The 57,671-nt window shown below is 64.2% G+C and carries 47 protein-coding genes and 2 tRNA genes (1 of these 49 running past the window's edge); 18 read left to right on the top strand and 31 right to left on the bottom strand.

What is annotated here, in order from left to right; all coding sequences use genetic code 11:
* Together B2X67_RS07850 and B2X67_RS07845 are read left to right on the top strand one after the other, a co-directional pair.
* A protein-coding gene (locus tag B2X67_RS07850) for an MFS transporter (RefSeq protein ID WP_286785147.1) crosses the window boundary here: on the top strand, positions 1–1,203 show its 3' portion. The gene continues 246 nt to the left of window position 1, outside the view; 1,203 of the gene's 1,449 nt are visible here — the last part of the coding sequence; its start codon lies off the left edge, out of view; it ends in the stop codon at positions 1,201–1,203.
* A gap of 25 nt (positions 1,204–1,228) precedes the next feature.
* Positions 1,229–1,987 carry an SDR family oxidoreductase gene (locus B2X67_RS07845; RefSeq protein ID WP_286785146.1) on the top strand — a complete coding sequence of 253 codons (759 nt, stop codon included), beginning with the start codon at positions 1,229–1,231 and terminating at the stop codon, positions 1,985–1,987.
* Between the two features lie 278 nt (positions 1,988–2,265).
* On the opposite strand, the gene B2X67_RS07840 is transcribed toward B2X67_RS07845, so the two are convergent.
* Positions 2,266–3,477, bottom strand: coding sequence for an MFS transporter (locus B2X67_RS07840; protein WP_286785145.1), 1,212 nt, complete (start codon positions 3,475–3,477; stop codon positions 2,266–2,268).
* A 60-nt stretch (positions 3,478–3,537) separates the two neighbouring features.
* Here B2X67_RS07840 and B2X67_RS07835 point away from each other — a divergent pair, with 60 nt between their 5' ends.
* Complete coding sequence (locus tag B2X67_RS07835; protein WP_286785144.1) at positions 3,538–4,536, top strand: AraC family transcriptional regulator; 999 nt, start codon at positions 3,538–3,540, stop codon at positions 4,534–4,536.
* Between the two features lie 188 nt (positions 4,537–4,724).
* Here B2X67_RS07835 and B2X67_RS07830 read toward each other — a convergent pair whose 3' ends face one another.
* Positions 4,725–6,398 carry a N,N-dimethylformamidase beta subunit family domain-containing protein gene (locus B2X67_RS07830; protein ID WP_286785143.1) on the bottom strand — a complete coding sequence of 558 codons (1,674 nt, stop codon included), beginning with the start codon at positions 6,396–6,398 and terminating at the stop codon, positions 4,725–4,727.
* A gap of 97 nt (positions 6,399–6,495) precedes the next feature.
* On the opposite strand from B2X67_RS07830, the gene B2X67_RS07825 reads away from it, so the two are divergent.
* Positions 6,496–7,341 (top strand): IclR family transcriptional regulator, encoded by an 846-nt coding sequence (locus B2X67_RS07825; RefSeq protein WP_286785142.1) that lies wholly within the window; start codon positions 6,496–6,498, stop codon positions 7,339–7,341.
* Between the two features lie 205 nt (positions 7,342–7,546).
* On the opposite strand, the gene B2X67_RS07820 is transcribed toward B2X67_RS07825, so the two are convergent.
* The 7 genes from B2X67_RS07820 to B2X67_RS07790 all read right to left on the bottom strand — a co-directional run bounded on the left by B2X67_RS07820 (position 7,547) and on the right by B2X67_RS07790 (position 15,920).
* Positions 7,547–8,638: an alkene reductase gene (locus B2X67_RS07820; protein WP_286785141.1), complete on the bottom strand. Its 1,092-nt coding sequence runs from the start codon at positions 8,636–8,638 to the stop codon at positions 7,547–7,549.
* 237 nt (positions 8,639–8,875) lie between these two features.
* A complete protein-coding gene (locus B2X67_RS07815) occupies positions 8,876–10,216 on the bottom strand; it encodes an MFS transporter (RefSeq protein WP_286785140.1) in 1,341 nt (446 codons plus the stop codon).
* Positions 10,217–10,776: 560 nt separating this feature from the next.
* Positions 10,777–12,144: a chromate efflux transporter gene (gene chrA, locus B2X67_RS07810; protein ID WP_286785139.1), complete on the bottom strand. Its 1,368-nt coding sequence runs from the start codon at positions 12,142–12,144 to the stop codon at positions 10,777–10,779.
* 211 nt (positions 12,145–12,355) lie between these two features.
* Complete coding sequence (locus B2X67_RS07805; protein ID WP_286785138.1) at positions 12,356–13,591, bottom strand: saccharopine dehydrogenase family protein; 1,236 nt, start codon at positions 13,589–13,591, stop codon at positions 12,356–12,358.
* A gap of 128 nt (positions 13,592–13,719) precedes the next feature.
* Positions 13,720–14,817, bottom strand: coding sequence for a carboxynorspermidine decarboxylase (locus B2X67_RS07800; protein ID WP_286785137.1), 1,098 nt, complete (start codon positions 14,815–14,817; stop codon positions 13,720–13,722).
* A 273-nt stretch (positions 14,818–15,090) separates the two neighbouring features.
* A complete protein-coding gene (locus B2X67_RS07795; RefSeq protein ID WP_286785136.1) occupies positions 15,091–15,306 on the bottom strand; it encodes a hypothetical protein in 216 nt (71 codons plus the stop codon).
* A 74-nt stretch (positions 15,307–15,380) separates the two neighbouring features.
* Positions 15,381–15,920, bottom strand: coding sequence for a DUF3087 domain-containing protein (locus B2X67_RS07790; protein ID WP_286785135.1), 540 nt, complete (start codon positions 15,918–15,920; stop codon positions 15,381–15,383).
* A gap of 267 nt (positions 15,921–16,187) precedes the next feature.
* Here B2X67_RS07790 and B2X67_RS07785 point away from each other — a divergent pair, with 267 nt between their 5' ends.
* Positions 16,188–17,429, top strand: coding sequence for an OprD family porin (locus B2X67_RS07785; protein ID WP_286785134.1), 1,242 nt, complete (start codon positions 16,188–16,190; stop codon positions 17,427–17,429).
* A gap of 50 nt (positions 17,430–17,479) precedes the next feature.
* A complete protein-coding gene (locus B2X67_RS07780; protein WP_286785133.1) occupies positions 17,480–19,075 on the top strand; it encodes an argininosuccinate lyase in 1,596 nt (531 codons plus the stop codon).
* Between the two features lie 150 nt (positions 19,076–19,225).
* Here B2X67_RS07780 and B2X67_RS07775 read toward each other — a convergent pair whose 3' ends face one another.
* Positions 19,226–20,584, bottom strand: coding sequence for a cation:dicarboxylate symporter family transporter (locus tag B2X67_RS07775; RefSeq protein ID WP_286785132.1), 1,359 nt, complete (start codon positions 20,582–20,584; stop codon positions 19,226–19,228).
* 160 nt (positions 20,585–20,744) lie between these two features.
* Between B2X67_RS07775 and B2X67_RS07770 the strand changes: the two genes are divergently transcribed.
* Positions 20,745–21,677: a LysR substrate-binding domain-containing protein gene (locus B2X67_RS07770; RefSeq protein WP_286785131.1), complete on the top strand. Its 933-nt coding sequence runs from the start codon at positions 20,745–20,747 to the stop codon at positions 21,675–21,677.
* Positions 21,678–21,707: 30 nt separating this feature from the next.
* Here the strand turns inward: B2X67_RS07770 and B2X67_RS07765 are convergent, their stop codons facing one another.
* From B2X67_RS07765 to B2X67_RS07700, 14 genes are all read right to left on the bottom strand, one after another.
* Positions 21,708–24,170, bottom strand: coding sequence for a TonB-dependent siderophore receptor (locus B2X67_RS07765; protein WP_376747756.1), 2,463 nt, complete (start codon positions 24,168–24,170; stop codon positions 21,708–21,710).
* Positions 24,171–24,291: 121 nt separating this feature from the next.
* Positions 24,292–25,275: a FecR domain-containing protein gene (locus B2X67_RS07760; protein ID WP_282338786.1), complete on the bottom strand. Its 984-nt coding sequence runs from the start codon at positions 25,273–25,275 to the stop codon at positions 24,292–24,294.
* A gap of 5 nt (positions 25,276–25,280) precedes the next feature.
* A complete protein-coding gene (locus B2X67_RS07755; RefSeq protein WP_286785130.1) occupies positions 25,281–25,805 on the bottom strand; it encodes a sigma-70 family RNA polymerase sigma factor in 525 nt (174 codons plus the stop codon).
* Between the two features lie 156 nt (positions 25,806–25,961).
* Positions 25,962–27,695, bottom strand: coding sequence for an ABC transporter ATP-binding protein (locus tag B2X67_RS07750; protein WP_286785129.1), 1,734 nt, complete (start codon positions 27,693–27,695; stop codon positions 25,962–25,964).
* Between the two features lie 151 nt (positions 27,696–27,846).
* Positions 27,847–28,794, bottom strand: a complete 948-nt coding sequence (locus B2X67_RS07745) for an acetamidase/formamidase family protein (protein ID WP_286785128.1) — start codon at positions 28,792–28,794, stop codon at positions 27,847–27,849.
* A 1-nt stretch (position 28,795) separates the two neighbouring features.
* Complete coding sequence (locus tag B2X67_RS07740; protein ID WP_286785127.1) at positions 28,796–30,403, bottom strand: ABC transporter substrate-binding protein; 1,608 nt, start codon at positions 30,401–30,403, stop codon at positions 28,796–28,798.
* A 61-nt stretch (positions 30,404–30,464) separates the two neighbouring features.
* Complete coding sequence (locus B2X67_RS07735; RefSeq protein ID WP_286785126.1) at positions 30,465–31,391, bottom strand: ABC transporter permease; 927 nt, start codon at positions 31,389–31,391, stop codon at positions 30,465–30,467.
* Complete coding sequence (locus B2X67_RS07730; RefSeq protein WP_090231533.1) at positions 31,391–32,239, bottom strand: ABC transporter permease; 849 nt, start codon at positions 32,237–32,239, stop codon at positions 31,391–31,393. Before B2X67_RS07730 ends, B2X67_RS07735 begins: the two co-directional genes overlap by 1 nt.
* Positions 32,236–32,832 carry an ANTAR domain-containing response regulator gene (locus B2X67_RS07725; protein WP_282338780.1) on the bottom strand — a complete coding sequence of 199 codons (597 nt, stop codon included), beginning with the start codon at positions 32,830–32,832 and terminating at the stop codon, positions 32,236–32,238. Before B2X67_RS07725 ends, B2X67_RS07730 begins: the two co-directional genes overlap by 4 nt.
* Positions 32,829–33,968 (bottom strand): transporter substrate-binding protein, encoded by a 1,140-nt coding sequence (locus B2X67_RS07720; RefSeq protein ID WP_286785125.1) that lies wholly within the window; start codon positions 33,966–33,968, stop codon positions 32,829–32,831. Before B2X67_RS07720 ends, B2X67_RS07725 begins: the two co-directional genes overlap by 4 nt.
* Before the next feature lie 272 nt (positions 33,969–34,240).
* Positions 34,241–34,954, bottom strand: coding sequence for an LrgB family protein (locus B2X67_RS07715; RefSeq protein WP_286785124.1), 714 nt, complete (start codon positions 34,952–34,954; stop codon positions 34,241–34,243).
* On the bottom strand, positions 34,951–35,313 hold the full coding sequence (locus B2X67_RS07710) for a CidA/LrgA family protein (protein WP_090231529.1): 363 nt from the start codon (positions 35,311–35,313) through the stop codon (positions 34,951–34,953). The genes B2X67_RS07715 and B2X67_RS07710 overlap by 4 nt, the downstream gene beginning before the upstream one ends.
* A gap of 9 nt (positions 35,314–35,322) precedes the next feature.
* Positions 35,323–35,835 (bottom strand): DUF934 domain-containing protein, encoded by a 513-nt coding sequence (locus tag B2X67_RS07705; protein ID WP_286785123.1) that lies wholly within the window; start codon positions 35,833–35,835, stop codon positions 35,323–35,325.
* Entirely contained in the window at positions 35,832–37,502 is a 1,671-nt protein-coding gene (locus tag B2X67_RS07700) for a nitrite/sulfite reductase (protein ID WP_286785122.1), read from the bottom strand. Before B2X67_RS07700 ends, B2X67_RS07705 begins: the two co-directional genes overlap by 4 nt.
* A gap of 319 nt (positions 37,503–37,821) precedes the next feature.
* Between B2X67_RS07700 and ccoN the strand changes: the two genes are divergently transcribed.
* Positions 37,822–39,252: a cytochrome-c oxidase, cbb3-type subunit I gene (gene ccoN / locus B2X67_RS07695; RefSeq protein ID WP_286785121.1), complete on the top strand. Its 1,431-nt coding sequence runs from the start codon at positions 37,822–37,824 to the stop codon at positions 39,250–39,252.
* Positions 39,253–39,261: 9 nt separating this feature from the next.
* Positions 39,262–39,453, top strand: a complete 192-nt coding sequence (locus B2X67_RS07690; RefSeq protein ID WP_282338769.1) for a hypothetical protein — start codon at positions 39,262–39,264, stop codon at positions 39,451–39,453.
* Between the two features lie 124 nt (positions 39,454–39,577).
* Here the strand turns inward: B2X67_RS07690 and B2X67_RS07685 are convergent.
* Both B2X67_RS07685 and B2X67_RS07680 read right to left on the bottom strand, forming a co-directional pair.
* A tRNA-Asp gene (locus B2X67_RS07685) sits at positions 39,578–39,654 on the bottom strand.
* A gap of 13 nt (positions 39,655–39,667) precedes the next feature.
* Positions 39,668–39,743, bottom strand: a tRNA-Val gene (locus B2X67_RS07680).
* Positions 39,744–40,010: 267 nt separating this feature from the next.
* Here B2X67_RS07680 and rdgC point away from each other — a divergent pair.
* Together rdgC and B2X67_RS07670 are read left to right on the top strand one after the other, a co-directional pair.
* Positions 40,011–40,931 (top strand): recombination-associated protein RdgC, encoded by a 921-nt coding sequence (gene rdgC / locus B2X67_RS07675; RefSeq protein WP_273229572.1) that lies wholly within the window; start codon positions 40,011–40,013, stop codon positions 40,929–40,931.
* Positions 40,932–41,003: 72 nt separating this feature from the next.
* On the top strand, positions 41,004–41,945 hold the full coding sequence (locus tag B2X67_RS07670) for a bile acid:sodium symporter family protein (protein WP_286785120.1): 942 nt from the start codon (positions 41,004–41,006) through the stop codon (positions 41,943–41,945).
* 245 nt (positions 41,946–42,190) lie between these two features.
* Here B2X67_RS07670 and B2X67_RS07665 read toward each other — a convergent pair whose 3' ends face one another.
* On the bottom strand, positions 42,191–43,372 hold the full coding sequence (locus B2X67_RS07665) for a CaiB/BaiF CoA transferase family protein (RefSeq protein ID WP_286785119.1): 1,182 nt from the start codon (positions 43,370–43,372) through the stop codon (positions 42,191–42,193).
* Positions 43,373–43,531: 159 nt separating this feature from the next.
* A complete protein-coding gene (locus B2X67_RS07660) occupies positions 43,532–44,845 on the bottom strand; it encodes a dicarboxylate/amino acid:cation symporter (protein WP_286785118.1) in 1,314 nt (437 codons plus the stop codon).
* A 324-nt stretch (positions 44,846–45,169) separates the two neighbouring features.
* Between B2X67_RS07660 and B2X67_RS07655 the strand changes: the two genes are divergently transcribed.
* The 3 genes from B2X67_RS07655 (at position 45,170) to B2X67_RS07645 (ending at position 47,843) form a co-directional block, all read left to right on the top strand.
* Positions 45,170–46,165: an AraC family transcriptional regulator gene (locus B2X67_RS07655; RefSeq protein ID WP_286785117.1), complete on the top strand. Its 996-nt coding sequence runs from the start codon at positions 45,170–45,172 to the stop codon at positions 46,163–46,165.
* A gap of 77 nt (positions 46,166–46,242) precedes the next feature.
* Positions 46,243–47,034, top strand: coding sequence for a dienelactone hydrolase family protein (locus B2X67_RS07650; RefSeq protein WP_286785116.1), 792 nt, complete (start codon positions 46,243–46,245; stop codon positions 47,032–47,034).
* Between the two features lie 89 nt (positions 47,035–47,123).
* Positions 47,124–47,843: a 4'-phosphopantetheinyl transferase family protein gene (locus B2X67_RS07645; RefSeq protein WP_286785115.1), complete on the top strand. Its 720-nt coding sequence runs from the start codon at positions 47,124–47,126 to the stop codon at positions 47,841–47,843.
* A 9-nt stretch (positions 47,844–47,852) separates the two neighbouring features.
* Here the strand turns inward: B2X67_RS07645 and B2X67_RS07640 are convergent, their stop codons facing one another.
* The 3 genes from B2X67_RS07640 to B2X67_RS07630 are packed head-to-tail and all read right to left on the bottom strand — an operon-like array spanning position 47,853 to position 50,780.
* On the bottom strand, positions 47,853–49,463 hold the full coding sequence (locus B2X67_RS07640; RefSeq protein ID WP_286785165.1) for an ATP-binding protein: 1,611 nt from the start codon (positions 49,461–49,463) through the stop codon (positions 47,853–47,855).
* A gap of 23 nt (positions 49,464–49,486) precedes the next feature.
* Positions 49,487–50,026, bottom strand: coding sequence for a GNAT family N-acetyltransferase (locus tag B2X67_RS07635; protein ID WP_286785114.1), 540 nt, complete (start codon positions 50,024–50,026; stop codon positions 49,487–49,489).
* Between the two features lie 40 nt (positions 50,027–50,066).
* A complete protein-coding gene (locus B2X67_RS07630) occupies positions 50,067–50,780 on the bottom strand; it encodes a response regulator (RefSeq protein WP_090231516.1) in 714 nt (237 codons plus the stop codon).
* Positions 50,781–51,460: 680 nt separating this feature from the next.
* Here B2X67_RS07630 and B2X67_RS07625 point away from each other — a divergent pair.
* The 4 genes from B2X67_RS07625 to B2X67_RS07610 all read left to right on the top strand — a co-directional run.
* Positions 51,461–54,352 (top strand): ribonucleoside-diphosphate reductase subunit alpha, encoded by a 2,892-nt coding sequence (locus B2X67_RS07625; RefSeq protein WP_286785113.1) that lies wholly within the window; start codon positions 51,461–51,463, stop codon positions 54,350–54,352.
* Between the two features lie 399 nt (positions 54,353–54,751).
* Positions 54,752–55,999 (top strand): ribonucleotide-diphosphate reductase subunit beta, encoded by a 1,248-nt coding sequence (locus tag B2X67_RS07620; RefSeq protein WP_282338757.1) that lies wholly within the window; start codon positions 54,752–54,754, stop codon positions 55,997–55,999.
* Positions 56,000–56,208: 209 nt separating this feature from the next.
* On the top strand, positions 56,209–57,063 hold the full coding sequence (locus B2X67_RS07615; protein ID WP_286785112.1) for a hypothetical protein: 855 nt from the start codon (positions 56,209–56,211) through the stop codon (positions 57,061–57,063).
* Positions 57,064–57,241: 178 nt separating this feature from the next.
* Positions 57,242–57,671, top strand: a 430-nt coding sequence (locus tag B2X67_RS07610; RefSeq protein WP_286785111.1) for an REP-associated tyrosine transposase, incomplete at its 3' end; no start/stop codon positions are given.

Raw genomic sequence — 57,671 nt, 5'->3', positions numbered from 1 at the left:
CGTCGGGTGTTTCTGGCGGGCATGGCCGGCTTCGGGATCGCTTCGCTGATCTGTGGGCTGGCGACCTCGCCGGCGGTGCTGATCGCGGGCCGTGTGCTACAAGGGCTGAGCGCCGCGGCCATGGCGCCGCAGGGGCTGGCGTCCATCCATGCGCTGTTTCCCGAGCACGAGCGCTCGCGGGCGCTGGCGGTCTATGGCGCGGCGCTGGGCTTTGCCGCCGTGCTCGCCCAGGTCCTCGGCGGCGTGCTGATCGCGGCCGATGTATTCGGGCTGCAGTGGCGGGTGATCTTCCTGATCAACCTGCCCATCGTGGCCCTGGTTTTCCTGGCCGGCATCCCCTTTCTGCCCGACACCCGCAGCCCCACGCCGGCGTCGCTGGATCGCCTCGGCGTGCTGCTCTGCGCGCTGACGCTGGGGCTGCTGGTGGTGCCGCTGGTGCAGGGCCGCGAGCTGGGCTGGCCGTGGTGGCTGTGCCTGATGCTGCTCGGCGCGCCGCTGGTAGCCGTGGGCTTCTGGCGCCATGAAGTGGCCCTTCAGCGGCGCGGCGGTACACCGCTGCTCAGTCCCCAGCTGACGCGGTCGCCGCGCTTGCTGGCGGGGCTGGTCGGCGCGCTGTTCTTCTACGTGGTCTCCGCGTTCTTCCTGACCTTTTCGGTGTATCTGCAGGACGCCCTAGGCGCGTCACCGGTGGTCACCGGCCTGACGTTCGTGCCCTTTGGCGTGGGTTTTCTGGTCGGCCCGCTGACCACACCCGCCGCCATCCGCTGGTTCGGTCGCTGGGTGCCGGCCCTGGGCATGCTGCTGGAGGCGTTGGGCTGCCTGGTGCTGAGCCTGGCGGTGGATTCCGCCGCGGCCGGTGAACGACCGACCCTGGTGCCGCTGATCCTGGGCGTCGGGCTGCTGGGTTTCGGCCAGGGCTGGGCCTTGCCGACGCTGATCCGCAGCGTGATCGACCGCGCCCCGGCCGGCGGCTCGGGAATGGTTTCCGGGCTGGTCAACTCGGCGTTGCAAATCAGCGCGGCACTTGGTGTGGCGGTGCTCGGCGGGCTGTTCTACGCCGTCGCCGCACCGGCCCACAGCCCGGCCACGCTGGCCCACGGTTTCATCGCCGCACTGCTGGGCATTGCCCTGTGCCTGAGCCTGTCCGCGCTGCTCGCGCTCTACGCCTCGGCGCCCCGTTCGGGCAGCGCCAAGTCCTTGTAATTAACCCCCTGTAAGGAGCTCACCCATGTCTGGCAGATTCTTCAACAAGGTCGCCGTGGTCACCGGCGGCTCGACCGGCATCGGTTTTGCCATCGCCCAGGCGCTGCTCGCCGAAGGCGCCAAACGCGTTTACCTCACCGGGCGCTCGGCCGCCTCGCTCGACAATGCCGTGGCCACGCTGGGCGAACGGGCGGTCGCGGTGGTGTCCGACGTCAGCCGGCAAGCCGACCTCGATGGCCTCAAGGCTCTGGTGCAGCAGCGCGATGGGCAGCTCGATATGGTGTTCGCCAATGCCGGAATCTGCGAAAAAACCCCCGTCGGCGAGACCAGCGAAGCCAGCTACTACGCGATGTTCGATATCAACGTGAAAGGCGTTTTCTTCACCGTGCAGACCCTGCTGCCGCTGCTTAAGGACGGCGCGGCCATCGTGCTGACGGCGTCCATCTGCTCCAGCAACGGCATGGAAGGCCTGAGCCTGTACAACGCCTCCAAGGCGGCCGTGCGTTCCTTTGCCAGAACCTGGGCCAACGAACTCAAGGGCCGCAAAATCCGCAGCAACGTGCTAAGCCCCGGCTTCACCCGCACCCCGCTGATGGACAACGGCCTGAAGATGGACGAAACGCAGATCCAGGCGCTCACCGAACATGTCTCCGCCATCGTGCCCCTGGGCTACATGGCCAGCCCCGACGAGATCGCCACCTCGGCCTTGTTCCTGGCCTCGAACGATGCCCGCTACGTCAACGGCGTCGAGTTGATGGTCGACGGCGGTCTCTCGCAGATCTGATACGCGCAGGGCCGGGAGCTGCGGTTCCGTCCCCGCATGGCCGCCCTCATCAGCGACAACCCTGGGCACCACCGCTCCCCACCCCAAAGCTGATCACCCGGGCGATGCCACGCCCAGTTCCTCCAGCCTGGAGTAATGGGTGGACATCATGATCGGCGGCGAATCGGATAGTCCGCGGATAGCGGTGGCTTGTCCTAGACCCCTCCCAGCATACAGACCAGAGACGCTGAAGCAGTCCGCGGCGGTCCCCGCTCGGTCACCGGCCTGATTGCATCGCTTTAAGCTGTTCGAGGCGCTTGGTGGACTCGAACCCGCATGGCGATTACCAGCGCAGCGAGCAACATCACACTGCCGGCGGTAATGAACACGCCCGTTACTCCGCCATAACCAAACACGGCACCGCCCAATGCAGCGCCGGCAGCGATCGAGGACTGCACCGAGGCGACAACCATTCCACCTGCGGTTTCCGCCTGATCAGGAACGGCGTGCGCCACCCAGTTGGACCAGGCCACCGGCACTCCGCCAAAAGCCAAGCCCCAGAGCGCAACCAACGGCATCAATCCGGGCCCTTGGACGGGCAGCCAAATCATGCTGAGTGCCGCCACCCCTACCAGGGCCGGCATCAGTACCAGCGTGACACGCAAGCTGTGTTCCATTAGCCACCCGGCGAACAACGTGCCGACGAAATTGGCGACACCGAAACCAAGCAGCATCAGGGACAGGCCATCGACGTCGAGATGGGCAATGTTTTCAAGAGCAGGCCGGATGTAGGTGAACAGCGCATATTGGCCCGTATGGGCAAGTACGCATCCCGCCATCCCGACTGCAATACCCGGGCGACGGAGCAATTCCAGCACAGACGCCGTCCGGGCCATTTTGCGAGGCGCCATTGAGGGCACCGTGAACCATTGGAAGATGAGTGTCAGCAACCCCACCGCCGCCGCTGCCATGAAGGCGACACGCCACCCATAAAGCCCGCCCAGGTAGCTTCCCAGCGGCACAGAAACGACCGTTCCGATTGCGATGCCGCTGAAGATGATAGACAGCGCGCGGGGAACGGATTTCGCCGGCACCAGCCGAATAGCCACGGCTGCGGCCATGCTCCAGAAACCGCCCAAGGCGATGCCCAGGAGGATTCGCATCACCAAGAGCACGATCAAACTGGACGACACCGCCACCAACAGGTTGGAGGCAATCATCAGCACGGTGAAGCTCAGCAGAACGATACGGCGGTCGAGTTTGCGAGTCAGGGCTGGCACCAGTAGACCGGCAAACAAAGCCGCAACCGCCGTGACGGTCACGGCCTGACCCGCGAGGGCCTCCGATACGCCCAGATCGGTGGCCATCGGTGTCAGCAGACTGGCGGGGAGATACTCGGCTGTCAGCAAGCCGAATACCCCCATCGCCAGGGAGAACACCGCCATCCACGCGGGGCTTGCCGACTCCACATCACCCGCACAGTTCGTTGGACAAACCACATCACTACTCATCTTGAAAATCCCTGGATAACGATCGGAACGAAAGTCTAGAGTCGGAAACTGGGATGATCTATGATGGTAAGTCTTAATATTTTGATCGAAACACCGAAGATGTCTGGAAAGGGAGACTTTGCCCTGTCGACTGATCTCATCAGCGAACTGCTGATGGGTATGCGCCTGCGCGGTGTGCAATACCGCCGCGTTCAGACCGGCCCTGATTTCGGCTTGGGCTTCGAGGGCAAGCCAGGCCATGCCTATTTTCATTATCTGGCTGTTGGCAAGGCCTTCGTGCGGGTCAATGACGGGACCTTGCATGAGCTGACGGCGGGCAGCGCGGTGTTCATACCTCAAGGAGGGCGGCACCAACTTCTGTCGAATCCGCAAAACGCCTTTCAACCCATCGACGAGTTCGCCACGGCGCCGCTTGGCGAGGCCGTTAGCGGGGTGGATACCTGCCCCAGCACTCACCCGACGCCTAGCACCGTACTCTTCTACGGCTGCATGGAGTTCGATCTCGGAGGCATGCAGGGCCTCGGAAAATTGATGCCGGAGATCATGGTGGCGGATACGCAGGGCCTGCGCTATCCAGGTCTGGTGCCGATACTGGACGCCATGAAACGTGAAATCTGCTCAGGGCGTATCGGTTTTGCCGGCATCCTGGCGCGACTCGCTGAGGTAGCAGCCGCCATGATCGTCCGCGGGTGGATTGAATGCGGTTGTGAGAATGCCTCCGGGCTCGTGGCTGCGCTGCGTGATCCACGCCTGGCCCGCGCCATATTGGCGCTACATCGTCAGCCCGGCAAAGACTGGACGGTCGCCGAATTGGCGGCGGAGTCCCATGTATCGCGCTCTGTCTTCGCACAACGTTTTCAAAGCACGATCGGCGTACCGCCATTGCGCTATGCGGCGGAGCTACGCATGCGCCTCGCTAGCCAATGGCTTGTTGACGGAAAACTGTCGATCGAGGCCGTAGCGCAACGCTTGGGCTATACCTCTCAGGCTGCATTCAGCCGGGCCTTTAAACGCATTAACGGCTACTCCCCAGGAGCCAGCCGGCAACTTCTTTCATGAACAATCACCAGTCCCGCGGTCGCCCGGCGTCAAGGTATGCCGCATGCGCAGGGGCATCGCCACCGACGGAGAGCGAACCCTCACTAGGTGCTTACATCGCTCGTTGTCGTTGCCGTCCGAAGGCTGGGGGCAGTTCCCTCCTGTTATTCGAGGGCCCGCTTGATGCCTCTAGGATTGAAAACGGTCGATTAATCCACTGATTGCGAGAAGCGATTAAGGACGTTCTTGGTGATCGCAACGGCGTATGGATCGTTCAACATCAACCCGCGCACCCATTCCGTGGTGGCAGCCGTAAAAACCTGTCCCTTTCCTTTTTTGAAATGAACGATCATGCCCGTGCCGCGGCTATGCTGACGCACGCTCTCCGAGGAAGGATCGGGGGCTAGTAACGATGCCCGGTACTGCGCATCGCGGTCGTCGAGCATGAAGGAATAGGTATCTTCGATGCGACCATGCTCCGCGGAGGTCGCCCAGCCCATCGCCAGGATTTCCAAGCCAGGAGGTGCGCCATCAGTGCCTAGCGGTTCGGGAAGTCCATCGATAAAAGTGTAATCGAGCCCGTCGACCTCGTAACCGAAGATATTCGCCTCATCGCCAAACATGTCCGAATAGCCAAGGCCTGTACCCGCAAAGCACCAATGCTCTGGCCGGAACACCTGGTAGCCCCTGGGATTACGTCGAGCCATGCTGCCGAAATTCGCGTAGATGCCGCGAAGTCCGTTTACGCCGAAGGTGGTAGCTCCCGGCAGATTCACCATGGGATCTTCCCAGGCACTCGTGATTCGCGCGGGGTCAGCCTGAGCCAGGGGGTCGAGGGTACGAGCGTCGTATTTGTAGGCGACCTGGCGTTTATGATCAGCCTCCAGCCGGATCTGCCACATGAAATTTCCGGCGAAGCGAGCAACATTGCCCCCTCCCTCAACAAACGCATCAACATGGCTGCGCATTTCACGCGTCCAGTATTCGTCATGTCCGACGAAAACGGCGCACGCATAACCCCTGAGGGCATCCGCATCCCGATGCAGATCCTCCTGAGTAATGATGTCGACCGTATAACCTTGTTCTTCTGCCCAGACCACGAACGGGCGCTCGTAAGAGGCCCAGCCAGCGAGCGCATAGTATTTGCTGAAGCCGTTGAGCGCGGCCCACTCGATGAACTCATACCGCGCGGGCCCCGGCCTTTCCGGGCGCATGGCATTAATAGAACGCGGCGCGTCCGACGGGAGCCAGACTTGTCCACGTGCCCAGGGGCGTTGCGTAGACAGCAAAGGGGAACGCCCCCTGGGGGTACCTGGATGGATTCCGAAGTAGTGGTTCGCCCCACCCCAGTCGTTGTAGGCATTCCACGTAGACGTCGCAGCCACCAGCACCAACGACCCTGGTTGCTTTTGGACTGCCTTCACAAAGAACAGATGGTGCGCGAGGATGACACCTGCCGCATCGATGATTTCGACCAGGTAGGCACCTGACTGAGCTCCTACGGGGATCGGCCAGCGCGTGAAGACTGGCCAGTCGCAGCCGAGTTCGTAGACCCGCTCGGGCAGCGTTTGAAAACGAGTTTCAATGAGAGGTGTTTCGTGCGCCAAATGAGCGAGGGCACCATCCCGGAGCACTCGAAGGGCGACTTGGGCCACATTCGAGGACACATGAAAAACAACCGTATCGCCGGGCAGATAAGACTGACGATCGCAATAGCACCACGCCGCTGCCGGACCATCCTCCGCGGGAACCTCTACCCACGTTTCGCGAGCGCCTTGGCGCGAGGCTGAAGTCTGGCTGACGCTAATAGAAGGCATAACCTGCCCACCAGGTTGCAAACGCGCCCTGACATCTGTCGTAGACATTTTTTCTCCGCGGATCATGTGGATCGCCGGTGGGCTGGCCCCGTACGGCTAAGAGATTTAAAGATGAGGCTCGTCGACAGCGGACATTTTGCGATTAAGCCTCGCGATAGAATTTATGTCAATTAGTGATACCATGGATCATCAGGCGACACAAAGATATGAACCAAGGAACTTTATGACGGACACAACGAATAGCTCGCTCTCGAAAGTACGCGCGGTGGAACGTGCGATGCTGATTCTTCGAGCGTTTGGGCCTAATACCCTGCGCCTTTCACTTGCTGAACTTACTCGACTGACAGAACTGGACAAGGCAACTACTCGCCGTCTCTTGCACACCCTTGCCGGCGGAGATTTCATCCAGTTCGATGATTCCACGAAGACCTACGCTCTCGGGCCAGGCGTGCTGTTATTGATGCCAGGTGTGCAGTACGGCAACGATCTTCGTGCGATTGCCGCTCCCGCTCTTACGCGCCTGGCCGAAAGGACAGGGGCTACCGCTTTTCTCTGGACCTACTTCGATGGTTTCGCGCTTTGCCTGGATAGAGTGAATTCACCCGATTTACATATCCAGTCGCGTTGGTCTGGGATTGGTACGCGGGTCACTTTGAACCATAGTGGTGGCCCGAGAGTTCTGCTTGCTTATCTGTCCGATAGTGAACGCTCGAACGTTTTAAGCCGTCCACTGGAGCGTCCCACGGAGTACACCGTAGTGGATCCGGTGGTGCTCGAGTCTGCCGCAAAAGAGATCAGGGAACGTGGCTGGGAGTTCACCGTGAATGACTTTACAGTCGGACTGTCGGGCCTCGGGGTACCCATTCTGGACCATAAGGGAAGCTTGGTCGCCAGCGTAAGCATTGCAACGTTGACCCCGCAATTTGCGATCAGCAATGGTCAACCAGAACACCTTCCCCTCGTTTTGAAAGCCGCGGCGGAGATCGCGGCGAGTCTCCGACGCGAATGACCTGTATGCGAGAGTATCGCTAGCCCATGGGCATCTATGATAGGAGATTGAAATACGCCGGAGTAGCGGGTAAAGGGGCCTGTTTGACAGTGGTAAGCGCAAGTCAAGACAGGCACCCTAGCCATTCATTCCGGAAGAGTTTCTCTTGATGAAAGGTCAAATAGTGGTTCGACAAAAGATCACCAAGCGCTCGCCATTCAAATGATCATATTTTCGGCCAGTCCGAATAGCCGGTTTCGCCGCCGCCGTACCAGTATTCCTTCGGGGCTTCCGCAAGTGGTGCGCCGGTATGGAATCTAGCGATCAGATCGGGATTCGCGATGAAGGGTCTTCCTATGCTGACCAAGTCGGTGTCGCCGCGAGTTACGGCTTCCTCGGCAAGGCGCAGGGTGTACTGATTGTTGGCGATGTAAGCGCCCTGGAAACACTGACGTAGCTCTCCGAAGCTGATACCCCCCGTCTCTTCACGACTCATCTGCGTCACGCCTTCGATATCGTGAACGTACAGCAACTCGAGTTCGGACAACTTCGCCAGAAAGGTGCCGAACGTAGTCATGCTATCGCTATCGAGCGGCGTTTCACCTGGCGTCGTGGTGATTGGGGAAATGCGTACACCTACTCGATTGCTTCCCCATACCTCTACCACAGCCCTGATTACATCCAGCGGAAACCTCAACCGATTTTCCAGCGTTCCGCCGTACTCGTCGGTACGCTGATTGGTACTGTCGCGAATGAACTGCTCCAACAAGTAGTTGTTCGCGCAATGAACTTCGACACCATCGAACCCCGCCAATTGCGCATTTCGCGCCGCATGGCGATAGTCCTCTACGATCTGCGGAATCTCTTCATGCTCCAAAGCCCGCGGCGTGACGAAATCCTTCATACCCTCATGCACCCTGATCTGCCCAACGGGCTTGATGGCTGAAGGCGCTACAGGGATTTCGCCGCCGTGCATGTCCGGATGCGAGATCCGCCCGGTGTGCCACAACTGCAGGAAAATCTTTCCATCCTCACGATGTACCGCATCGGTGATGTGCTTCCAGGCTGCCACTTGTTTCTCGGACCAGATGCCTGGAGTCCGCGGATATCCACGAGCCTGTGCGGAAATATTCGTCGCTTCTGTGATAATCAGACCGGCCTGGGCGCGTTGCGAGTAATAGTCCGCGGCATAAGAGGGAGGTACGCCATCATCGTCGGACCTGCTCCGAGTCATTGGTGCCATGACAATGCGGTTCTTCAACTGAAGTTCGCCAATGGTGACGGGCTGCAAGACTGGATTTTTTTCGGACGTATACATAGCGGGTAGCTCTCCAAGACATGGCCACATGTAGGCATAACAGTTAGCTCGACAGATTTGGTTTTGGGTCGAACTGGATACAATGAAAATATATTTATTGGAATTGATGCATCCACTTAAACAGGATGCATTATTTTTTATTAATCAGAACTTTCAGGAAAATTACTGAATGAGTCTACCCTTGCAGGGTCCCATGCATCAAAGCGCGACATTCTTGAGTCGATACAGATGGCTTATTCAACCAGCGATGTCTCTATGGGCCTTTACGGTCGACGTTACCGAATCAACCGTCTTGTTAGAGAAGCCACCAACACCGATATCGGAAAGATCAACACGGGCAGTTTCACGGATCAGAAATCCTGCGCAAACAGCTACCAACCCAAGGCTCATGACGTAATAACTATAGATATGCTCAAGGCCTATGCCCGTGAGGTACGCGTTAAGATAAGGGGCCGTGCCTCCGAATACCGCAGCCGATACGGAGTGGACAAATCCCACCCCTTGCGCGCGGGCCTGAGTGGGTACCTGTTCTGACAATACCGCAGGAAAGATCGAGGCGATTAACGACCACGCGCCAAGACCAATGACCTGCGCCCAAAAGAGAGTATGGGCCTCCGTCGTGACCATATGGGAGATTGGAAGAGTCAAAAGTATGACCAGGATCCCCCACACGATAATGACGGGCTTGCGTCCTATCCGATCCGAAATCATCCCACAGATCGGGAGCCAGATAACGCACAGCACCATCGCGAACAAGCTGGCGCGATAGGCCCCGCCGGCGTCCATGCCACGTGCTATGGCAGTCGCTGGAGCAAAAGTTACCCACGTGTAGTAGGTCAGGTTGGCGGAACAGTTGAGCATCACCAGGTTACGGGCAATACGGAATAGATCGCTCCGCGATAGCTTTTGGGGTTCCGGTTTTTCTTCCTGCGAAGCGAAGACGTGAGACTCCTCCACGTTACGTCGCATGAAAAGCACATAGACGCCTAGAGCACCGCCAATGCCGAAGCCGATGCGCCAGCCGTAGTCGTTCATTGCCTCCGCTCCTAGTAACGATATCAGTGACGAGGCAAGAATCGTCGCCGCGATAACGCCAACAATCACCCCCAGATAAATCGAACTCGACCATAAGCCGCGATGTTCGTTGGGGGCAATTTCGGCAACATATGTATAAGACACACCCGTCTCGCCGCCATGCGCGATTCCTTGCAACAACCTGAAAAATAGAAGCGCAGCGGAAGCCAGCAAACCAATATCGCTGTAATTCGGGATCAACGCGATACCTACACTGCTCAACGACAGCAGCGACATGGTGATAAGCATCATCTTCTGACGCCCAAGTCGATCCGCTAGGCGGCCAAATATCAGTCCACCAATGGGGCGTGCAAAAAAACCAACCGCAAACACGGCGAGCGTTGAAAGCATTGCCGAGCGCGCATCAGTTTTATCGAAAAGGTTCTGTGCAAGATATACGGAAAACGTCGCGTACAAGGTCCAGTCAAACCACTCGAGCGCATTCCCCAGCCCCACAGCGCGTAGGGACCTGATACGCCCTCGGTAAGAGTTCAAATCAAACATGCTTGTCTCCATATTTCTTTTTATCGATCGGCTTCATCACGCACGCATGCATTAGAGGGACAAATTGCCACAGTGTCAATCCATGATTTAGAGTGTCATTGTATGACACGTTCATGATGATGAGCTTGGAACCGCCGCATACGGCTCACGCCTTTTGAGTAGCAGTGGAGATCAGCTACCTGCGAATGACGGTACAAGGAGGCGCTGTAGCGTCGGTGGCACTCTTGGACGGAAGAACCGGGGCAAGATGCATCGATCTCGCAGAGGCGGACACAAGGTTCTCGCGCGCGCTCTTTCCGCCGACGCACAAGACCTCGGCGACGGGACGGCGCGCCGTTATCGCAGTGGCATGCCCAGACGTCACAGCGATCTCTTCGTCGACCTCATCGCCCGCGGTCTCCCGCAGATCTGATACGCCATGGCCGGGCGCCTCCAGCCGTCCGGGAGGACGAGGCAATGCTCCGGTGCTGCGCTCCGGCACGCCGCATGGCAGTCCCCAAGAATGCGATCAAACCCTGACCGCCTTATCCGCGAGGCGACTCCTTCTCGTACAACCAGGCTCAATGGCTCGGAACGGAGAGCCACACCGCCAGTCCGGCCAGGGCACATCCGATCAAGACCTGAATGACGCTGCGCTTGTAGCGGAACAGGGCAACCGCGGCGCCCAGCGCGATCAATGCCGACGGCCAGTCGAATTCGCCGCCGAAACCCCGGGGCCAGAGGACGTGGTAGCCGAAGAACAAGGCAAGGTTGAGGATCACGCCCACGACGGCGGCGGTGATGGCGGTCAGGGGTGCGGTGAACTTCAGCTCGTTGTGGGTCGACTCCACGAGAGGCCCGCCCACAAGGATGAACAGGAACGACGGCAGGAAGGTGAACCAGGTGACCAGGGTCGCGGCCAGGGCACCGGCGAGAAAGGTCTGATCCGGGCCGAAGACCTGCTGCACGTAGGCCCCCACGAAAGCGACGAACGCCACCACCATGATCAGAGGGCCAGGCGTGCTTTCGCCGAGGGCCAGGCCATCGATCATCTGCGTGGGCGTCAGCCAGCCGTAGTGGCCGATTGCGCCCTGGTATACGTAGGGCAACACGGCGTAGGCGCCGCCGAAGGTGAGCAGCGCAGCCTTGGTGAAGAACCAGCCCATCTGGGTCAGCGTGCCGTCCCAGCCGAAGGCGAGGACCAGCAATCCCATCGGCAGCACCCAGAGCGCCGCCCCCGTCACCAACAACATCGCCAGGTGCCACCACCTGAAACGCGCGTGCTCAGGGATGGGGGTGTCATCGTCGATCAATGCCGGGCCGAAGGTCTTCCTGGCTCCGGCATGTCCGCCGCCAACCTGGAACGTGTCGGGGGCCATTTTGCCGCCTATGAAGCCAAGCGCTGCCGCGCCCAGCACGATCAACGGGAATGGCAGGTTGAGCGCGAAGAGGGCGACGAAGGAAGCCGCGGCGATCGCCCACAACGCGTTGTTCTGCAGCGCCCTGGAACCGATGCGATGGGCTGCCTGTACGACGATGGCCGTCACCGCCGGCTTGATGCCGTAGAAGATTCCCGCCACCAGCGGGACGTCGCCTAGTGCGATGTACACCCACGACAGGGCAATCAGGATGAACAGCGAGGGCAGCACGAACAGCACCCCGGCGATCACGCCGCCCCACGTCCGGTGGAGCAACCAGCCAATGTACGTCGCCAACTGCTGCGCCTCCGGACCTGGGAGGAGCATGCAGTAGTTCAGGGCGTGGAGGAAACGGCGCTCGGATATCCAGCGTCGCCGCTCGACCAGCTCCTGGTGCAGGATGGAAATCTGCCCGGCGGGCCCGCCGAAGCTGATGAACCCGATCCTGAGCCAGAACAGCACAGCCTGAAGCAGGCTGACCGGCTCGACGCGCTCTGGCGCCTGCCTCGTGCTGGGGGTGACCTCACTCATCGCCTGTCTCTTCTCTCGAAAGCCGCCTGCTGCTTGAGCCCAGCCAGATCCGGCCAGCACACCGCCGTTTTCGGGCGCTGTGCAGGGGTGGAATCCGCCAACGCCGGGCCGCTCCGCCCCATGATAGGTTTACCGGCCGCTCATCCGGCAAGGCCCGCTGAAAGCGGACCAAAAAAAAACGCCCTTGCGGGCGTTTTTCGTGGCTGAAAAGTCAGGCCCAGGGGCGGTCGCCGGCCTCGTCGCGCACGCGGGTGGGCAGGCCCATCACGTCCAGCGCGCGGAGGAACGGCTCGGCCGGCAGTTCCTCGACGTTGACCATGCGCTGCACGTCCCATTCGCCACGGGCGACCAGCAGGGCAGCCGCCACCGGCGGCACGCCGGCGGTGTAGGAAATGCCCTGGCTGTCGGTCTCGGCGAAGGCCTCCTCGTGGTCGGCCACGTTGTAGATGAAGACTTCGCGCGGCTGGCCGTCCTTGCTGCCCTTGACCAGGTCGCCGATGCAGGTCTTGCCGGTATAGCCCGGCGCCAGCGAGGCGGGATCGGGCAGCACGGCCTTGACCACCTTGAGCGGCACGACTTCCAGACCTTCGGCGGTCCGCACCGGTTGCTCGGAGAGCAGACCGAGGCTGTTCAGCACGGTGAACACATTGATGTAGTGCTCGCCGAAGCTCATCCAGAAACGCACGTTGGGCACGTCGAGGTTCTTCGACAGCGAGTGCACTTCATCGTGGCCGGTCAGGTAGAGGCTCTGCGAACCCACGACCGGCAGGTCGTCCGTGCGTTTGACTTCGAACATGGTGTTGCTGGTCCACTGGGCGTTCTGCCAGCTCCACACCTGTCCGGTGAATTCGCGGAAATTGATTTCCGGGTCGAAATTGGTGGCGAAGTACTTGCCATGGGAGCCGGCGTTGACGTCGAGGATGTCGATCGAATCGATGCGATCGAAATACCGCTGTTGCGCCAGGGCCGCGTAGGCATTCACCACGCCCGGATCGAAACCCACGCCAAGTATGGCGGTGACGTTCTTCTGCCGGCATTCCTCGAGGTGCTTCCACTCGTAGTTGCCATACCAGGGCGGCGTTTCGCAGACCTTGCCCGGCTCCTCGTGAATGGCGGTGTCCAGGTAGGCGGCGCCGGTATCGATGCAGGCACGCAGCACCGACATGTTGAGGAAGGCGGAACCGACATTGATCACGATCTGCGATTCGGTCTCGCGGATCAGCGTCTTGGTGGCTTCGATATCCAGTGCGTCAAGCGCGAAAGCCTTGATATCGGCGGGCTGCTTGAGGCTGCCCTTGGCTTTGACGCTGTCGATGATGGCCTGGCATTTGGAGATGTTCCGCGACGCGATGGCAATACGACCGAGTTCGTCGTTGTGCTGCGCGCACTTGTGGGCCACCACCTTGGCGACACCTCCTGCGCCAATGATAAGAACGTTCTTCTTCAATTGTTTCACCTCCTGGTACTGCGGTTTTGAGACGGTTATTGCAGGCCTGCTCGTCGTCTCGCGAGACAGGCTTTTTTCATCCGACCGGAGCGCCGCAAGACCTCAGCGACGCACGGTTGGCGACGCCGTCAGCCGAGGCTGGACAGGTAGTCGTCGAAGCCGAACTCGCGGACCACCTCGACGCTGCCGTCGAGCTGCTTGACCACGATGGCGGGCATCTTCAGGCCGTTGAACCAGTTCTTCTTGACCATGGTGTAACCCGCCGCGTCGACGAACGACAGGCGATCACCGATCTGCAGCGGCTTCTCGAAGAGGTACTCGCCGAAGATATCGCCGGCCAGGCAGGATTTGCCGCACACCATCCAGCTGTGCTCGCCCGCGCTGGGCGCGAGCTTGGCGTTGAGGCGGTAGATCAGCAGGTCGAGCATGTGCGCCTCGATGGAGCTGTCCACCACGGCCAGGTTCTTGCCGTTGTAGAGGGTGTCGAGCACGGTCACTTCAAGCGAGGCGCTGCCGGTGATGGCCGCTTCGCCCGGCTCCAGGTAGACCTGCACGCCGTAGTTCTCGGAGAAGGCCTTGAGGCGCGCGCAGAAGGCGTCCAGCGCGTAATCCTCGCCGGTGAAATGGATGCCGCCGCCGAGGCTGACCCATTCGACCTTGTGCAGCAGGTGACCGAAGCGCTCTTCGATATGGCCGAGCATCTTGTCGAACAGGCCGAAGTCGCCGTTCTCGCAGTTGTTGTGGAACATGAAGCCGGAGATTCGCGAGATAACCGCTTCGATCTTCGCCGGGTCCCATTCACCCAGACGGCTGAATGGGCGCGCCGGGTCGGCCAGCAGGTAGTCCGAGCTGCTCACCTGCGGGTTGACGCGCAGGCCGCGCACCTTGCCTTCGGAGGCGTCGGCGAAGCGCTGCAACTGGCCGATGGAGTTGAAGATGATCTTGTCGCAGTTCTCCAGCATCTCGCCGATCTCGTCGTCGGCCCAGGCGACGCTGTAGGCGTGGGTCTCGCCGGCGAACTTCTGTCGGCCGAGCTTGAGTTCGTAGAGCGAGGACGACGTGGTGCCGTCCATGTACTGCTGCATCAGGTCGAACACCGGCCAGGTGGCGAAGCACTTGAGCGCCAGCAGGGCCTTGGCGCCGGACTGCTCGCGCACGTAGGCGATCTTCTGCATGTTGACCAGCAGCTTCTGCTTGTCGATGAGGTAGTACGGCGTCTTGATCATTTCGAGGCTCCGGCGCGCCCAGCCAAAAAAAGGACGCGAATTGTGCCGGCCCCCAGTCGATATCGGAAGGGCGGGAGGCGTATTTCGCTGCGTCGGCGCCCTGCCCGCTCCCGCCTGGATGAAACAAAACGCCGCAGGCCGGCCGTTGCACGCCCGCCCGGACCCCGGCGCAGCCGGTGCCACGGGGCGCTGCGCGGCCACGAGGCGTGTGTAACGCGATCTTTCCGCAGATGGCCTCGCTGCGGCGCGGCCGTGTCGGGCGACGGGCGGTAATCAGGCGCGTCTGCGCTCGTCCACGTCCAGGACCTGGCGGACCTGGCGCAGGTCCGCGGCGTCCTGGTTCAGGCTGTGGATGACCTCGAGCAACTCCCCGCGCAGGACCTGGCATTCCATCCGTTCGGCCATTCTCATCACCGCCAGCGCGGCGCGCTCGTTGTGGTAGGCGACGAGGTCGAGGGTCTTGCGGGTACGGCGGGCAGCACTGTTCATGGAGGGGCACCTGGAAGTTCAGGGGCCATACCCTAGAGCAGCTTTGTTGCCGCGATATTTCAGCCGGGCGGCGCTCAGGCGGCGAAGCTCCGCTTCACCGACTCCAGCCAGGCGGGGTCGAGGCGCGTCTGTTCGGTATCCAGGCCGGCCTCCTCCATGCGCTGCCGGTGCCGTTCGATCTCGGCCCGAGCCTGGCCCTGGTCGCTGCTGTTGCCGTCCAGTTCGTGCATCTGCATCAGCCCCAGGTGATAGAAGCGCAGCAGCTTCATCGCCACGGGGTCGCCGGCGGCCACACCCGCCTCGAGCCGGTGCATGAGATTGGTGATGCTCATCAGGCTGCGCTTGAGCTGCCAGCCGTAGAGGCTCGGCGCCAGCCAGGCCTGCGACCAGAAGCGCAGGCGCACCAGCGCCACGCTCAGGCCCAGCCCGATGACCACGCCGGCGACGTTCCAGCGGAAGTTGTCGCCGCCGCTTTCACCGAACGCCAGCACCAGGATCTGCGAGAACAGCATCGCCAGCGCGAGAAAGAGCACGGCGATGATCAGCGTCACGCGGCGCGTTTGCCGGCGATAGGTTTCGGGGTCGAGCGGTTTGATTTCGAACGTCACGGCCACCGGGGCTCCTTGGGTGAGCGGATAACAGTCGACGCATTATCACCGCATCCGGCGGGCTCTGTGGACTTCCTGGCGAGCCAACGCGCTTTCGCTCAACCCCGGATGGCCACCAACCAGCAGCCTTCAAAACTCAAAACATATCGAATACAGACTTTATATATATTTTAAATATTCAAATATAGGTCCTAGCATCGTCCTGGATGTCACCCGGCGGCTTTTTCGCAGGTGCCGTCGCCACAACAAGAACAACAAGCACAGGACATGAACATGTCGATTAAACCTCTGCACCTGGGTCTGGCTTCGGTCGGTCTCGGTATTGGATTCACCCTCCCCTCCATCGCCAGCGCGGACTTTCTGGAAGACAGCAAAGCCGAGCTGGAACTGCGCAACTTCTACTTCAACGGTGATTACCGACAGGAAGATGCCAACCAGTCGAAACGTGAAGAGTGGGCTCAAGGGTTCCTGCTGCGTTACCAATCCGGCTTCACCCAGGGCACGGTCGGCTTCGGCGTCGATGCCCTCGGTCTTCTCGGCGTCAAGCTGGACTCGGGGCAGGATCGGCAGAACTCCGGGTTGTTGCCGGTAGGCGACGACGGGGCACCCGATGACTACAGCCGGGTTGGCGCCACCGCCAAGGCGCGAATCGCCAACAGCACGCTGCGCTTCGGTACGCTGATTCCGCGCCTGCCGACGGTGCAACCGAACAATTCGCGCCTGCTGCCGCAAACCTTCCAGGGCACCCAGTTGACATCGAAGGACATCGACGACCTCACCCTAAATCTCGGGCGCCTCACGGAAAACAACCTGCGCAACAGCAGCGGCGGCGACAAGCTCGCCGCTTCGGGCTCAGGGTTAACCGGTCGCGAGGACACCGACACGTTCGATTTCTTCAGCGCCAGCTACAAGTGGAGCAAGGCGCTGACCACCGGCTACAGCTATGCCCATCTGGATGCCAACTACAAACAGCACATCTTCAATCTCAGCCACGACCTGCCCTTCGGCAAAAACCAGGCACTGAAGAGCGATATCCGCTACGCGCGCTCCACCGACGATGGCGCGACCAATGTCGACAACAACGCCTTCGGCGCCAAGTTCACCTACAGCTTCGGCTTCCACGCCCTGGGCGCGGCCTACCAGAAAATGTCCGGCGGGACCGGCTTCCCCTACCTGCAGGGTACCGACCCATTCCTGGTCAACTACGTGATGCTCTCGCCGGATTTCGCCAACCCGGACGAACGCTCCTGGCAGGTGCGCTACGACTACGACTTCGCCGGCCTCGGTATTCCCGGCCTGAGCTTCATGACCCGTTATCTGCGCGGTGACAACTTCGAGCTGGCCAACGGCGCGACCCGTGAATGGGAGCGTGATACCGACATCCAGTACACCTTCCAGAGCGGCGCGCTGAAGAACCTCGCCGTGCGTTGGCGCAACGGTACCTATCGCAGCGGCGGCGATCAGGACATCGACCAGAACCGCCTGATCGTCAGCTACACGATTCCGCTGCTTTGACACCTCGCCCCGCCAACAACCGCCGGCCCGCGCCGGCCCAGGAAACGCTCATGCACACCAGAAAATCCCTGCTGCACCTCGCCATTCTCTTGGCCCTGGCCGGTAGCCCGGGTGCCTATGCCGCCAACACCGGCGAGATGAACTGCAAGACCACCGCCGAGTGCGCCGCGCAGGCGAAGAAGATCGGCGCCACGGTCGAGAAGCCCGCGGCGGGCAAGAAAAAAAGCGAAGACGGTCAGTTCGACTGGATCAACCGGATCAACAAAGCCTCCATCGTCATGCTCACCGAGGAAGGCATCGTCTCGGCCGACGAAGGCCGCAAGATCGCCGGCAGCGTGCGCTACACCATCGACCAGGGTGGGCGGCCGGACGGCAAGCGGCCCACCGACGTATTGCAGATCGAGCGCATCATGACCGACAGGATCGGCCCGGAAGCCTCGCTGATCCACTCCGGGCGCAGCCGTCAGGACATGTACGCGACCTATCGCCTGGCCAGCCTGCGGCGTCAGGTGCTCGATTACGGCGATGCGCTCGATGCATTGCGCCAGCGCCTGCTCAAGCTGGCCGCCGAGAACATCGACACGCTGGTGCCGGCCTACACCAACGGCGTACAGGCGATGCCGATCAGCTACGCGCACTATCTGCTCGCCTACGACGCTTCGTTCGAGCGCGACGCGCAGCGCCTCCACGAACTCTACGCACGGCTCAATCTCAGCCCGATGGGCACCGCCGTGCTCGCCAACTCCGCCTATCCGCTCAACCGCACGCGCCTGGCCACGTTGCTAGGCTTCGATGGCGTGCGCGAGAACTCGCTGGATGCCAGCCAGGTTTCCCCGTACGACATTCCCCTCGAAGCGTCCGCCCTCGTCGCCTCCACGGCGATTCGCATCGGCGCGATGATCGGCGACATCCACACCCAGTATCACCAGATCCGCCCCTGGCTGCTGCTCGACGAGGCTTCCACCTACACCAGCAGCGCGATGCCACAGAAGCGCAACCCGGGGCTGCTGATGCGCACCCGCGAGGCCGCCTCGGACGTGGTCGGCCTGTCGCAACTGGTGACGCTGCGCGCGCACAACGTCACCACCGGGATGACCGACTACAAGTTCGCCTATGACTCCTCCGGCCTGTTCGACGAGAGCGTCGAGATGATCGACCGGATGAACACCGTGCTCGATGCCCTGAAAATCGACCCGGCGCGCAGCCTGGAAGAACTCGAGTCGGAATGGACCACCTCGATGGAGCTGGCCGACACCCTGGAGCGCACGCACGACGTGCCGTTCCGCATCGGCCACAGCTTCGCCTCGCTGATCGTCACCTATGCCCGTGACCATGGCATCACGCCGAAAGCCTTCCCCTATGCAGAGGCGCAGAAGCTCTACACCCAGGCCGCGAAAAAATACCAGTGGAAGACCACCGAGTTGCCCCTCAGCGAAGCCGCGTTCCGCGCCACGCTATCGCCGCGTGCCATGGTGGATAGCCGCCAGGGCATCGGCGGCCCGCAGCCGGCGGAAGTCAAACGCATGCTGGCGCAGGCGCAGAAGACGCTGGGCACGGATCAGGACTGGATGCGTGAGCGGCGCCAGCGCCTGAGCGACGCCGAAACGACGCTGAACGAGGCGTTCAGCAAGCTGGCCGGCGACTGACGCCCGGCAGCGACCGGTCTGCCGCTGCCCCAGGCGCAGCGACGGACCGGCCTGCCCCGCCCCGGAAAACGCGCGGTGCCCGCCGCGCCTGTCGAGCTAGCGGGTGACATTCTCGCCGCAGCGCCGTCCACCTTGTACCGGCACGGCCCTTCAGCGCCTGTCTTCGCCCGTCACACCGCCACTCAACGGTTCTTCGGCATGCCCGCCGCCCGCGCCGCGCGACGTGTTGCGCAGCGGCCCCCGGCCGGGTACCGCGCGAGCCGGATTCAACGCCCGCTGCAAGATCGTCTGGTCCAACGAGCCGTGCCAGCGTGCGATCGCCAGGCAGCCTACGCAGTTGCCCAGCACGTTGGTCAGCGAACGGCATTTCATCAGCCGCTCGACGCCCAGCAACAGGCCGGCGCTTTCCACCGGAATCATCGGCAGAACGCTCAGTGTCGCGGCCAGGGTCAGGAACGAGGAACCGGCGATGCTGGTGGAACCCATCGAGGTGAACAGACACACCAGCAGGAGGCCAAGCAGTTGCAGGCCATCGAGTTCGACATTGCCGGTCTGGGCGAGGAATAGCGCAGCACAGGACAGGTAGATATTCGACCCCGCCAGATTGAAGGTGTAGCCGGTGGTCAGCACCACCCGCGCCGACTGCCGTGCGCATCCCAGCCGTTCCAGCTTGCGCAGCAGCCCCGGGAGAGCGATCACCGAGGACCCGGTGGACGCCACCAGCAACAGCTCTTCCTTGATGTACGCGATCAACCGGAGCAGGCCGACGCCTGCGAACCGCGAGGCGGCGGCGAGCACGATGCCAACGAATGCCAGGCAGGTGAGGTAGATCACCGCGATGAATTTCAGCAGGTGAACCGTCGAGCCCGGCCCATAGCGGCCGATGGTGAAGGCCATGGCGCTGAAGGCCGCCAATGGGGCGAAGCGCAGCAGTACCCTGAGCAAGGCGAACAGCAGCGCCAGCAACCGGTCGAGGGCCGCGAGAACAGCTTCACCGACGGCGCCCAGGCGGCTCAGCAGGTAGCCGCAGACGAACGCCAGCAATGCCACCTGCAACACCGGGCTGCGACTGAGGAGTTGCCAAAGGTGCAACGGCGAGACGCCAGCCCCCGCCTCGACCATGCGTTCGGTGCCCTGCACCGCGCCGTGAACCTGGGCAGCCAACGCGTGCGCCGGGAATTCGGGCGGCGGAGAGAAGCCGTCGCCGGGGCGCAGCAGCAGAGCCCCGAGCAGGCCGCAGAGCAATGCCAGCACCTTGAGTGCCTCGAAATAGACCAGGGTGCGCGCGCCGAGTCCCCGGGCCTGGCGGCGGCAGCGCAGGCGCGCCACGCCGGACGTCACCAGAACGAACATCAGCGGCGGTATCGCCCAGCCCACCAGTTGGAGGAAGCCGCTGCCCAGCGGCTTCATGGCCATCGCCAGGCCCGGGCGCCAGAGCCCCAGCAGAATACCCGCGCTCACCGCGACGACGATCTGCAGGGTCGGATTGCGTGCCAGCTTGAGGATCATGCGTGGGGTCCGCTGCCGCGTGAGTTCTTGTTATTGGTCCGAAGACTTGCCCCGGGCTGCCGTATCCTACCCAATTACGCCGCCGACCATCGCCCGCTGCGCCATTTTTCCAGGCCGCGGTCCGCTGGCCGAAAACCACCCCCTCATTGGCGAGCCCCGCATGGAACTACGGCACTTGCGCTACTTCACGATGGTCGCCGAAGAGCGTCACTTCACCCGCGCCGCGGCGCGCCTGCACATGCAGCAGCCTCCGCTTAGCCAGCAAATACGTGCGCTGGAACTGGAGCTGGGTTTCGACCTGTTCAAGCGCCACGCCAAGGGCGTAGACCTCACCGCCGCCGGCCAGGTATTCCTCGAGGAAGCCAGGGCGATCCTCGCTCAGGTGGACAACGCCAGCCGCCGCGCCGCCCGCGTTGCCGAAGGCGTGGAGGGCGTCCTGTCGATCGGCTTCACCAGTTCCGCCGCCGCGCACCCGCTGATCCCGCGGATCATCCGTGCCTACCGGCAGGCGTTCCCACGCGTCAGCATCGTGTTGCACGAAGGCAATGCACGCGGCCTCACCGATGAAGTGGGCGCGCGCAGCCTGGATGTCGGCATCCTTCGTGCGCCGGTCGCCCGCCCCGACGAGGTGCAGTTCCACCGCCTGCTCAACGAGGAACTGCTGCTGGTGCTGCCGGTGGACCATCCGCTGCTGGCCGGACGCGAGGCGCCCGACGGCATGCCCGGACTGCGCCTTGCCGAACTCAGGGACGAACCCTTCATTCTGGTGCGCCGGCCCGGCGCGCCGGGAATGTACGCGAACCTGTTGAAGGCCTGCCGCAATGCCGGCTTCGAGCCGGAGGTGGCCTTCGAGGTCGAACGCATGCTGACCAATGTCAGCCTGGTGGCGGCTGGCGCCGGCGTATCGGTGGTGCCCGCCTCGATGAAGGACCTGCAGCGCGCCAGTGTCGTCTATTGCCGGATCGTCGGCGCCAAGCCGCGCCTGGCAGCGCCTATCACCCTGCTCTGCCATGCGCAGAACCAGACACCGCCGGTGATCAACTTCACAACCCTGGCACGTCGCCTGAGCGGAAGGCTGTACCTCGCCCGCTAAGCCCCGCACCTTTCGCCAGCCACGCCACCCTCACCAGTTGAACGACACCGTGCCGAGCAGCGTGCGCTCCTCGCCCCAGTAGCAGCGCCCGGCGTTGTTGCAGCCGGTCACGTACTCCTGGTCGAAGAGGTTCTTCGCGTTGACCTCGGCGGACCAGTGCTCGTCGATGCGGTAGCCCACGAGCGCGTCCACCAGGGTCACGTCGCCGGTATCCAGGGTGCCGTACAGCGACGCCGCGGTGTAGGCGAAGGTGCTGTCGAAATGGCGCACGCCGCCGCCGATGTGGAAGCCCTTGAGCGCGCCGTCGAGGAAGCGGTAGGTGGCCCAGACCGACGCCTGGTTGCGCGGCACGCCGGTCATCTGGTGGTCCTCCAGCAGCGAGCCGGGGCTGTCCTTGGTGATGCGCGCATCGGTGTAGGAGTAGGACGCCACCAGGTTGAGGTTCTCGTTGAGGTCGCTGTTCATCTCCAGCTCCACGCCCTTGGAGCGGCTTTCGCCGACCTGGCGGTAGCCGCCGGTGCTGGCGTCGGCGATCACGTCGTCTTCTTTCACCAGGTCGTAGACGGAGGCGGTGAAGGCGGTGTTCCAGCCCTTCGGCTCGTACTTCACGCCCACTTCGTACTGGCGGCTGGTGGTTGGTTCCAGGGGCGAGCCGTTGCTGAACACCTGCTGGGTGGGAACGAAGGACGTCGAATAGCTGACATAGGGCGTGAGGCCATTGTCGAACTGGTACATCAGGCCGGTCTGCCAGGTGAAGTCGTGGTCCCAGTAGTCGAAATCGGCCGCACTGTTGAGTGTGCCCGCACGGTTGCGGTACTGGCTGTTGACGTAGTCCTGGCGGCCGCCGAAGAGGAATATCCAGCGGTCGTACTTGCTCTGCAGCTGGCCGTAGACGCCGTACATCTGCTGCTCCAGCAGAGCGTTCTGGACGGCAAACTGCATCACCGGCTTGCCGCTGTAGACCGGACCGAAGATGTCGATGGAGCCGCCAAGGCCCGCCTCCCAGTTCTGGTTGAACGAAGTACGATCGAAGCTCGCGCCCATCAGCACGGTGTGCTCGAACTCGCCGGCGTTGAAATGCCCCTCGAACTGGTTGTCCAGCGAGTAGACCATGGATTTGTTGTAGCGGTCGTAGGCCGTGTTGACGAGCGTGGTGCCGAAACCGCCGTTGTTCAGGTTGCCCGGCCAGGTTTCCTGTCGGTCGATGCGCGACTGCATGTAGCGCGAGTTCTGGCGGAATGCCCAGGTGTCGTTGAATTGGTGGCTGAACTCGTAGCCCAGCGACCAGCTTTCGCGCTCGAAATTGTCCCAGTACGGATTGCCGAGGAAGGCGTCCTTGTCGATCTTGCCGCTGGGGTTGTCCAGCAGCGTGCCGGCGGCGGGATAGCCCAGTTCCAGCTTGGTACGGTCGCGCTGGTAGCTCGACAGCAGGGTCAGCGCGGTGCTGTCGTCGAAGTTCAGGGTCAGCGAGGGCGCGATGTAGAGGCGATCGTCCGGCACCTGGTCGACCTGGGTGTCGGCGTTGCGACCGAGCATCACGATGCGGCCGAGGATGTTGCCCTCGTCGGTCAGCGGGCCGGAGACATCCACGCCCAGTTGCCGGCGGTTGTTGCTGCCGTAGCTGAGCTGGGCCTCGCCCTGCGGGGTTGCGGTCGGTTTCTTGCTGACCAGGTTGACCACGCCGCCCGGCGTGTTTTCGCCGTAGAGGATGGAGGTCGGGCCGCGGAAGACCTCGGTGCGCTCCAGGCCGTAGGGCTCGCTGGTGGTGTCGTAGCGGTTGCCCTGCACGCGCAGGCCGTCGCGCAGCAGGCCGTAGCCGAAGTCGGTGGCGAGGAAGCCGCGGATGTAGAACAGGTCGCCAGCGAGTCCGTCACCGGCGGCGAACGGCGGCGCGAAGATGCCCGGCACGTAGCCGAGCACCTCGGTCAGGGTCTGGGATTTCTGGTCCTCCATGCGCTGGCGGGTGACCACCGAGATCGAGCGCGGGGTTTCCGCGAGCGGCGTGCCGGTCTTGCTGCCGGCGTTGCTCAGGGTCGCCCGGTAGCCGCTGTCCCCGGACATGCCACCCGAACCGATACCGGCTCCGGTCACGGTCGCTGGCGCCAGCTGGATCACGCCGCTGGGCGCAATCGGCTGCAGCACATAGCCGCCGCTGGCCTGCGGCAGCGCCTGGAGGCCACTGTTCTGCAGCAGACGGGCCAGAGCCTCCGGCACGCTGTAGTGGCCATTCAGCCCGGGGCTGATCTTGCCGGCGGTGAGGTCGTTGTGCCCGACCAGGTAGATGCCGGCCTGACTGCTGAACTGGTTGAGCGCGGCGCTCAGCGAGCCCGCACCGATGGCGTACTGGCGTTCGCTGGCGGCGTCCTGGGTGGTTTGCGCCTGAACCTGGGTGGTGGCCAGAAGCAGCGGTGAGCCGGCCAGAACCGGTAGCGCGACGGCGAGCGCCATGGGCCGCAGAGCAAAGCGGCGGGCTAGATGAGCAGGCAAGTGCATGGGGTCCCCTGAAGCGTTCGATTGTCGAGGTTTTCCTGTAAACCGGACGAACCTCGAAAAGGGGAACCGACGCGGCGGTTTTATTTTCGGCGGGCCGGCGCCGGAGGGTGTGAACAGGCGCTCAGGCGGGCTCGAGGCTGCCCCACCAGGGCGTCATCCACTCCAGCCGAACCGGCAGCGCCGCCGCGATGAGGCGCAGCGCCTGGTCGGTATCGTTGAGCGGGAAGGCACCCATCACCGGCAACCCGGCGACGGCCGGGTTGCAGCCCAAGTGGCCGTGGCGATAGCGCGACAGCTCCTGCACCAGTTGCCCCAGCGGCATGTCCTCGGCGGTCAGCACGTGGCGAATCCAGGATTCGCCGGCACTCAACGCGGGGGCCGGGGCGCCGATCGCCGCGGCGCTGAATTCGACCCGCTGCCCGGCACCGACGATGCTCGTCGCGCCGCTGGCGGCGGTGTGCACTTCCACCGCGCCCTGGTAGACATTCAGCCGCGTCGTCTCGCCCAGCTGGCGCACCGCGAAGCGCGTACCCAGCGCACGCAGCCGGCCATGCTCGGTATCCACGAAGAACGGACGCTGCGGGTCCTTCGCGGTATCCACCAGGACTTCGCCGAAGTGCATGCGCAGCAGACGCCGCTCGGCGCTGAAGTCGGCGTCGATGGCGCTCAGCGCACCGAGCCAGAGGTGCGAACCGTCCGCCAGCAGGGTTTCGCGGGTTTCGCCGACACCGGTGGCGAAGTCCGCGCCCCACGCGGTGACCAGCCTCGGCAGCGGCGTGCCGCGCCAGGCGCCCCAGCCCAGCAGCGAGCCGCTGGCGAGGATCATCAGCGTCTTCAGCCCCTGGCGACGACCCAGGCGGGCAGGATCGCCGACGCGCCGCAAGACCCCGCTGGACTCCCGCGCGCCCTCCCCCTGCAACGGCGCGAAACGCTGGCCGACCCGCTCGACGTAGCGCCAGGCGTCGCGATGCTCGGCGTGCTGGTCGAGCCAGCGCTGCCATTGCTCGCGCAGCTGCGCGCCGCCGTTCTCGTCGTGCAGCGCGACGTACCACTGCGCCGCCTGCTGCAGGCTGGCGTGGCTGAGTTTGCCGTCGGGGCTGTGCATGGCGGTCATTCGATCAACAGCCCGTCCAGCTCGGCTTCCAGCAACGCGCAGTGCAGGAAGGCCTGAGCCAGGTACTTCTTCACCATGCGCTCGGACACGCCCAGCTCCACGGCGATCAGCCGGTACGGCATGCCGTCGAGCTGCGCCAGCAGGAACGCCTGGCGCACCCTGGCCGGCAGGCGCAGCAGCATGGCGTCCACCTCGTGCAGGGTTTCGACGATCAGCGCGCGTTGCTCGGGCGAGCCTTGCAGGTGCTCGGAGCGACCCGCCTGGCTTTCCAGCCAGGCCTCTTCGAGCTGGCGGCGACGCCAGTGATCGATGCACAGGCCGCGAGCGATGGTCGCGAGATAGGAACGCTCGCCGCTGCTGCCGTCGAAGGTGCCCGGCCGCAGCATCACGCGGACGAAGGTGTCCTGCACCAGGTCGGCCGCATCGAAGGCATTGCCGAGACGGCGCCGGAGAAAACCGTGGAGCCAGCGCGAATGGCTGAGATAGAGCGACTGCGGCGTTGAACCAGGCATCGGGGGCATCGAGAGCACGGTAATGTCCGGCGCAATGCGCCTAAGGTGCGGATGAGAATTAATTTCAAATGTACCCGAAGCGATGCGATTCCGGCAAACCATGACGAAAAAGGCGGCGGTGCCTTTCCGGTCACCGCCGCCTCGTTCATCCGGACGTTGAAGGTTTCAGCCCACCGCCACCAGGTGATCCACGTCCTGCTGCCGGTACTGCTGCGGCGGCGCGACGTAGCCCTTGGGCTTGATCGGGTCGGGCACCTGGATTTCCCGCAGCAGCGCCTTGAAGTCGCGGCGCTGGTCGACGTCCGGGATCGGCACCGCCGACAGCAGGCGCTGGGTGTAAGGATGCTGCGGGTTGCCGAGCACCTGGTCGCGACGGCCGATCTCGACGATCTGCCCGCAGAACATCACCGCCACCCGATGGCAGATGCGCTCCACCACCGCCATGTCGTGGGAGATGAACAGGTAGCTGAGGTCGTGCTCGCGCTGCAGGCGTTCGAGCAGTTCCAGCACCTGGGCCTGCACCGACACGTCGAGGGCCGAGACCGATTCGTCGGCGACGATCACCTTCGGGTTCAACGCCAGGGCGCGGGCGATGCAGATGCGCTGGCGCTGGCCGCCGGAGAACATGTGCGGGTAGCGCTGCATCGCCTCTGCCGGGAGGCCGACCTGCTCCAGCAGCTCGGCGACCCGCGCATGGCGTTGCTGACGGTCGCCCTTGCCGTGGATCAGCAGCGGCTCGCCGACCAGGTCGAGGATCGTCTTGCGCGGGTTCAGGGAGGCGTAGGGGTCCTGGAAGATCATCTGGATGTCCTGGCGCACCTCGCGCAGCGCCTCGCCGCCGATGCCGTTCAGCTCGCGGCCGAGCAGCTTCACGCTGCCCTCGAAGGGCAGCATGCTGAGCAGCGCCTTGCCGGTGGTGGACTTGCCACAGCCGCTCTCGCCGACGATGCCCAGGGTTTCGCCCTGGCGCAGGCGGAAGCTGACGTTCTCCACCGCGTGCACGTTGCGCGCCGGCTCGAACCAGCCGCCGCGCAGCGGGAAGCGCACCTGCAGGTTGTCCACCTCGAGCACCACCGGGCGATCCTCGCGCGACTCCGGCAATCCGGCGCTGCCGAGCACCGGCACCGCCGCCAGCAGCTTGCGCGTGTAGGCGGCCTGCGGTGTGGCGAACAGGCTACGCACCTCGGCGCGCTCCTCCATCAATCCCTGGTTCATCACCACCACTTCATCGGCCATCTCGGCGACCACGCCCATGTCGTGAGTGATCATCAGCAGCGTGGTGCCGAACTGCGCCTGCAGCTCGCGCATCAGCTCGAGAATCTGCGCCTGGATGGTCACGTCGAGCGCGGTGGTCGGCTCGTCGGCGATCAGCACGCGCGGCTTGCAGAGCATCGCCATGGCGATCATCACGCGCTGGCGCATGCCGCCGGACAGCTCGTGCGGGTACTGCGCGAGGCGCTTGTCGACCTGCGGCACGCGCACCGCGTCGAGCATCTGCCGGGCCCGTGCGCGGGTTTCCTGGCCGCTCAGCGCCTCGTGCCGGCGCACCGTCTCCTGCAACTGCCGGCCGACCGTCATCAGCGGGTTCAGCGAGGTCATCGGCTCCTGGAAGATCATGCCGATGTCCTTGCCGCGCAGTTCCTGCATCTGCCGGTCGGAGCAGCCGAGCAGGTCGCGCCCCTCGAAGAGGATCGCGCCGCTCGGCACGCTGGCGGCCTTCGGCAGCAGGCCCATGATCGCCAGCGAGGTCAGCGACTTGCCGCTGCCGGATTCGCCGGCGATGCACAGCGTCTTGCCGGCGTGCAGGGCGAAGCTCAGCTCGCTGACCACGCGCCGGGGCCCGAAGTCGATGGACAGTCGCTCGACCGACAGCAGCGGTCGCATGGTTTCGGCGGTCATCCCACCCTCCTTCGAGGAGCAGCTACAAGATCGGCGAGCGAAGGCAAGACAAGGCGAAATGGCCTGAAAAAGCGCAGTTGACGTGCAGTCAATGAGCATTTTGAAGGCCATTTCAACGCCGTATTGCCGAGCGCAGCCATTTTGTAGCCGCTCAGTTGAACACCACTTTCGGGAAGTAGAAGGACACCACCCAGTTCGGCAGGTCGACCACTTCGCTGATGCGCAGATCGCCGCACACCGAGCAGAGCATGTAGGCCTGTTCGGCCGGCATGCCGTGTTCGCGGCAGAGCCAGTCGACGGTGCCGGCGACGGCCTGGCGCGCCGCCTCCATGAGGTCCGGGCCGATACCGGTGAAGGCTTCGTAGCCGGCGCTGTCCAGGTGCCGGGTGACCGGCCCCGGCGTGCTGAAGCGCGGCATCGCCAGCGGCGTGGACTTGATCAGGTCGAGCTTGACCACCACGTCCATGGCCGACTCGATGGCCGTGCCGCAGACCTCGCCATCGCCCTGCGCGGCGTGGGTGTCGCCCATGGAGAACAGCGCGCCCTCCACTTCCACCGGCAGGTACAGCGTGGTGCCGGCGGCCAGGTCGCGAATGTCCAGGTTGCCGCCGACGCGCCGCGGCGGCACCACCGAATGCAGGCCCGGCGCCGCCGGAGCGACGCCGATGGTGCCGGCGAACGGCTTCAGCGGCACCTTGGCGAACTGGCCGAACGCCGCGGGCGCGAGGCCCTCGGCGTCGTAGTTCCACAAGGCCAGGGCCGGCTCGGTGAACTGGTCGGCGAGCAGCCCGAAACCGGGGATGTTCGCCGTCCAGCCGAAGCCGCAGGGCTTGAAGCTGTCGATGGTCACCTTGAGCACGTCACCCGGTTGCGCGCCCTCGACGAAGATCGGCCCGGTCACCGGGTTGATCCGGTCGAACGGCATGCTCGCCACATCGGCGACCTTCGATTGCGGGGTGAAGTAGCCGGCCGAGGAATCACGGCACTCGAACTGCAGCTCGCTGCCCGGCGCGACGCGCGCGACGGGCTCGAAGGCGTTGTCCCAGCCGAAGTGGCTGTGCACGCTGTGGATGGTCTTGATCAGGCAGTTGTTGCACATCTCACTTCACCCCGATGTAGTCGTAGTTGACCGGCACGTGCACCGGGTCGACGTACAGCGCGTCGTCGCCGCCCATCCGCGCCGAACGCACGGTGAAGCGTTGTTCGTTGAAGATCGGCACCCAGGGCGCGTCGGCCATCACGTCGGTGAACACCTTGCTCCACAGCGCGATGCGCTCGGCCTGCTGCTCGGGCTTGGCCATCGAGTCGGCGCGCTTGGCTTCGGCGTCGAGCGCCTTGTTGCAGTACAGCGCCCAGTTCCAGCCGCCGGAGACCGCGCCTTCGCAGCCGAGGATCGGCCCGTAGAAGTTCGACGGGTCCGGGAAGTCGGCGATCCAGGCCATGCCGCCGGACCAGACCATCGGTGCCTGGTCCTTCTCGCTGCCGGCGGCGATCACGTTGGCCTGGGCCAGCGACTTGATCTGCGCGCGGATACCGATCTTCGCCAGGTCCTGCTGGATCGACTGGGCGATGCGCGGCTGCGGGTCGGTGTTCATCACGTACAGCTCGGTGTCGAAGCCCTTCTCGAAACCGGCCTCGGCGAGCAGCTTCTTCGCGCCTTCGACGTCGTAGGGATAACCCTTGAAGCCGGAGTCGTAGCCGGGCATCGCCGGCGGCAGCGGCTGGTTGGCCGGCTTCGCCCGGCCGTTGATCAGGCGCACAACGCGGTCCTTGCTGATCGCCATGTTCACCGCCTGGCGAACCTTGAGGTTGTCGAACGGTGGCAGCGTGGTCTTCAGCGTCAGGTAGCCGGTCTGCAGCTGGTCGCCGGTGACCACCAGGCCCTTCTGTTTCGGGTCGTTCTTGAACTGCAGGAACTGCGCGGGCGGCACGCCGTCGCCGGCGATGTCCACCTCGCCCTTCTGCAGACGCAGCAGCGCCACGGTCGGGTCCTGGCCGATCTCGAAGCGGATGCCGTCGAGATAGGGCACGCCGCTGCGGTAGTAGTTGGGGTTCTTCTTGAAGATCAGTTGCTGGCCGAGCTTCCACTCCTGCAGCTCGAAGGCGCCGGAGCCGACCGGGTGCTTGCCGAAGTCGGCGCCCCACTTCTCGACGGCTTCCTTCGGTACCACCGAGGCGAAGTTGATCGCCATGATGTGCAGGAAGGTGGCGTTTGGCTGGCTCAGCTTGATCTTCACCGTGTAGTCGTCGGGCGTCGTCACGCCGGCCAGCGTCTCGCTCTTGCCGCCGGTGACGTCCTCGTAGCCGACGATGGAGGAGAAGAAGCCGGCGCCCGGGCTCTGGGTCTTCGGATTGACGGTGCGTTCCAGCGAGTACTTCACGTCGGCGGCCTTCATCTCGCGGCCGTTGTGGAATTTCACGCCCTTCTTCATGACGAAGGTGTACTCGGTGCCGTCGTCGGAGACCGTGTGGCTCTCGGCCAGCGCCGGGACCAGTTCGGTGGTGCCCGGCTTGTAGTCCATCAGGCGGTCGAAGAGGCTCTTGATCATCGACCAGTTCTGCCAGTCGTAGCCGATGGCCGGATCGAGGGTGGCGACGTCGTTCTGGTAGGTGACGACCGCTTCGCCGCCATGCTGAGGCTCGGCGGCCAGCAGGTTGCCGGCGAACAGGGTGGCGGCGATGGCCAGGGAAAGTGCCTTGCGTTTCATGTGCTGCAGCCTCTCTTCTCGTTCAAAAGGACGCCCGCCAAACGAGGCAGACGGAAGTAACTCAGTGCTTCTTCACATCGATTCGCGGGTCGACCAGCGGGATCATCAGGTCGGCCAGCAGGTTGCCGAGGACGATGGCCACCGCGGACACGGTGGTCACGCCGACGATCACCGGGATGTCCACCTGCTGGATCGCCTGCCAGGCGAGCTGGCCGATGCCCGGCCAGCCGAACACCGACTCGACCACCACCAGCCCGCCCATGAAGATGCCGATGTCGATGCCGACCATCGGGATCACCGGCACGATGGCGTTCGGCAGCACATGGCGGAACACCACGCGCACCCGGCTCAGGCCCTTGGCCCGCGCGGTGCGGATGAAGTCCTGGTGGAGCACCTCGATCATCGAGGAGCGCACCATCCGCGAGTACCAGCCGCTGCCGAGGATGCCCAGGGTCAGCGCCGGCAGCAGGATGTGACGGAACTCGCCGTAGCCGCCCATGGGGAACCAGTCCAGGCGCACGGCGAAGAAGTAGAGAAACAGCATCGCCGCGATGAACTGGGGCGAGGACACGCCGACGAAGGAAAAGGCCATCAGTAGGCGGTCGATGAAGCTGTCGCGCCTGAGCGCGGCGACGATGCCCAGGCCGATGCCGATCAGCAGTTCGAAGGCGATGCCCAGGCCCATCAGTTGCAGCGAGGGCACCAGCCGCGCGCCGATCAGCTCGGAAACCTGCGAGCGCTGGATGAACGAGCGCCCGAGGTCGCCGTGCAGCAGGCCTTTGAGGTACTGGAAGTACTGCTGGTAGAACGGCAGGTCGAGGCCCAGCTGGTGACGGATGTTGGCGACGATCTCCGGCGTGGCGCTGCGCCCGGCGATCTGCCTCGCTGGGTCGGCCGGCAGCATGAACAGCAGCAGGTAAGTGATCAGCGTGACGCCGAGCAGGATCAGGATCGAATAGACGACGCGGCGGGCGACGAAGGCGAACATCAGCTTCTCCCCTTGAGGGTCGGGTCGAGGGCATCGCGCAGCGCATCGCCGACCAGGTTGAACGCCAGCGACAACGCGACGATGGCCGCGCCGGGGAACAGCACCAGCCATGGCGCCGAGGTGAAGTAGGTCTGGCTCTCGAAGATGATGTTGCCCCAGCTCGGCGTGGGCGGTTGCACGCCGACGCCGAGGAACGACAGCGTGGCTTCCAGCAGCACGGTGGTGGAAATCCCCAGCGTGGCCCAGACCAGGATGGTCGGCAGCAGATGCGGCAGCAGGTGCGAGAAGAGGATGCGCAGGCGGCTGGCGCCCAGGGTGCGCTCGACCTCGACGAAGTCCCGCGCGGCCAGCGCCACGGTCTCGGAATAGATCACCCGGGCGATCTGCACCCAGTTCACCATGGCGATCACCAGCGCGACGATCCATACGCTGGGTTGGAAGATCGCCGCCAGGGCGATCGCCAGCAGCAGCGCCGGGAAGGCCATCATCAGGTCGGTGAAGCGCATCAGCACGCTGCCCAGCCAGCCGCGGACGAAACCGGCGGTCAGCCCGACCAGGGTGCCGATCAGCACGGCGATGCCGTTCGCCAGCAGGCCGATGAACAGCGAGGTGCGCGCGCCGTAGAGCAGCCGCGAAAGCAGGTCGCGCCCGAGCAGGTCGGTGCCCATGCGGTAGGTGGCGTCCGGCGGCAGCGGCGCGCCTTCCAGCGACAGACCCTCGATGAACTGTTCGGACGGGTCGAAGGGCGCAGCCCAGGGGGCGAAGATCGCCAGCAGCACCACGGCGACGATAAACAGCAGCGAGATCGCCACCGACGGCCGTCGCAGCAGGGTTTTCAGCGTACTCATGAACGCCCCTCGTGGCGGTTAGCAATGGCGGCGCCGACCAGCTCGGCGCAGATGTCCTCGAGGCTGCGATTGAGCTCCATGGACAGCTTGCGGAGGTGCTCGTAGGCGCGGTTCTCGTCCAGCTCCCCCTCGACCATCAGCCGCGCCAGGGCCTGCGCCACCAGGCGCCGGCTGGCCACTTTCTCGGCCAGCGAACGGCTGCGCTGCTGTTCGGCGGCAAGGCGCTGGCGCAGCCCGATGGCCATCATCAGCGTGGTGTACACCGAGCCCTGGGTGATCGGCTTGTTGAGCATCGCCGTGGCGCCCAGCTCCAGCGCGCGCTGGATCTGCGACAGCGTCTCGTGCTGGGTCAGGGCGATGATCGGCAGGCCGGCGGCGTTGGCCTGCTCGACGATGCGCGGGCTGGCGAAGTGGTCCAGCTCGACCACCAGCGCGAGGACCTGCTCCAGCGCCTGCGGCGCGTCGGCCTGCAGTGCCTGCGAGGCGATGCCCAGACGCTGCAGGCTCTTCTGCAGCGCGGCCAGGCTGCGTTCGTCGCAATCCACCAGCAGCAGGCTCGCGCTGCCGAATGACGGGCGTTTGCTCAGGCTCATCGGATGATCCTCAGGTGCGGGCGCAGCGCCGTGCCGGGCGCTGCGCGAAACGGTTCGAGATCGGTCGCGGTGAGGTACGGATCGGCCTCCTGCATCAGGGTTTCGGCCTCCAGGACGGAGAAACGTTTGCCCTTGAGTTCGGCGATGTAGCTGGGCAGGCAGGCATGGTTGTTCTGCGCGGCGATCCGCAGCTCGCCGAGAATGGTCGCCACCGGCGCCGCGTAGAGCGCCTGACAGACCGCCTCCGGGGTGTCGTCGCCGCTGCGCTGGCAGGCCTCGGCGAAGAGGTGCACGGCGGCGTAGGCGCAGGCGTAGTAGTGCGAATACGGGTGCAGCCCGTGCAAACGGCGCTGGCGCTGGCTGAAGGCCGGGTCGACCTCCTCGAAGAACGGTCCGCAGGAGAGCAGCCGCAGCGCGCGCATCTCGCCGACCCCGACCAGCTCGCCCTCGGTGAGGTTGCAGCTCAGCACCGGCAGGTTCAGGCCGCGGGCCAGGCAGGCGGCGTCCAGCTGGCGGAGGAAGGCGTGCGACGAGTCGCCGACCAGGTTGTTGAGGATGAACGCCGGCGGCGCCTGCAGCAGCGCCTCGACCACCTCGGCGAAGTGGGTTTCGCCCAGGTGGAAGTACTTCTCGCCCAGCACCTCGCCCTGCGCCACGCCGAGCACTTCGCGGGCGATGCGGTTGCTCTCCCAGCCCCACACGTAGTTCGAGCCGATCAGGTAGGCCTGCCTGCCGAACGCCTGCAACGCGTGGCGCAGCAACGGGATCAGCGTCTGGTTCGGGCAACCGCCGAGGTAGAGGACGTTCTCGCTGCTCTCGAAGCCTTCGTAGGGGCACGGGTACCAGAGCAGCGTGCCACGCTGTTCGAGGTCGGGAATCAGCTCCTTGCGACTGGCCGAGGTGATCGGCCCGAACACATGGCGGAGGCCTTCGCGATGCAGTTCGCCGAGCGCCTCGGCGTAGCGCTCCAGGCGTCCCTCGGGGTTGAGATGGCGCAGGCGCAGGTCGAAATCAAACGCCTGGCTCCGGTTGATCTCGTCGACCGCGTGTTCGATTCCCGCCAGGGCGTTCCGCCCCATGTGCCGGTAGGTGCCGCTGGTGGACAACAGGGCGCCGAAGGTCACTGTGCCGCGCATGTTTCGCTCCGCAAAAAAAAACCTGAACGACCGTCGGGGGACAGTCGTTCAGGCTTCGTTACCTGTGCGCATCGAGGCGCTTGTGGGTTAAAGGCTGACAGGCCGGAGGCCCTGCTTTGCGATCACTATAGAAAGATACTAGAAAGATACGTGCCAGGTTGTCACACCCGGCGTGATTCCTGGCGTTGGCCGTCGGCAACGGTGCGCCAGCACCGCCAGCCTGCACCAGTATGGCGCAGCGACCCGGGCGATGCGCCGTCAGGAGGCGCCGATCAATAGAAACGCAGCAGCGGCAACAGCAGCGCGATGAGGATGCCCACCAGGCTCATCGCCAACGCGGAGAAGGCGCCGCACTCCTCGCCCTCCTCCAGCGCTCGGGCGGTGCCGATGGCGTGGGCGTTGATGCCGTAGCTCAGGCCGCGCGCGGCCGGGTGATCGACGCCCGCCCAGCGCAGCAGCGTCGGCCCCAGCGCGGTGCCGACGACGCCGGTGAGCATCACCAGCACCGCCGCCAGCGAGGCGTTGCCGCCCAGTTGCTCGGCCACCAGCATGGCGATCGGCATGGTCGCCGAACGCGGCGCCAGGCTCATCATCACCGACAGGTCGGCGCCCAGCAGCCAGGCGATCGCCAGCGTCAGCGCCACCGTCAGGCTGCCGCCGACCAGCACGGTGATCAGGATCGGCCAGAACAACAGGCGGATGCGCCGCAGGTTGCGATACAGCGGCACCGCCAGGGCCACCGTCGCCGGGCCGACAAGAATCGCCAGCGGCGCGGCGCCGGCACGGTAGTCGGCATAGTCGATGCCGCAGGCCAGCAACGCGCCGACCACCAGGATCACCGAGACCATCACCGGCTGCAGCACCAGCCAGCCGCTGCGCCGGTACAGCGCGTGGGCCAGCTGGAAGGCGATCAGGGTCAGCACCAGGGAGAACAGCGGATGGCCGATCACCGCGCGGCTGGCGGCGTACCAGTCGACGGCGCTCATCGCGATTCCTCGCGCTGCTCCAGGCGCCGCGTCAGGCGCTGCATCAGCCAGCCGCAGAACGGCACCGTGATCAGCAGCGAGATCACCAGCGCCGCCGAGATCGCCAGCAGGTTGCCGAGCAGCACGCTGCCGCTGTCGACGATTCCCGCCGCGGCCGGCACCAGCAGCAACGGCAGGTACAGCAGCAGCCCGCTGGCCGCCTGGTTCAGCGGCTCGCCCACCTCGCCGCGCAGCAACAGCAGGGCGAACAGCAGCAACATGCCGATGATCGGCCCCGGCAGCGCCGGTAACAGCAGGGCGTTCAACGCACTGCCGAGCAGTTGCAGCAGCACCAGCCAGGTCAGGCCTCTTAGCAGCATGGGCAATCCTCAATCACGGCGGCGGAACAGCGGCCGGGGTTCGATGGCGGAGCGGCCGTAGAGCACGCTCATCCCGGCCAGTCCCTTGAGTGCATCCTGCGCCGACTTGTCCTCGCGCACGGCGAAGGCGTCGAAACCGCACTGGCGCATGTGCGCGAGCTGGTCGCGCAGCACATCGCCGATCGCGCGCAGTTCGCCGCTCCAGCCCAGGCGCGTGCGCAACAGGTACGCCTGACTGTAGCCGCGTCCGTCGCGGAAGCTGGGGAAGTCTATGGCGATCAGCGGCAGCACCGCCAGCCAGGGCTGCAGCACCTCGACCTCGTCGTCGGGCGCCAGCCACAGGCCCTGCAGGCTGAAGCGCTCGCCCCGCAGCACCGCCTCGTCCTGCGCCGCGCGCCAGTCGGCCAGCGGCAGGATCAGCCGCCCGGAAGGCCACGTCGCCGGGATTTCGCGCAGCAGTTGCCAGGGATCGTCGTCGCTCACGCGGGGCTGGCCCTCGACCAGCCGGATCAGGTTGTTCATGCCGGCACCGCCCGTTGCCGGTAGACGCATTCCTTGAACGGCTCCAGACCGATGCGCTCCAGGGTATCGACGAAGCGCTCTTCGCTCTCGCGGTAGGCGAGGTAGGTGCCGACCACCTTCTCGATCACCTCGGGAATGTCCGCCGCGTCAAACGACGGGCCGATCACCTTGCCCAGCGCGGCCTCCCGGCCCTGGGCGCCGCCGAGGGTGACCTGGTACCACTCGCTGCCGTTCTTGTCGACGCCGAGGATGCCGATGTTGCCGATGTGGTGGTGGCCGCAGGCGTTCATGCAGCCGGAGATGTTCAGGCTGATCTCGCCGATGTCGTGCAGGTAGTCGAGGTCCTCGAAACGCTTCTGGATCGCCTGCGCCACCGGGATCGACTTGGCGTTGGCCAACGAGCAGTAGTCGCCGCCCGGACAGGCGATCACGTCGCTGAGCAGGCCGACGTTGGGCGTCGCCAGGCCCGCTTCGCGCGCCAGCAGCCAGAGGGCGTGCAGGTCGCGCTTGCGCACGTCGGGCAACACCAGGTTCTGCTCGTGGGCGATGCGGATTTCCGCGAAGCCGAAGCGCTCCGACCAGTCCGCCACGGCCTCCATCTGCGCCGCGTAGACATCCCCCGGTGGCGCCGCCGCGCCGGGCTTGGTCGACAGCACCACGGACGCGTAACCCGGCACCTTGTGCGGGCGGACGTTGTGCTCGACCCAGCGGGCGAACGCCGGATCGCTCGCCAGTTGCGTGCCGAAGGCCAGATCGACGCCGCCCAGCGGCTGGTACTCCGGCGTGCGGAACGAGCGCGCGACGCGCTGGTATTCGGCGTCGGTCAGCTCGGCCGGGCCGTCCTTGATCTGCTGCCACTCGCGCTCGACTTCCTCGGCGAACGCCTCGATGCCCAGCGCTTTGACCAGGATCTTGATCCGCGCCTTGTACTTGTTGTCGCGCCGGCCGTGGCGGTTGTAGACCCGCAGCACGGCTTCGACATAGGACAGCAGGTGGCGCCAGGGCAGCGCCTCGCGAATCGGCTGGCTGAGGATCGGGGTGCGCCCGAGGCCGCCGCCGACCATCACCCGCAGGAGCATTTCGCCGTCGGCACCGCGATAGACGTAGAAGCCGATGTCGTGCATGCGGATCGCCGCGCGATCCTCCAGCGACGAGCACAGGGCGATCTTGAACTTGCGCGGCAGGAAGAGGAATTCGGGGTTCACCGTCGACCACTGGCGAAGGATTTCCGCCAGCGGGCGCGGGTCGATGATCTCGTCGGCGGCGACGCCGGCGAAAGCCTCGGTGGTGATGTTGCGCACGCAGTTGCCGGAGGTCTGGATGGCGTGCATGTCGACTTCGGCGAGGTGCTGCAGGATGTCCGGCGTCTGCGCCAGCTCGATCCAGTTGAACTGGATGTTCTGCCGCGTGGTGAAGTGCCCGTAGCCACGGTCGTAACGCCGGGCGATCAGCGCCAGCGTGCGCAACTGCGTGGCCGACAGCGTGCCGTAGGGAATCGCCACGCGCAGCATGTAGGCATGCTTCTGCAGGTACAGGCCGTTCTGCAGGCGCAGCGGAAGGAACTCCTCCTCGCTCAGCTCGCCCTCGAGTCGGCGCGCCACCTGGTCGCGAAACTGCGCCACGCGTTCGTGGACCAGCGCCCGGTCATAGTCGTCGTACAGGTACATCCTGAGCATCCTCGCTGCACGCACCACACGCGACGCCGGCAGAACGGCTGCGCGGCCTCGGGCGGTGGGAACGTGACTATGCCTGCGCCGGCGAACGATAAAACAGCGGCAGATAAACCTGAAAAAAGCGGATCAGATGAAAAATGACAGTGCCACTCTGATGAGCAGACTCGATTTGACGATCCATCCCGGCAGCGACTTTCGCCCAATCATCTGATCCGTATTTCGATGATTTATCTGAGTCTGTTTAGTCAGCCGCGATCTTTCTACATTGGCGCCCCATCGGCCCCGAGAGGCCAGCTCGCAGAAAGGTCCCGCCATGCATGCCGCCACATCCGCCCCACAGGCTTACAACTACAGGGTCGTCCGCCAGTTCGCGGTGGCGACCGTCGTCTGGGGCGTGCTCGGCATGGCGCTGGGCGTTTTCATCGCCTCGCAGCTGGTCTGGCCGGAGCTGAACTTCGACACGCCATGGCTGAGCTTCGGCCGCCTGCGCCCGCTGCACACCAGCCTGGTGATCTTCGGCTTCGCCGGCAGCGCGCAGTTCGCTGCGAGCTACTACGCAGTACAGCGCACCTGCCAGGTGCGGCTGTTTTCCGACGGCCTGGCGAGCTTCACCTTCTGGGGCTGGCAGGCGGTGATCGTGATCCTGCTGGTCACGCTGCCGCAGGGCCTGACCACCACCAAGGAATACGCGGAAATCGAGTTCACCGGCGCGGTGTGGATGGCCATCGTCTGGGTCGCCTACGCGGTGGTCTTCTTCACCACCCTGGTGCGCCGCACCACGCCGCACCTGTACGTCGGCAACTGGTTCTTCGGCGCCTTCATCCTGGTCATCGCGATGCTGCACATCGTTAACCACGCGGCGATTCCGGTGAGCGCGTTCAAGTCCTACTCGCTCTACGCCGGCGCCACCGACGCGATGGTGCAGTGGTGGTACGGGCACAACGCGGTGGGGTTCTTCCTCACCACCGGTTTCCTCGGGATGATGTACTACTTCGTCCCCAAGCAGACCGGCCGCCCTGTGTACTCGTACCGGCTGTCCATCGTGCATTTCTGGGCGCTGATCAGCCTGTACATCTGGGCCGGCCCGCACCACCTTCACTACACCGCGTTGCCGGACTGGGCGCAGAGCCTGGGCATGGCGATGTCGATCATCCTCCTGGCGCCGAGCTGGGGCGGCATGATCAACGGGATGATGACGCTCTCCGGCTCCTGGCATAAGTTGCGCACCGACCCGATCCTGCGCTTCCTCGTGGTCTCGCTGGCGTTCTACGGGATGTCCACCTTCGAGGGTCCGATGATGGCGATCAAGACCGTCAACGCCCTCTCCCACTACACCGACTGGACCATCGGTCACGTGCATGCCGGCGCGCTCGGCTGGGTGGCGATGATCACCTTCGGCTCGCTGTATCACCTGATCCCGCGGGTCTACGGCCGCGTCGGCATGCACAGCACGGCGCTGATCAACCTGCACTTCTGGCTGGCCACCATCGGCACGGTGCTCTACATCGCTTCGATGTGGGTCAACGGCATCACCCAGGGCCTGATGTGGCGCGCGGTGAACGAGGACGGCACCCTCACCTACTCCTTCGTCGAGGCGCTGCAGGCCAGCCATCCGGGCTTCATCGTGCGCATGGCCGGCGGGCTGTTCTTCCTCAGTGGCATGCTGCTGATGGCCTATAACGTCTGGCGTACCGTGCGCGGCGCATCGCCCGAGCGGGTCGACGCCTTCGCCCATTCGGCCTGAGGAGCAACCATGACGGAATGGCTGTGGAGCCTGGCGGTACTGACGCTGTTCTACCTGGCGGTGCAGCTCAGCCTGCGCGGCCGCAGCGCCGAAGACATCGACGAGGCGACGCAGCTGCCGTTCGCCGATGATCCATACCTGCAACAGCGCATGCGCTGGCAGGCCAGCCGCGAACGCGAACACGGGAAAGAGCGCAGGTAACGAAGCGCCTGGCTCACGAGGCCGGCGCGAGAAGAAAGGAGTTTGCGCAAGGCAGAAACGAAAAAAGCGGCCAATGGCCGCTTTCTCGTAGCTTCAAGGTGTTCAGTGGGCCTTGAAGCGAATATGGCGCAGCGGACGGGACTCGAACCCGCGACCCCCGGCGTGACAGGCCGGTATTCTAACCGACTGAACTACCGCTGCGCATTACCTCGAGTGGTGGGTGATGACGGGATCGAACCGCCGACCCTCTGCTTGTAAGGCAGATGCTCTCCCAGCTGAGCTAATCACCCTTGCTCTCGAAGTGGGGCGCATTCTAGAGAGGCATCCCTACCTTGGCAAGTCCTTTCAGTAATTTTTTTTTGCTTCTTTTCCAATGGCTTAGCAAAACGGCCGGCGACGGGCGAGTTTCCTCCCTGGAGCTCTTCACCCGGCGTTCGGCGCGCCGGCTGCCACCGGGGATTTCCCCGGAACCGGCAGGCGGACAATCACCTTTGTGCTTGGCCTGAACCGCGCGGAACGGAATAATGGGCGTTTTGCGTCTGGAGAGACTCCCTGCCATGTGGTTCCGCAACCTGCTCGTCTATCGCCTCACCCAGGACATTCCCCTCGACGCCGAAACCCTGGAAACCGCCCTCGCGGAAAAACTCGCACGCCCCTGCGCCAGCCAGGAAATCGCCACCTACGGTTTCATCCCGCCGTTCGGCAAGGGCGATGACGCGCCGCTGGTCCACGTCAGCCAGGACTTCCTGCTGGTCGCCGCACGCAAGGAAGAGCGCATCCTGCCGGGCTCGGTGGTCAAGGACGCGCTGAAGGACAAGGTCGACGAGATCGAAGCCGAGCAGATGCGCAAGGTCTACAAAAAGGAACGCGACCAGATCAAGGACGAGATCGTCCAGGCCTTCCTGCCGCGCGCCTTCATCCGCAAATCCGCCACCTTCGCCGCCATCGCGCCCAAGCAGGGCCTGATCCTGGTGGACGCCGCCAGCCCGAAACGCGCCGAAGACCTGCTCTCCACGCTGCGCGAAGTGCTCGGCTCGCTGCCGCTGCGCCCGCTGAGCGTGAAGGTTGCACCGACCGCCACCATGACCGAATGGGTAAAGACCCAGGAAGCCGCCACCGACTTCTACGTGCTCGACGAGTGCGAGCTGCGCGACACCGAGGAAGACGGCGGCGTGGTGCGCTGCAAGCGCCAGGACCTGACCAGCGACGAAATCCAGCTGCACCTGTCCTCCGGCAAGCTGGTGACCCAGCTGTCCCTGGCCTGGCAGGACAAGCTGTCGTTCGTCCTCGACGACAAGATGGTGATCAAACGCCTGCGCTTCGAAGCCTTGCTGCAGGATCAGGCCGAACAGGACGGTGGCGACGAAGCCCTCGGCCAGCTCGACGCCAGCTTCACCCTGATGATGCTGACCCTGGTGGATTTCCTGCCGCAGCTGTTCGAAGCCCTCGGCGGCGAAGAACTGCCCCAGGCGGTCTGATCCACGTCACGCCGGGCGCCCAGCGCCCGGTAGCGGCTCGCTATAACAAGAACGTCCCGAGGTTTCTTCCGCATGCGCGCCCTTGCCGCCCTCAGCCGCTTCGTCGGCAACAGCTTCGCCCTCTGGGTGCTGGCGTTCGCCCTGCTGGCGTTCTTCTTCCCGGGTGCCTTCAAGCCGCTCGCGGTGGCCATCGTGCCGCTGCTCGGGCTGGTGATGTTCGGCATGGGCCTGACGCTAAAGGCCGCGGACTTCGCCGAGGTCGTGCGCCACCCGTGGCGCGTGCTGCTCGGCGTGGTGGCGCATTTCGTGATCATGCCGGGCATGGCCTGGCTGCTCTGCGCGCTGCTGCAGCTGCCGGCGGAAATCGCCGTCGGGGTGATCCTGGTCGGCTGCTGCCCGAGCGGTACGGCATCCAACGTGATGACCTGGTTGTCGCGCGGCGACCTGGCGCTGTCGGTGGCGATCGCCGCCGTCACCACCCTGCTCGCCCCGCTGCTGACGCCGGCGCTGATCTGGCTGCTGGCCTCGGCCTGGCTGCCGGTGTCCTTCGCCGCGCTGTTCTGGTCGATCCTGCAGGTGGTGCTGCTGCCGATCGCCCTCGGGGTGATCGCCCAGCGCCTGCTCGGCCGGCGCGTGCAGCGGGTCGAGGAGGTGCTGCCGCTGATTTCGGTGGTCAGCATCGTGATCATCGTCGCCGCCGTGGTCGCCGCCAGCCAGGCGAAGATCGCCGAATCCGGCCTGCTGATCATGGCCGTGGTGATCCTCCACAACGGCTTCGGCTTCCTCCTCGGCTACTTCACCGCGCGCCTGTTCGGCCTGCCATTGGCGCAGCGCAAGTCGCTGGCGCTGGAAGTCGGCATGCAGAACTCCGGCCTCGGCGCGGCCCTGGCCAGCGCGCATTTCTCGCCCCTGGCGGCGGTACCCAGCGCGCTGTTCAGCGTCTGGCACAACATGTCCGGCGCACTGCTCTCGACCTGGTTCCGGCGCATGCCGGAAGACGCCGAAAAGCGCTGATCGCCAGGCGCAAGGCTTGGGTACTCGACTCCGCCTGGTGGGTTATGCGGGCGATGATTCGAGGTAAGCCCTCGGCTCCGCCGGTGCCGCTAACCCACCCTACGTTTTCGCGTTCATCCGCAAGAATGTCTGGAACCGCTACAGAGCCGTAGGGTGGGCTTCAGCCCACCGCCGCCCTCAGGCATCGGCGCATCGCGTGGGCTAAAGCCCGCCCTACGCATCCGCACTCATCCGCAAAGAATCCTTCAGCCCAGCGCTCCGCTGGCGCGCAGCGCCTCGATTTCCTGCGCCGCGTAGCCCAGCTCGCGCAACACCTCGTCGGTATGCGCTCCGAGCGCCGCACCGATATGGCGTGGCTCGGGCAGACCGGCGGAAAACCTGATCGGGCAGCCGATCTGCCGCTGCGCCGGCCCGCCCTCGCGCGGCACCTCGACCACCAGCTCGCGCGCCTTGATCTGCGGATGCTCGACGGCCTCGGAGAGTGGCAGCACCGGCTCGACGCAGGCATCGACGGCGGCGAACAGCGCGCTGCACTCGGCGAAGTCGCGGCGCTCGATCTCGATGGCTATCTCGCGTTTCAGCGCCCGCTGCACGTCGGGGTCCGGGGCCAGGCCGCGCGGCGCCAGCTCCGGCCGGCCGAGCGCTGCGCAGAAGGCCTGCATGAATGCCGGCTCGAGGCTGCCGACGGAAAACCAGCGGCCATCGCGGGTGCGGTAGTGGTCATAGAAACTGCCGCCGTTCAGCGCCTGGCTTTCCAGCCCCGGCTCGACGCCGCAGGCGAGATAGCCGGCGCCGGCCATGCCATTCAGGGCGAATGCGCAGTCGGTCATGCTGATGTCGACCTGCTGCCCTTCCCCGCTGTGCTGGCGCTGGATCACCGCGGCGAGCAGCCCCAGTGCGCCATGCAGCGAACCGCCGGCGAGGTCTGCGACCTGCATGCCCAGCGGCAGCGGGCCGCTGTCGGCGCGTCCGGTGTAGCTGGCGAGGCCGGACAGCGCCAGGTAGTTGATGTCGTGCCCGGCGCGCTCGCGGTACGGCCCGGTCTGCCCGTAGCCGGTGATCGAGACATAGATCAGCGCCGGATTCACCGCCTTCAGCGCGGCGTAGCCGACGCCCAGGCGATCCATCACCCCAGGGCGGAACTGCTCGAGGACGATGTCGTAGTCCAGCACCAGGCGCTTGACCAGTTCCACCGCCTCCGGCCGCTTGAGGTCGAGGCCAATGCTGCGCTTGTTGCGGTTGAGGTAGGCGTGGCTGGCCGAAGTGTCGCCATCGTGCGGCGGCAACGCGCGAACCAGGTCCAGCCGCCCGGGCGATTCCACGCGCAGCACCTCGGCGCCCATGTCGGCCAGCAGCAACGAGGCGAACGGCCCCGGCAGAAGGGTGGAGAAATCGAGGATCTTCAGTGACGACAGCGGTCCTTTCATCCTGGCTCCATTTTCTTGTTGGTCTGCCTGCAGCGTAAGGGTGGCGGGCGATGCGCTCAATGACGCCAGCGCTCGAGCCGATTGACGCAATCCGCCAGGCGAAAAAAAGCCCGCCAGGCGGCGGGCTTTTCATTGAGCAGCGCTCGAAAGATACGCGACTCAGACCTGCAGTGCCTTGCTCTGGTCGGGCGTTTCGCCCAGCAGCTCGTCCGGGGTGCCGCGACCGTGCAGCTCGTCGTCCAGGGCTTTCTCGTCCAGCTGCTTGCACCACTTGGCGACGACGATGGTCGCCACGCCATTGCCGACCAGGTTGGTGAGCGCGCGGGCTTCGGACATGAAGCGGTCGATACCGAGGATCAGCGCCAGGCCTGCAACCGGCAGATGACCGACGGCGGACAGGGTGGCGGCGAGCACGATGAAGCCGCTACCGGTGACGCCGGCGGCGCCCTTGGAGGCGATCAGCAGCACGATCAGCAGAGTGATCTGGTGGCTGATATCCATCGGCGTGTCGGTGGCCTGGGCGATGAACACCGCGGCCATGGTCAGGTAGATGGAGGTGCCGTCGAGGTTGAACGAGTAACCGGTGGGGATCACCAGGCCGACCACGGACTTGTTGGCGCCGAGTTTTTCCATCTTGGCGATCATGCGCGGCAGCGCCGATTCCGAGGAGGAGGTACCCAGCACGATCATCAGCTCTTCACGGATGTACTTGATGAACTTGATGATGCTGAAACCATGGGCGCGGGCAATGGCGCCCAGCACCACCAGCACGAAGAGCAGGCAGGTGATGTAGAAGCAGGCCATCAGCTGACCCAGCTGCACCAGCGAACCGACGCCGTACTTGCCGATGGTGAAGGCCATGGCGCCGAAGGCACCGATGGGCGCGACCTTCATGATCACGTTGATGATGTTGAAGAAGATGTGCGAGATGCGCTCGATGAAGTCGAACACCGGACGGCCGCGCTCGCCCAGGCGATGCAGGGCGTAGCCGAAGAGTACGGAGAAGAACAGCACCTGGAGGATGTCGCCGTTGGCGAAGGCGCCGACCACGGTCCCCGGAATCACGTTCATCAGGAAGTCGATGGTGCTCTGCTTCTCGCCGGCAGCGGCGTAGGCCGCGATACCCGAGGTGTCCAGCGAGGCCGGATCGACGTGCATGCCGACGCCGGGCTGGGCGACGTTGACCACGACCAGACCGATGATCAGGGCGATGGTGGAAACGATCTCGAAGTACAGCAGCGCCATGCCGCCGGTCTTGCCGACCGCTTTCATGCTCTGCATGCCGGCGATGCCGGTGACCACGGTGCAGAAGATGATGGGGGCGATGATCATTTTGATCAGTTTCACGAATCCGTCGCCCAGCGGCTTCATCGCCGCGCCGGTCTGCGGATAGAAGTGGCCGAGCAGAATGCCGATGGCGATTGCCACCAGGACCTGGACATAGAGACTTTTGTAGAAGGGCTGACGAGTCATGGAAGGTTCCCGGGCGTCGCACTGCCTGGAGCAGCGCACACCTCTGACTGAGGTTTTATGATTGTTGGCCCCGGGCGCGCCGGGTGTCAGCCTTATCGCAAGCGCTGTGCCAATTCCTCATCAAGCTTTTTTCCATTGAAATTCAACGACTTAAGAAACAATAACTGCCGCCTGCGCGTTTGGAGATGGCGGAAACCCGCCCTTTGCCTGGCGACAACCCGCCCGGATGGCGGCTTTTCGCCACTCGCCCTCGCCAGGCCGCCACGCTTGTGAGGCATCCGGTCGCGCTCTACCATCGGCGCGCACCGGAACGAGGGAAGCGCCTTGCGCGAACGCACGATTTCCAATCATTTCGTCCGCGCGGCGCTGCGTGGGGTGGAACGCCGCGGCCTGGCGCCCGACGCCCTCCTGCTCGGCGCCGGCATCCCGCCGGCGCTGCTCAAACAGCCGCGTGCGCGCATCGCGCCGGAGCAGTTCGCCCGCCTGGTGCAGTTGCTCTGGGAAGTGCTCGACGACGAATACCTCGGCCTCGGCAACCAGCCGAGCAAGCGCGGCACCTTCGCCATGATGGGCCACGCCATCATCCATTGCCGCAACCTGGAAAAGGCCCTGCAGCGCGGCGCCCTCTTCTATGGCCTGTTCCCCGGCGCGCCGGGCATCCGTCTGCAGCGCGAGGGCGAGCAGGTTCGCCTGTCGGTGGACGCCATCGGCGACTGGGACGCCGAGCACTTCCTGCTGGAAAGCCTGCTGGTGATCTGGCATCGCCTGAGCAGTTGGCTGATCGGCCAGCGCATCCGCCTCGATGAAGTGACCTTCAGCTATCCGGGGCCCGCGCACCACGCCGAGTACGACCTGCTGTTCCCCTGCCCGCATCGTTTCGAGGCGGCCGCCAACAGTCTGCTGTTCAACGCCCGCTACCTGGCCATGCCGCTGCTGCAGGACGAGCGCACGCTCAAGCGCTTTCTCCTGCATTCGCCGGCCGACCTGCTGGCCAGGCCGGATGGCGGCGACAGCCTGACCAGCCGCATCCGCCGCCTGCTCGGCCGCGAGTGCGAACACTGGCCGGACCTCGACAGCATCGCCCGCCAGTTGCACATGAGCCCGCAGACGCTGCGCCGCCACCTGCACGAGGAAGGCACCAGCTTCCAGGAACTCAAGGACCACTTGCGCCGCGACCTGGCGATCTACCAGTTGGGCAGCGATCTGCCGATCCAGCGCATCGCCGAGCGCCTGGGCTTTTCCGAGCCGTCGGCGTTCCATCGCGCGTTCAAGAAGTGGACCGGCCTTACCCCGGGCGCCTACCGCGCGCAGGAAAGCTGAGCCGTCGCCAGCCGCCTCGCTTCACAGGCGCGGCATTTCGACCTAGGCTTGGGCGCTCGACAACCAAGGAACCTGCCATGCGCACTTGCCTGCTCGGCCTGCTGATGCTCTTCAGCGGCCTCTCGTTCGCCGCCATCAAGACCCAGGAAATCCCCTACGAAAGCGCCGACGGCACCAAGCTCATCGGCTACTTCGCCTATGACGATGCCATCGAAGGCCCGCGCCCCGGCGTGATGGTGGTTCACGAATGGTGGGGGCTGAACGACTACGCCAAGCGCCGCGCACGCGATCTCGCCGGCCTCGGCTACGCCGCCCTGGCCATCGACATGTATGGCGGCGGCAAGAACACCGAGCATCCCAAGGACGCCCTCGCCTTCATGCAGGCGGCCACCGCGGATGCCGCGGCGAGCAAGGCGCGCTTCCTCGCCGGCCTCGACCTGATCAAGGCGCAGCCGCAGACGGATGCCAAACAGATCGCCGCGATCGGCTACTGCTTCGGCGGCAAGGTGGTGCTGGACATGGCCCGCCAGGGCGTCCCGCTGCTCGGCGTGGTGAGCTTCCACGGCGCCCTGGTGCCGGCCGTCCCGGCGACCAAGGGCAGCATCAAGGCGCGCATCCTGGTCGAGCACGGCGAGGCCGACAGCATGGTCACGCCCGAGCAGGTCGCCGCGTTCAAGGAAGAGATGGACGACGCCGACGCCGATTACGATTTCGTCAGCCTGCCCGGCGCCAAGCACGGCTTCACCAACCCCGATGCGGACCGCCTGAGCCATGGCGAGCACGGCGGGCCGGACATCGGCTATCAGAAGGAAGCCGACGAGAATTCCTGGGCCGACATGAAATCCTTCCTCAAGGGGGTGTTCAATTAGCCGCCGCGCCACCACCGGCCCGCGCCCGCCGCGGGCGCGGTTTTCGCAAACAGGTCGCCGCCGGCACCAGGCTGCGGCAGAATAGCCGCATGACTTCCTACTCCCCCCGGCTTCCCGCCTGCTGCCCGACACTGACCGCCGACTGGCCGTTTCCCACCGTGCTGCCCGGCCTTTCGCTGGTGAAGGCCGCGTTCGATGCCGAGCGGCTCGAACTCGCCGACTTCGCCCGCTGCGGCATTGTCCCGCCCTCGAACATCCTCGGCGCCATCGCCAAGCGCAAGGCCGAGTTCCTCGCCGGGCGCCTGTGCGCGCGCGAAGCGCTGGCGCATATGCGCGGCCGCGCGGAAACGCCGAGGGTGGCCGAGGACGGCGCGCCGCAGTGGCCAGCCGGCATCTGCGGTTCGATCACCCACAGCAAGGGCTGGGCCGCCGCTATCGTCGGTGAAAGCCAGCGCTGGCGAGGCCTTGGCCTGGACGCCGAAGTGCCGCTCACCGACGTGCGCGCGCAGCGCCTGTGCAGCGAAATCCTCACCGAAGCCGAGCAGCAGCGCCTGGCCCCCGGCGACTGCTCCCTCGCGGTGACGCTGACCTTCTCGCTCAAGGAATGCCTGTACAAGGCGCTCTATCCGCTGGTGCACAAGAACTTCTATTTCCAGGATGCCGAAGTGCTGCGCTGGGACGAGCAGGGCCATGCGCGCCTGCGCTTGCTCAAGACGCTCTCGCCGGAATGGCACGTTGGCGTCGAACTGGACGGCCAGTTCACCCTGGTCGACGAGCGCCTGCTCAGCCTGGTGGCCGTCGAAGCCTGACCTCGCGCGCTACGGCGTGCGCTCCTCCTGCTCCTGGCGCAACGGCCAGACCAGGCTGAAACAGGCGCCGCCGAGGCTTTCGCTGCGACCGATCTGGGCGCGGCCGGCGTGCCAGTAGATGATCCTGCGAACGATCGAAAGCCCCAGGCCATGCCCGCCCGACGCACGGGTACGGCTGTCGTCGAGGCGCAGGAAGGGCGTGAAGATGCGCTCCCAGGCGTCCTCGGGAACGCCGGGGCCGTCGTCCTCCACATCTATACGGCAACGCCGCGGCCCCGCCCTGAAACTCACCCGCACCCGAGACTCGGCGTGGCGCAGGGCGTTGGTCACCAGGTTCTGCAAGGCGCGGTGCAGATAGCGCGCCTCGGCCTCCACCCGCACGCCCACCGCGCTGGGCGCGTCGCGCTCCAGCCGCACCCCGGGGCGCAGCGGAGCCAGCTCGCCGATCACCTGGTCGAGCAACGCATCGATGTCCAGCAGCTGGAAATTCAGCGCCGGCGAACCCTGCTCCAGGCGCGCGTAGGTGAGCATCTCGTCCACCAGGCGGTCGAGGTCCTGGATATCGCCGTCCATGCCGTCCATGTACTTGCGCCGCGCCTGTTCGGTTTCCGCGTCGCCGATCATCTCCAGGCCGAAGCGCAGCCGCGCCACCGGCGTGCGCAGCTCGTGGGACACCGCCCGGACCATCTCGCGCTGCACCGACAGCAGCCGCTGCAGATGTTCCGCCATGCCATTGAACGCCGCGGCCAGGCGCCCCACCGAATCGGCGCCGCCGGCCGGCACGCGCGCCTCCAGGTTGCCGCCGGCGATGCGCGTGGCGGCCGCCTCCAGGCCGCGCAGGCGCTGCTCCAACTGGCGCACCAGCAGGTACACGGCGAGCCCTATCAGACTCAGACCGAGCAGCCCGATCAGCACCAGCAGCTGCGGCGGATAGGGGTTCATCTGGTACAGCGGGCCGATTTCCAGCAACCAGGGCGTGTTGACCATGCCGGCGAACACGCGGATCGAATCGCCGCCTTTGCCCAGCGCCATCACGGTGTCGCCCTCGTCGATCCGGCGACGCTGGTCGGCGTCCAGATCGGCACTGTCCAGCGGGCGCAGGCTGAGGTCGAAACCGAACTGCTTGGCCTGCTTCAGCTCGGCCAGCCGGCTCGGCTGCTCGGCCGGCGGGTAATGCACCAGCTCGTCCATCAGCAGGTAGACGGTGGCGCGCGCCAGTTGCTCGCTGATCTGCCCGACCTCGCTGGTGAGCATCACCCCTTCGGCGTCGCTGATCAGGCTGAAGATCTTCGCCGCGTGCGGCCCGGTCTGCTCCACCAGCACCTGGCCGTGCAGCAGGCGGGCACGCTCGCGGCTGTCCAGCGAGGTGTCGAGCAGCGGCTGGATTTCCAGCGGAATGCCCAGCAGGCGCCCCCACAACGCGGTGGAACGGCGGCGCTCGACGTCGCTCATCGGCGCCAGGTTGTCGGCCATCAGGCGGAAGGTGCCGCGCGCGAGGTTCTCGCGGTACTGGTCGCTGCGCACCTTGTTGACCAGATGCACCGTCGCGAAGCCGAGCAGCGCCACCAGGACGATGGCCGCGAGCATGCCGCCGTAGATGCGCAGGAAGATCGAGTTCAGCGCGGCGCCCCGCCGCGCGCGGCTCACGACCACGGATCGCTGCTCAGCAGGCCGTAGTGTTCGGTGTCGATGAAGCGCTCGTCCTTCAGCTCGCCGTCGCGGCGCGTGCCCTCATGGCGGAAACCGATGCGTTCGAGCAGGCAGCGGCTGGCGAGGTTGTCGGTATCCACCACCGCCTCGATGCGATGGATGCGCATGGCGTCGAAGGCATGCCGCAGGATCGGCGGCAGGCATTCGCTCATCACGCCGCAGCGCCAGTGTTCGGGCATCAGCCAGTAGCCCAGCTCGATGCGCCGGTGGCCCGGCGACCAGTCGTTGAAGCCGCAGGCGCCGATCAGTTGGTCCGGCGCCTCGCGAAAGGCGATGCCCCACCAGAGCCCGCTCTGCTGTTCCTGCAGGTCGCGGTACCAGTCCATCTGCGTCTGGGTTTCGTCCAGCGAACGGTAGGAGACGCCGTAATAGCGGATCACGTCCGGGTTGGACAGCCCGCGGAACACTGCGTCGATGTCGCGCTGTTCGATCTCGCGAAGCAGAAAGCGCGCGGTAGTGAAGGTGGGAAACATGGCACAACCTCTTCTGGGCCTGTCCGGCGTATCGAGCAGCCTAGCGCATGTCCTCGGCCGCCTCGCGGACGAACAGGTAGCCCTTGCTGCGCACGGTCTTGATCAGCCGCGGATGCATCGGGTCGTCGCCGATCTTCGGCCGGATGCGCGAGATGCGCACGTCGATGGAGCGATCCTGGCCGTCGTACTCGATGCCGCGCAGGGCATTGAAGATTTCCTCGCGCGAGAGGATGCGCCCGGCATTGAAGGCCAGCAGCCAGAGCAGGTCGAACTCGGCGCTGGTAAGCTCTATGCCGCGCCCGGCCAGCCAGGCCTCACGCATCGCGTTGTCGATCACCAGCGGGCCGAACTCCAGGCGCCGCTGGTTTTCCGCGACGGGCTCGGCGCTACCCTCGCGGCGGCGCAGCAGGGCGCGGATGCGCGCCAGCAGCACGCGCGGGCGCACCGGCTTGCACACATAGTCGTCGGCGCCGGTTTCCAGGCCCTGCACTTCGTCCATGTCGTCGGTGCGCGCGGTGAGCATGAGGATCGGCCCGTCGAACTCGCCGCGCACCTTGCGGCAGATGCTCAGGCCATCCTCGCCCGGCAGCATCAGGTCGAGCACCACCAGCGCCGGGCGCTCGCGCAGGATGCGCGCCGCCGCCCTGGCCCCGTCGGCCTCGATGCCGACGCTCAGCCCGTGGCTCTCCAGGTATTCGCGGGTCAGTTCCGCCAGCCGCTGGTCGTCTTCGACGATCAAGATGTCCTGCTGCACCACGCTCTCCTCAGGGCTCCGGCTGACCGGATCGGCCGGCATTGTAGCAACGCCGCGAGGCGGATACAGGCAACGCTGGAAAACACAAGATGTAGTGGTCGCCTCGTCGAAGAAAAAACTTCTGCCTGCGTAAAATCACCGCTGAGGCTCGACAGGCGGCGCAGCCCACCAACCACGCTGCCTGCGCCCGGTTACCCACGTTCCACCCACAATCCACGCACACGTTATCCACAGGTTTTGCCGGTTGATCAAACGCCCCTGACGCTCTATCTTGTATGCCGACAAAACAAACCCACTACATCTTGGGTTTACAACGAAGCCTTGCACTATTCAAGCGGTCCCGGAACGAAGCGTCGTACAGCCTCGGAATCCGCAGGCCGAAACGCTTTTCAGCAACCCTTTCGGCCGTTATCAGAAGGCCGGACCCTGAGTCAACGGCATTCTCATGCCGTCAGCGGTCGTAGTGTCGGCCCAATCGGGCAACACTAGGGGTTGTGGTCGCGAGCGTACCCGCGACCAAGGACTTACGAGCCAGGAAGGCACTTGAGTCGCGCCTTTTTCCTGCTCCGATCGTGTTTTCCACCGGTTAGCTGGCTGTACCGGGCGGAGAACGCATTTGGTTAAAAAGCGAACAGACGCGACGACAAGTGTCCAAACCAATTAGAAACGTGGAGACCCTCATGCAGATCGACACCCCACACGAGAAACCGCAGGCCACTGCTCCCCAAGCCGTCGAAGGCTCGCAGGACCTGAGTTCCACCGCCCCCGGCCAACTGCGCGTGATCAAGCGTAACGGCACCGTCGTCGCCTACACCGACGACAAGATCACCGTGGCCATCACCAAGGCGTTTCTCGCTGTGGAAGGCGGCACCGCTGCCGCCTCGTCGCGCATCCACGACACCGTGCGCCGCCTGACCGAGCAGGTCAGCGCCACCTTCAAGCGCCGCATGCCGTCCGGCGGCACCATCCATATCGAAGAGATCCAGGATCAGGTCGAACTGGCCCTGATGCGCGCCGGCGAGCAGAAAGTCGCCCGCGACTACGTGATCTACCGCGAAGCCCGCAGCCAGGAGCGCAAGCGCGGCGTCGCCGACGCCCCGGCCGTGGCCCACCCGAGCATCCGCGTGACCAAGGCCGACGGCAGCCTCTCGCCGCTGGACCTGGGCCGCCTGCAGACCATCGTCCGCGAGGCCTGCGAAGGCCTCGCCGAAGTCGATGGCGCGCTGATCGAAAAAGACACCCTGAAGAACCTCTACGACGGAGTCGCCGAGAAGGACGTCAACACCGCCCTGGTGATGACCGCGCGCACCCTCGTCGAGCGCGAGCCGAACTACTCCTACGTCACCGCCCGCCTGCTGATGGACACCCTGCGAGCCGAAGGCCTGGGCTTCCTCGGCGTGGCCGAGAGCGCCACCCACCACGAGATGGTCGACCTGTACGCCAAGGCGCTGCCGGCCTACGTCGACAAGGGCGTCGAGTTCGAGCTGCTCGACCCCAAACTGAAGACCTACGACCTGGCCAAGCTGGGCGCCGCGATCCAGCACGAACGCGACCAGCAGTTCACCTACCTGGGCCTGCAGACCCTCTACGACCGCTACTTCATCCACAAGGATGGCGTGCGCTTCGAGCTGCCGCAGATCTTCTTCATGCGCGTCGCCATGGGCCTGGCCATCGAAGAACCGAAGAACCGCGAAGAGCGCGCCATCGAGTTCTACAACCTGCTCTCGTCGTTCGACTACATGTCCTCGACGCCGACCCTGTTCAACGCCGGCACCCTGCGTCCGCAGCTCTCCAGCTGCTACCTGACCACCGTGCCGGACGACCTGTCGGGCATCTACAGCGCCATCCACGACAACGCCATGCTGTCCAAATTCGCCGGCGGCCTGGGCAACGACTGGACTCCGGTGCGCGCACTGGGCTCCTACATCAAGGGCACCAACGGCAAATCCCAGGGCGTCGTGCCCTTCCTGAAAGTGGTCAACGACACCGCCGTCGCGGTCAACCAGGGCGGCAAGCGCAAGGGCGCGGTCTGTGCCTACCTGGAAACCTGGCACATGGACATCGAAGAGTTCATCGAGCTGCGCAAGAACACCGGTGACGACCGTCGCCGCACCCACGACATGAACACCGCGAACTGGATTCCCGACCTGTTCATGAAGCGCGTCTTCGACGACGGCCAGTGGACCCTGTTCTCGCCCAGCGAAGTACCCGACCTGCACGACCTCACCGGCAAGGCCTTCGAGGAGCGCTACGAGTACTACGAAGCCATGGCCGGCTACGGCAAGATCAAGCTGCACAAGACCATCGCCGCCAAGGACCTGTGGCGCAAGATGCTCTCCATGCTCTTCGAGACCGGCCACCCGTGGCTGACCTTCAAGGACCCGTGCAACCTGCGCAGCCCGCAGCAGCACGTGGGCGTGGTGCACAGCTCGAACCTCTGCACCGAGATCACCCTGAACACCAACAAGGACGAGATCGCCGTGTGCAACCTGGGTTCGGTGAACCTGGTGAACCACATCGTCGACGGCAAGCTGGACCTGGCCAAGGTCGAGAAGACCGTGAAGACCGCCGTGCGCATGCTCGATAACGTCATCGACATCAACTACTACTCGGTGCCGCAGGCGAAGAACTCCAACTTCAAGCACCGCCCGGTCGGCCTCGGCATCATGGGCTTCCAGGATGCGCTGTACCTGCAGCACATCCCGTACGCCTCCGAAGCCGCCGTCGAGTTCGCCGACAAGTCGATGGAAGCCATCAGCTACTTCGCCATCCAGGCCTCCTGCGACCTGGCCGACGAGCGCGGCAGCTACGAAACCTTCCAGGGTTCGCTGTGGAGCAAGGGCATCCTGCCGCTGGACTCGCAGCAGATCCTCATCGAGGCGCGTGGCCAGAAGTACATCGACGTCGACCTGACCGAGTCGCTGGACTGGGCGCCGCTGCGTGCCCGCGTGCAGAAAGGCATCCGCAACTCGAACATCATGGCCATCGCACCGACCGCCACCATCGCCAACATCACCGGCGTGTCGCAGTCGATCGAACCGACCTACCAGAACCTCTATGTGAAATCGAACCTCTCGGGCGAATTCACCGTGATCAACCCGTACCTGGTCCGCGACCTCAAGGCCCGCGGCCTGTGGGACTCGGTGATGATCAACGACCTGAAGTACTACGACGGCTCGCTGCAGCAGATCGAACGCGTTCCGCAGGAACTCAAGGACCTGTACGCCACAGCCTTCGAAGTGGAAACCAAGTGGATCGTCGACGCCGCCAGCCGCCGCCAGAAATGGATCGACCAGGCCCAGTCGCTGAACCTCTACATCGCCGGCGCCTCGGGCAAGAAGCTCGACGTGACCTACCGCATGGCCTGGTACCGTGGCCTGAAAACCACCTACTACCTCCGTGCCCTGGCCGCGACCAGCACCGAGAAATCCACCGTGACCACCGGCAAGCTGAACGCCGTATCCAGTGGCCAGATGGAAGGCCTGCAGGCCGCCCCGGCGGCCGAGCCGAAGCCGGCACCGGTGCCGCAAGCGTGCAGCATCGATAATCCGGATTGCGAAGCCTGCCAGTAACAGGTCTGGCTTACGCACGAAGCGGAACGGCGCCCGCGTCGTTGCCCGGCAGGTCGGCCCCCATCACGTACAGACGTACGCTCAGGGGCTCCGACCCACCGGGCGCCTAGCGCTGACTCGCCCCGCTTCGCGCTGACCTCGGAGCCCCCCTCTCCCATTTAGGGGAGAGGGCCGGGGAGAGGGAACCCGGCGGCGACCGAATACCGCGACACGCTCCACCCGCTCGCGCCAACGACATGGCGCCGAGCCGCTTTCAACCCCCTCGCCCATTTATGGGAGAGGGCCGGGGAGAGGGAAATGGCAGCGCCGCCCTCCTCCACATTTTCGACGTTTTTGCGTGCACATAACGCAGTACACATTTTCGACCGGCGCAGTCCGGTCCAAGCAGGAGAAACTGCCATGCTGAGCTGGGACGAATTCGACAAACCCGAAGAAGGCGCCGCCAAGGCCGCCGCACCGCAACAGGCCGGTGCCGACATGAGCCTGGAGAAACTCGACAGCGTGGGCGACGCCGCCGCGAGCGAAGCGCGCGCCGTCACCGCCGATGACTCCGAAGCCGTCGCGCGGGCCAAGGCCGCGCTGGACGAGCTGGACATCGTCGAAGGTCTCACCGACCTCGAAGGCTCTGCCGCCCGCGTCCAGGTCGACGAGAAGCGCATGATCAACTGCCGCGCCGACCTCAACCAGTTGGTCCCCTTCAAGTACGATTGGGCCTGGCAGAAGTACCTCGACGGCTGCGCCAACCACTGGATGCCGCAGGAAGTGAACATGAACGCGGACATCGCCCTGTGGAAGAGCCAGGACGGCCTGACCGAGGACGAGCGCCGCATCGTCATGCGCAACCTGGGCTTCTTCTCCACCGCCGACTCGCTGGTGGCGAACAACCTGGTGCTGGCCACCTACCGCCTGATCACCAACCCCGAGTGCCGCCAGTACATCCTGCGCCAGGCCTTCGAAGAGGCGATCCACACCCACGCCTACCAGTACTGCATCGAGTCGCTGGGCATGGATGAAGGCGAGATCTTCAACATGTACCACGAGATTCCGTCGGTCGCGAAGAAAGCCGCCTGGGGCCTCAAGTACACCCGCTCGATCTCCGATCCGAAGTTCGAGACCGGCACCGTCGAGACCGACAAGCAGTTCCTCAAGAACCTGATCGCCTACTACTGCGTGCTCGAAGGCATCTTCTTCTACTGCGGCTTCACCCAGATCCTCTCCATGGGCCGCCGCAACAAGATGACCGGCACCGCCGAGCAGTTCCAGTACATCCTGCGCGACGAATCCATGCACCTGAACTTCGGCATCGACATGATCAACCAGATCAAGATCGAGAACCCGCACCTGTGGGACGACGCCATGAAGGACGAAGCCCGCCAGATGCTGCTGCAAGGCACCCAGCTGGAAATCGAATACGCACGGGACACCATGCCCCGCGGCGTACTCGGCATGAACGCCGCGATGATGGAGGACTACCTCAAATTCATCGCCAACCGCCGCCTCTCGCAGATCGGCCTGAAAGAAGAATACCCAGGCACCACCAACCCGTTCCCATGGATGAGCGAGATCATGGACCTGAAGAAAGAGAAGAACTTCTTCGAGACGCGGGTTATTGAGTATCAGACTGGGGGGGCGTTGAGCTGGGATTGAGTTTTGAATCTACACCGTTAAGAAAAATTAGAAGCGCTTTACCTGATTACGGATGTTCGGGGTAGCGGAAGAAACTAAAAGCCCCGCCTAGTGCGGGGCTTTTATTTTAAACTCATAAATTTAACAATCGACAATCAAGATAAGGCACTTCAAAAACAAAAACACTACTGTATCAAGCCCGCCTTCCATAACTTTAAAAGGCGCCCAAAATGCATGAAAAACATACCCCTCTAAAAAACTGGCCATATTTCCGGCTAGCTTTGGCCATCCCATTATTCTCAGCAGTCGTCATTGCAGCATTTATAAAATATAGCGATACCTCAATTGGCCAGCTTTGCGGATCATCCGCATGCTGGACTAACTTTATTGCTTTCTTCAAAGTCCCTATCGCTATCGCCAGCCTAGCCATTCCAATCGCCGGCGTCGTCGTAGCGATGCACAGATCGGATGAAACAGCGATTCAGATCAAAAATAGTCAAAGACAAATCGACGAAGCGCTCGCCAATAACAAATTCGGAAATTATCTAAAGCATAGAGATTCTTTTATCAATCTCGTTCTTGCAGGTCAAGAACGTCTACTTATCAAAGAAAGCAGAGTAAAAATAAATGCCTCTGCACTCTATGAAAAAATATACCCTAAAAATAGCTATACAAATCTTGAACTGCACTCAGATGGGAACTACCAATTCTGGCACATCGTGCACTCCAGGATCGAGGCACTATTTGAATGCAGCGGAAACACGAGAAATACCTCGAGAGAAGGCTACGCCAGCAATATAATCCTTCAAACGAAACAAATACTCGACATACTTGAAACAAAAATCGAAAGCGGATGGAGCATTCATGGCTCAGGCATCTACTATAATATCAGCTGCGAAATAATAAAAAGTCACGATCTACTTTCATCACTAAGCGCAACAATAGAGCTCATATTTGACTGCACAGACATGCTTAGAATAATCAGCAATACAGAATACGAAACCGAAAAACTACATTCAAAATTTGATGCAGCCTGGAAAAAAAACGTATACGAGAAAATGTGTGGAGCATTTGAGGGCGAGTAAATTAATGAAATTAAGCGAGCGAGGTAGCCTGGACTCCGCTCCGCGCGGAAAAGCGAAGTAGCCCGGACACCTCACTACGCTGACAGACGTAGACGTGTCGGCGGCGTAGGGTGGACAGCGCTTCACCTGTCCACCGTTTCACGGCCCCAGACCACACCCTGCTCACGGATGAGCCGCCATGTCCCGCTACCGCCGCGCTCGGGTTCCCGGCGCTACGTACTTCTTCACTGTCAACCTGCGCAACCGCAAAGGCGATCTGCTGACGCGCCATATCTCGCTGCTGCGTGAAACGGTTCGGATAACCAAAGCCCGTCATCCTTTCCATATCGATGCCTGGGTGGTGCTGCCCGAACACATGCATTGCCTGTGGACGCTGCCCGAGGACGACGCCGATTTCGCGCGGCGCTGGAAGGTGATCAAGCAGCTGTTTTCCCGCGGTCTCGATGCAACCGAGCCGCTCTCCCCCGCCCAATTGGCCCGCGGCGAGCGCGGCATCTGGCAACGGCGTTATTGGGAACACCTGATCCGCGACGAACTCGATTACCAACGCAATGTCGATTACATCCATTTCAATCCGTTGAAACATGGTAACCGCTCCATAAACCCCA

The sequence above is a fragment of the Pseudomonas sp. UBA3153 genome (assembly GCF_002364635.1).
Taxonomy (GTDB): Bacteria; Pseudomonadota; Gammaproteobacteria; order Pseudomonadales; family Pseudomonadaceae; genus Pseudomonas_O; species Pseudomonas_O kuykendallii.
This window is presented reverse-complemented; position numbering and strand designations above follow the sequence as displayed.

Excerpts from the sequence above, each read along its gene's own strand:
- B2X67_RS07740 (WP_286785127.1), bottom strand. The coding sequence starts at position 30,403 with ATGAAACGCAAGGCACTTTCCCTGGCCATCGCCGCCACCCTGTTCGCC.
- B2X67_RS07635 (WP_286785114.1), bottom strand. The coding sequence starts at position 50,026 with ATGTTTCCCACCTTCACTACCGCGCGCTTTCTGCTTCGCGAGATCGAA.
- B2X67_RS07690 (WP_282338769.1), top strand. The coding sequence starts at position 39,262 with ATGACGGAATGGCTGTGGAGCCTGGCGGTACTGACGCTGTTCTACCTG.
- ccoN (WP_286785121.1), top strand. The coding sequence starts at position 37,822 with ATGCATGCCGCCACATCCGCCCCACAGGCTTACAACTACAGGGTCGTC.
- B2X67_RS07830 (WP_286785143.1), bottom strand. The coding sequence starts at position 6,398 with ATGATCCGCGGAGAAAAAATGTCTACGACAGATGTCAGGGCGCGTTTG.
- B2X67_RS07615 (WP_286785112.1), top strand. The coding sequence starts at position 56,209 with ATGCATGAAAAACATACCCCTCTAAAAAACTGGCCATATTTCCGGCTA.
- B2X67_RS07785 (WP_286785134.1), top strand. The coding sequence starts at position 16,188 with ATGTCGATTAAACCTCTGCACCTGGGTCTGGCTTCGGTCGGTCTCGGT.
- B2X67_RS07820 (WP_286785141.1), bottom strand. The coding sequence starts at position 8,638 with ATGTATACGTCCGAAAAAAATCCAGTCTTGCAGCCCGTCACCATTGGC.
- B2X67_RS07720 (WP_286785125.1), bottom strand. The coding sequence starts at position 33,968 with ATGCGCGGCACAGTGACCTTCGGCGCCCTGTTGTCCACCAGCGGCACC.
- B2X67_RS07745 (WP_286785128.1), bottom strand. The coding sequence starts at position 28,794 with ATGTGCAACAACTGCCTGATCAAGACCATCCACAGCGTGCACAGCCAC.
- B2X67_RS07650 (WP_286785116.1), top strand. The coding sequence starts at position 46,243 with ATGCGCACTTGCCTGCTCGGCCTGCTGATGCTCTTCAGCGGCCTCTCG.
- B2X67_RS07700 (WP_286785122.1), bottom strand. The coding sequence starts at position 37,502 with ATGTACCTGTACGACGACTATGACCGGGCGCTGGTCCACGAACGCGTG.
- B2X67_RS07645 (WP_286785115.1), top strand. The coding sequence starts at position 47,124 with ATGACTTCCTACTCCCCCCGGCTTCCCGCCTGCTGCCCGACACTGACC.
- B2X67_RS07825 (WP_286785142.1), top strand. The coding sequence starts at position 6,496 with ATGTCAATTAGTGATACCATGGATCATCAGGCGACACAAAGATATGAA.
- B2X67_RS07670 (WP_286785120.1), top strand. The coding sequence starts at position 41,004 with ATGCGCGCCCTTGCCGCCCTCAGCCGCTTCGTCGGCAACAGCTTCGCC.
- B2X67_RS07840 (WP_286785145.1), bottom strand. The coding sequence starts at position 3,477 with ATGAGTAGTGATGTGGTTTGTCCAACGAACTGTGCGGGTGATGTGGAG.
- B2X67_RS07665 (WP_286785119.1), bottom strand. The coding sequence starts at position 43,372 with ATGAAAGGACCGCTGTCGTCACTGAAGATCCTCGATTTCTCCACCCTT.
- B2X67_RS07845 (WP_286785146.1), top strand. The coding sequence starts at position 1,229 with ATGTCTGGCAGATTCTTCAACAAGGTCGCCGTGGTCACCGGCGGCTCG.
- B2X67_RS07660 (WP_286785118.1), bottom strand. The coding sequence starts at position 44,845 with ATGACTCGTCAGCCCTTCTACAAAAGTCTCTATGTCCAGGTCCTGGTG.
- B2X67_RS07710 (WP_090231529.1), bottom strand. The coding sequence starts at position 35,313 with ATGCTGCTAAGAGGCCTGACCTGGCTGGTGCTGCTGCAACTGCTCGGC.
- B2X67_RS07735 (WP_286785126.1), bottom strand. The coding sequence starts at position 31,391 with ATGTTCGCCTTCGTCGCCCGCCGCGTCGTCTATTCGATCCTGATCCTG.
- B2X67_RS07835 (WP_286785144.1), top strand. The coding sequence starts at position 3,538 with ATGATGGTAAGTCTTAATATTTTGATCGAAACACCGAAGATGTCTGGA.
- B2X67_RS07770 (WP_286785131.1), top strand. The coding sequence starts at position 20,745 with ATGGAACTACGGCACTTGCGCTACTTCACGATGGTCGCCGAAGAGCGT.
- B2X67_RS07730 (WP_090231533.1), bottom strand. The coding sequence starts at position 32,239 with ATGAGTACGCTGAAAACCCTGCTGCGACGGCCGTCGGTGGCGATCTCG.
- B2X67_RS07775 (WP_286785132.1), bottom strand. The coding sequence starts at position 20,584 with ATGATCCTCAAGCTGGCACGCAATCCGACCCTGCAGATCGTCGTCGCG.
- B2X67_RS07780 (WP_286785133.1), top strand. The coding sequence starts at position 17,480 with ATGCACACCAGAAAATCCCTGCTGCACCTCGCCATTCTCTTGGCCCTG.
- B2X67_RS07625 (WP_286785113.1), top strand. The coding sequence starts at position 51,461 with ATGCAGATCGACACCCCACACGAGAAACCGCAGGCCACTGCTCCCCAA.
- rdgC (WP_273229572.1), top strand. The coding sequence starts at position 40,011 with ATGTGGTTCCGCAACCTGCTCGTCTATCGCCTCACCCAGGACATTCCC.
- B2X67_RS07765 (WP_376747756.1), bottom strand. The coding sequence starts at position 24,170 with ATGCACTTGCCTGCTCATCTAGCCCGCCGCTTTGCTCTGCGGCCCATG.
- B2X67_RS07795 (WP_286785136.1), bottom strand. The coding sequence starts at position 15,306 with ATGAACAGTGCTGCCCGCCGTACCCGCAAGACCCTCGACCTCGTCGCC.
- B2X67_RS07760 (WP_282338786.1), bottom strand. The coding sequence starts at position 25,275 with ATGCACAGCCCCGACGGCAAACTCAGCCACGCCAGCCTGCAGCAGGCG.
- B2X67_RS07815 (WP_286785140.1), bottom strand. The coding sequence starts at position 10,216 with ATGTTTGATTTGAACTCTTACCGAGGGCGTATCAGGTCCCTACGCGCT.
- B2X67_RS07800 (WP_286785137.1), bottom strand. The coding sequence starts at position 14,817 with ATGATCAAGACGCCGTACTACCTCATCGACAAGCAGAAGCTGCTGGTC.
- chrA (WP_286785139.1), bottom strand. The coding sequence starts at position 12,144 with ATGAGTGAGGTCACCCCCAGCACGAGGCAGGCGCCAGAGCGCGTCGAG.
- B2X67_RS07725 (WP_282338780.1), bottom strand. The coding sequence starts at position 32,832 with ATGAGCCTGAGCAAACGCCCGTCATTCGGCAGCGCGAGCCTGCTGCTG.
- B2X67_RS07715 (WP_286785124.1), bottom strand. The coding sequence starts at position 34,954 with ATGAGCGCCGTCGACTGGTACGCCGCCAGCCGCGCGGTGATCGGCCAT.
- B2X67_RS07755 (WP_286785130.1), bottom strand. The coding sequence starts at position 25,805 with ATGCCCCCGATGCCTGGTTCAACGCCGCAGTCGCTCTATCTCAGCCAT.
- B2X67_RS07620 (WP_282338757.1), top strand. The coding sequence starts at position 54,752 with ATGCTGAGCTGGGACGAATTCGACAAACCCGAAGAAGGCGCCGCCAAG.
- B2X67_RS07750 (WP_286785129.1), bottom strand. The coding sequence starts at position 27,695 with ATGACCGCCGAAACCATGCGACCGCTGCTGTCGGTCGAGCGACTGTCC.
- B2X67_RS07705 (WP_286785123.1), bottom strand. The coding sequence starts at position 35,835 with ATGAACAACCTGATCCGGCTGGTCGAGGGCCAGCCCCGCGTGAGCGAC.